Source organism: Microbacterium abyssi, from assembly GCF_015277895.1.
GTDB lineage: Bacteria > Actinomycetota > Actinomycetes > Actinomycetales > Microbacteriaceae > Microbacterium > Microbacterium abyssi.
Map to the genome: position 1 here is coordinate 1,409,176 of NZ_CP063815.1, position 55,722 is coordinate 1,464,897.

General features: G+C 67.8%; 56 protein-coding genes, 1 tRNA gene and 1 other RNA gene (2 of these 58 cut by a window edge). 40 read left to right on the forward strand and 18 right to left on the reverse strand.

All coding sequences use genetic code 11. The features are described 5' to 3' along the window. The 4 genes from IM776_RS06805 to IM776_RS06820 form a co-directional block, all read left to right on the forward strand. Nucleotides 1–269, forward strand: partial view of a hypothetical protein gene (locus tag IM776_RS06805; RefSeq protein WP_228479956.1) — the 3' portion only. The gene continues 175 nt to the left of window position 1, outside the view; 269 of the gene's 444 nt are visible here — the last part of the coding sequence; the start codon falls outside the window, past its left edge; its stop codon occupies nt 267–269. Further along, nucleotides 266–1,222: a bifunctional riboflavin kinase/FAD synthetase gene (locus tag IM776_RS06810; protein ID WP_194422231.1), complete on the forward strand. Its 957-nt coding sequence runs from the start codon at nt 266–268 to the stop codon at nt 1,220–1,222. Before IM776_RS06805 ends, IM776_RS06810 begins: the two co-directional genes overlap by 4 nt. A 149-nt stretch (nt 1,223–1,371) precedes the next feature. Continuing rightward, nucleotides 1,372–3,510: a DEAD/DEAH box helicase gene (locus IM776_RS06815; RefSeq protein ID WP_194422232.1), complete on the forward strand. Its 2,139-nt coding sequence runs from the start codon at nt 1,372–1,374 to the stop codon at nt 3,508–3,510. A gap of 191 nt (nt 3,511–3,701) precedes the next feature. Next, on the forward strand, nt 3,702–4,730 hold the full coding sequence (locus IM776_RS06820; protein WP_194422233.1) for a 6-phosphofructokinase: 1,029 nt from the start codon (nt 3,702–3,704) through the stop codon (nt 4,728–4,730). Between the two features lie 144 nt (nt 4,731–4,874). Here the strand turns inward: IM776_RS06820 and IM776_RS06825 are convergent, their stop codons facing one another. Both IM776_RS06825 and IM776_RS06830 read right to left on the reverse strand, forming a co-directional pair. Beyond that, nucleotides 4,875–5,387 (reverse strand): hypothetical protein, encoded by a 513-nt coding sequence (locus tag IM776_RS06825; RefSeq protein ID WP_194422234.1) that lies wholly within the window; start codon nt 5,385–5,387, stop codon nt 4,875–4,877. A 715-nt stretch (nt 5,388–6,102) separates the two neighbouring features. Then, nucleotides 6,103–8,196: a S9 family peptidase gene (locus IM776_RS06830; RefSeq protein WP_194422235.1), complete on the reverse strand. Its 2,094-nt coding sequence runs from the start codon at nt 8,194–8,196 to the stop codon at nt 6,103–6,105. Between the two features lie 154 nt (nt 8,197–8,350). Here IM776_RS06830 and IM776_RS06835 point away from each other — a divergent pair, with 154 nt between their 5' ends. The 3 genes from IM776_RS06835 to IM776_RS06845 all read left to right on the forward strand — a co-directional run bounded on the left by IM776_RS06835 (nt 8,351) and on the right by IM776_RS06845 (nt 11,706). Continuing rightward, on the forward strand, nt 8,351–9,820 hold the full coding sequence (locus tag IM776_RS06835) for an inorganic phosphate transporter (RefSeq protein ID WP_194422236.1): 1,470 nt from the start codon (nt 8,351–8,353) through the stop codon (nt 9,818–9,820). Further along, nucleotides 9,817–10,152 (forward strand): peptidase, encoded by a 336-nt coding sequence (locus tag IM776_RS06840; protein WP_194422237.1) that lies wholly within the window; start codon nt 9,817–9,819, stop codon nt 10,150–10,152. Before IM776_RS06835 ends, IM776_RS06840 begins: the two co-directional genes overlap by 4 nt. Before the next feature lie 93 nt (nt 10,153–10,245). After that, nucleotides 10,246–11,706: an aspartate ammonia-lyase gene (locus tag IM776_RS06845; protein ID WP_194422238.1), complete on the forward strand. Its 1,461-nt coding sequence runs from the start codon at nt 10,246–10,248 to the stop codon at nt 11,704–11,706. A gap of 35 nt (nt 11,707–11,741) precedes the next feature. Here IM776_RS06845 and IM776_RS06850 read toward each other — a convergent pair whose 3' ends face one another. Beyond that, nucleotides 11,742–12,611: a fumarylacetoacetate hydrolase family protein gene (locus IM776_RS06850; RefSeq protein WP_194422239.1), complete on the reverse strand. Its 870-nt coding sequence runs from the start codon at nt 12,609–12,611 to the stop codon at nt 11,742–11,744. Nucleotides 12,612–12,672: 61 nt separating this feature from the next. On the opposite strand from IM776_RS06850, the gene IM776_RS06855 reads away from it, so the two are divergent. The 3 genes from IM776_RS06855 (at nt 12,673) to IM776_RS06865 (ending at nt 15,192) form a co-directional block, all read left to right on the forward strand. Next, the gene (locus tag IM776_RS06855; RefSeq protein ID WP_194422240.1) at nt 12,673–13,863 is read left to right on the forward strand and encodes a PrsW family intramembrane metalloprotease; all 1,191 of its coding nucleotides are present in this window, start codon (nt 12,673–12,675) and stop codon (nt 13,861–13,863) included. Between the two features lie 259 nt (nt 13,864–14,122). Continuing rightward, nucleotides 14,123–14,491, forward strand: coding sequence for an FKBP-type peptidyl-prolyl cis-trans isomerase (locus IM776_RS06860; RefSeq protein ID WP_194422241.1), 369 nt, complete (start codon nt 14,123–14,125; stop codon nt 14,489–14,491). A 146-nt stretch (nt 14,492–14,637) separates the two neighbouring features. Then, a complete protein-coding gene (locus tag IM776_RS06865; protein WP_194422242.1) occupies nt 14,638–15,192 on the forward strand; it encodes a YceI family protein in 555 nt (184 codons plus the stop codon). Nucleotides 15,193–15,219: 27 nt separating this feature from the next. Here the strand turns inward: IM776_RS06865 and IM776_RS06870 are convergent, their stop codons facing one another. Then, nucleotides 15,220–16,503, reverse strand: coding sequence for an MFS transporter (locus tag IM776_RS06870; protein ID WP_194422243.1), 1,284 nt, complete (start codon nt 16,501–16,503; stop codon nt 15,220–15,222). A 148-nt stretch (nt 16,504–16,651) separates the two neighbouring features. Here IM776_RS06870 and rpsO point away from each other — a divergent pair, with 148 nt between their 5' ends. Next, nucleotides 16,652–16,921, forward strand: a complete 270-nt coding sequence (gene rpsO, locus IM776_RS06875) for a 30S ribosomal protein S15 (protein WP_147037780.1) — start codon at nt 16,652–16,654, stop codon at nt 16,919–16,921. A 125-nt stretch (nt 16,922–17,046) separates the two neighbouring features. Here the strand turns inward: rpsO and IM776_RS06880 are convergent, their stop codons facing one another. Then, complete coding sequence (locus tag IM776_RS06880) at nt 17,047–17,586, reverse strand: DUF488 domain-containing protein (protein WP_194422244.1); 540 nt, start codon at nt 17,584–17,586, stop codon at nt 17,047–17,049. A 28-nt stretch (nt 17,587–17,614) separates the two neighbouring features. Next, entirely contained in the window at nt 17,615–18,619 is a 1,005-nt protein-coding gene (locus IM776_RS06885; protein WP_194422245.1) for an isopenicillin N synthase family dioxygenase, read from the reverse strand. Nucleotides 18,620–18,692: 73 nt separating this feature from the next. Here IM776_RS06885 and IM776_RS06890 point away from each other — a divergent pair, with 73 nt between their 5' ends. Continuing rightward, nucleotides 18,693–19,148: a hypothetical protein gene (locus IM776_RS06890; protein ID WP_194422246.1), complete on the forward strand. Its 456-nt coding sequence runs from the start codon at nt 18,693–18,695 to the stop codon at nt 19,146–19,148. Nucleotides 19,149–19,155: 7 nt separating this feature from the next. On the opposite strand, the gene IM776_RS06895 is transcribed toward IM776_RS06890, so the two are convergent. Next, nucleotides 19,156–20,289: an acyltransferase family protein gene (locus IM776_RS06895; protein ID WP_194422247.1), complete on the reverse strand. Its 1,134-nt coding sequence runs from the start codon at nt 20,287–20,289 to the stop codon at nt 19,156–19,158. Between the two features lie 113 nt (nt 20,290–20,402). Between IM776_RS06895 and IM776_RS06900 the strand changes: the two genes are divergently transcribed. Continuing rightward, the gene (locus IM776_RS06900; RefSeq protein ID WP_194422248.1) at nt 20,403–21,629 is read left to right on the forward strand and encodes an LLM class flavin-dependent oxidoreductase; all 1,227 of its coding nucleotides are present in this window, start codon (nt 20,403–20,405) and stop codon (nt 21,627–21,629) included. A gap of 2 nt (nt 21,630–21,631) precedes the next feature. Next, entirely contained in the window at nt 21,632–22,276 is a 645-nt protein-coding gene (locus IM776_RS06905; protein ID WP_194422249.1) for an FMN reductase, read from the forward strand. Between the two features lie 54 nt (nt 22,277–22,330). Here IM776_RS06905 and IM776_RS06910 read toward each other — a convergent pair whose 3' ends face one another. Together IM776_RS06910 and IM776_RS06915 are read right to left on the reverse strand one after the other, a co-directional pair. Next, nucleotides 22,331–22,510 (reverse strand): DUF5302 domain-containing protein, encoded by a 180-nt coding sequence (locus tag IM776_RS06910; protein ID WP_194422250.1) that lies wholly within the window; start codon nt 22,508–22,510, stop codon nt 22,331–22,333. A 9-nt stretch (nt 22,511–22,519) separates the two neighbouring features. After that, the gene (locus IM776_RS06915) at nt 22,520–23,140 is read right to left on the reverse strand and encodes a DedA family protein (RefSeq protein WP_228479957.1); all 621 of its coding nucleotides are present in this window, start codon (nt 23,138–23,140) and stop codon (nt 22,520–22,522) included. Nucleotides 23,141–23,295: 155 nt separating this feature from the next. Here IM776_RS06915 and IM776_RS06920 point away from each other — a divergent pair, with 155 nt between their 5' ends. The 6 genes from IM776_RS06920 to IM776_RS06945 all read left to right on the forward strand — a co-directional run bounded on the left by IM776_RS06920 (nt 23,296) and on the right by IM776_RS06945 (nt 30,704). After that, nucleotides 23,296–25,221 carry a GDSL-type esterase/lipase family protein gene (locus tag IM776_RS06920; RefSeq protein ID WP_228479958.1) on the forward strand — a complete coding sequence of 642 codons (1,926 nt, stop codon included), beginning with the start codon at nt 23,296–23,298 and terminating at the stop codon, nt 25,219–25,221. Nucleotides 25,222–25,359: 138 nt separating this feature from the next. Next, nucleotides 25,360–27,633, forward strand: a complete 2,274-nt coding sequence (locus IM776_RS06925) for a polyribonucleotide nucleotidyltransferase (RefSeq protein ID WP_194422252.1) — start codon at nt 25,360–25,362, stop codon at nt 27,631–27,633. A gap of 179 nt (nt 27,634–27,812) precedes the next feature. Further along, nucleotides 27,813–28,838: an aldo/keto reductase gene (locus tag IM776_RS06930; RefSeq protein WP_194422253.1), complete on the forward strand. Its 1,026-nt coding sequence runs from the start codon at nt 27,813–27,815 to the stop codon at nt 28,836–28,838. Nucleotides 28,839–28,895: 57 nt separating this feature from the next. Further along, nucleotides 28,896–29,498: a histidine phosphatase family protein gene (locus tag IM776_RS06935; RefSeq protein ID WP_194422254.1), complete on the forward strand. Its 603-nt coding sequence runs from the start codon at nt 28,896–28,898 to the stop codon at nt 29,496–29,498. A 19-nt stretch (nt 29,499–29,517) separates the two neighbouring features. After that, nucleotides 29,518–30,264 (forward strand): 4-hydroxy-tetrahydrodipicolinate reductase, encoded by a 747-nt coding sequence (gene dapB, locus IM776_RS06940; RefSeq protein ID WP_194422255.1) that lies wholly within the window; start codon nt 29,518–29,520, stop codon nt 30,262–30,264. Then, the gene (locus IM776_RS06945; protein WP_228479959.1) at nt 30,261–30,704 is read left to right on the forward strand and encodes a hypothetical protein; all 444 of its coding nucleotides are present in this window, start codon (nt 30,261–30,263) and stop codon (nt 30,702–30,704) included. Before dapB ends, IM776_RS06945 begins: the two co-directional genes overlap by 4 nt. Before the next feature lie 7 nt (nt 30,705–30,711). On the opposite strand, the gene IM776_RS06950 is transcribed toward IM776_RS06945, so the two are convergent. After that, entirely contained in the window at nt 30,712–31,137 is a 426-nt protein-coding gene (locus tag IM776_RS06950; protein WP_194422256.1) for an OsmC family peroxiredoxin, read from the reverse strand. 70 nt (nt 31,138–31,207) lie between these two features. Continuing rightward, nucleotides 31,208–31,786 carry a DUF4395 domain-containing protein gene (locus IM776_RS06955; protein ID WP_194422543.1) on the reverse strand — a complete coding sequence of 193 codons (579 nt, stop codon included), beginning with the start codon at nt 31,784–31,786 and terminating at the stop codon, nt 31,208–31,210. A 526-nt stretch (nt 31,787–32,312) separates the two neighbouring features. Between IM776_RS06955 and IM776_RS06960 the strand changes: the two genes are divergently transcribed. Genes IM776_RS06960 through IM776_RS06970 form a run of 3 tightly spaced genes read left to right on the forward strand, consistent with a single transcriptional unit; the run spans nt 32,313 to nt 34,356 of the window. Then, entirely contained in the window at nt 32,313–33,122 is an 810-nt protein-coding gene (locus IM776_RS06960; RefSeq protein WP_194422257.1) for a thymidylate synthase, read from the forward strand. After that, nucleotides 33,119–33,595, forward strand: coding sequence for a dihydrofolate reductase (locus IM776_RS06965; RefSeq protein ID WP_194422258.1), 477 nt, complete (start codon nt 33,119–33,121; stop codon nt 33,593–33,595). Before IM776_RS06960 ends, IM776_RS06965 begins: the two co-directional genes overlap by 4 nt. Then, complete coding sequence (locus IM776_RS06970; protein ID WP_194422259.1) at nt 33,595–34,356, forward strand: SDR family NAD(P)-dependent oxidoreductase; 762 nt, start codon at nt 33,595–33,597, stop codon at nt 34,354–34,356. Before IM776_RS06965 ends, IM776_RS06970 begins: the two co-directional genes overlap by 1 nt. Before the next feature lie 73 nt (nt 34,357–34,429). Here IM776_RS06970 and IM776_RS06975 read toward each other — a convergent pair whose 3' ends face one another. Continuing rightward, entirely contained in the window at nt 34,430–34,966 is a 537-nt protein-coding gene (locus IM776_RS06975; protein ID WP_194422260.1) for an NUDIX domain-containing protein, read from the reverse strand. A gap of 55 nt (nt 34,967–35,021) precedes the next feature. Here IM776_RS06975 and dapA point away from each other — a divergent pair, with 55 nt between their 5' ends. From dapA to IM776_RS07045, 14 genes are all read left to right on the forward strand, one after another. Continuing rightward, entirely contained in the window at nt 35,022–35,999 is a 978-nt protein-coding gene (gene dapA / locus IM776_RS06980; protein WP_194422261.1) for a 4-hydroxy-tetrahydrodipicolinate synthase, read from the forward strand. Between the two features lie 66 nt (nt 36,000–36,065). Next, entirely contained in the window at nt 36,066–37,742 is a 1,677-nt protein-coding gene (locus IM776_RS06985; protein WP_194422262.1) for a ribonuclease J, read from the forward strand. A 60-nt stretch (nt 37,743–37,802) separates the two neighbouring features. Next, on the forward strand, nt 37,803–40,523 hold the full coding sequence (locus IM776_RS06990; protein WP_194422263.1) for an FtsK/SpoIIIE family DNA translocase: 2,721 nt from the start codon (nt 37,803–37,805) through the stop codon (nt 40,521–40,523). Continuing rightward, nucleotides 40,523–41,098 (forward strand): CDP-diacylglycerol--glycerol-3-phosphate 3-phosphatidyltransferase, encoded by a 576-nt coding sequence (gene pgsA, locus IM776_RS06995; protein ID WP_194422264.1) that lies wholly within the window; start codon nt 40,523–40,525, stop codon nt 41,096–41,098. The genes IM776_RS06990 and pgsA overlap by 1 nt, the downstream gene beginning before the upstream one ends. Further along, nucleotides 41,095–41,580: a CinA family protein gene (locus tag IM776_RS07000; RefSeq protein WP_228479960.1), complete on the forward strand. Its 486-nt coding sequence runs from the start codon at nt 41,095–41,097 to the stop codon at nt 41,578–41,580. The genes pgsA and IM776_RS07000 overlap by 4 nt, the downstream gene beginning before the upstream one ends. A gap of 144 nt (nt 41,581–41,724) precedes the next feature. Further along, the gene (locus IM776_RS07005; protein WP_194422266.1) at nt 41,725–42,033 is read left to right on the forward strand and encodes a helix-turn-helix domain-containing protein; all 309 of its coding nucleotides are present in this window, start codon (nt 41,725–41,727) and stop codon (nt 42,031–42,033) included. Nucleotides 42,034–42,057: 24 nt separating this feature from the next. Further along, entirely contained in the window at nt 42,058–42,282 is a 225-nt protein-coding gene (locus IM776_RS07010; RefSeq protein WP_194422267.1) for a DUF3046 domain-containing protein, read from the forward strand. Between the two features lie 243 nt (nt 42,283–42,525). After that, the gene (recA, locus tag IM776_RS07015; protein ID WP_194422268.1) at nt 42,526–43,581 is read left to right on the forward strand and encodes a recombinase RecA; all 1,056 of its coding nucleotides are present in this window, start codon (nt 42,526–42,528) and stop codon (nt 43,579–43,581) included. A gap of 167 nt (nt 43,582–43,748) precedes the next feature. Next, complete coding sequence (locus tag IM776_RS07020) at nt 43,749–44,303, forward strand: regulatory protein RecX (protein ID WP_228479961.1); 555 nt, start codon at nt 43,749–43,751, stop codon at nt 44,301–44,303. 32 nt (nt 44,304–44,335) lie between these two features. Next, the gene (miaB, locus tag IM776_RS07025; RefSeq protein WP_194422270.1) at nt 44,336–45,886 is read left to right on the forward strand and encodes a tRNA (N6-isopentenyl adenosine(37)-C2)-methylthiotransferase MiaB; all 1,551 of its coding nucleotides are present in this window, start codon (nt 44,336–44,338) and stop codon (nt 45,884–45,886) included. Continuing rightward, on the forward strand, nt 45,879–46,820 hold the full coding sequence (gene miaA, locus IM776_RS07030; RefSeq protein ID WP_228479962.1) for a tRNA (adenosine(37)-N6)-dimethylallyltransferase MiaA: 942 nt from the start codon (nt 45,879–45,881) through the stop codon (nt 46,818–46,820). The genes miaB and miaA overlap by 8 nt, the downstream gene beginning before the upstream one ends. Continuing rightward, the gene (locus tag IM776_RS07035) at nt 46,817–47,341 is read left to right on the forward strand and encodes a dihydrofolate reductase family protein (protein WP_194422271.1); all 525 of its coding nucleotides are present in this window, start codon (nt 46,817–46,819) and stop codon (nt 47,339–47,341) included. The genes miaA and IM776_RS07035 overlap by 4 nt, the downstream gene beginning before the upstream one ends. Before the next feature lie 35 nt (nt 47,342–47,376). After that, nucleotides 47,377–48,249 (forward strand): diaminopimelate epimerase, encoded by an 873-nt coding sequence (gene dapF, locus IM776_RS07040; RefSeq protein WP_194422272.1) that lies wholly within the window; start codon nt 47,377–47,379, stop codon nt 48,247–48,249. A 90-nt stretch (nt 48,250–48,339) separates the two neighbouring features. After that, nucleotides 48,340–49,722, forward strand: coding sequence for an LLM class flavin-dependent oxidoreductase (locus tag IM776_RS07045; protein WP_194422273.1), 1,383 nt, complete (start codon nt 48,340–48,342; stop codon nt 49,720–49,722). Nucleotides 49,723–49,755: 33 nt separating this feature from the next. Here IM776_RS07045 and IM776_RS07050 read toward each other — a convergent pair whose 3' ends face one another. Then, the gene (locus IM776_RS07050) at nt 49,756–50,397 is read right to left on the reverse strand and encodes a class I SAM-dependent methyltransferase (protein WP_194422274.1); all 642 of its coding nucleotides are present in this window, start codon (nt 50,395–50,397) and stop codon (nt 49,756–49,758) included. 236 nt (nt 50,398–50,633) lie between these two features. On the opposite strand from IM776_RS07050, the gene hflX reads away from it, so the two are divergent. Then, nucleotides 50,634–51,962, forward strand: a complete 1,329-nt coding sequence (hflX, locus tag IM776_RS07055) for a GTPase HflX (protein WP_422730944.1) — start codon at nt 50,634–50,636, stop codon at nt 51,960–51,962. A gap of 22 nt (nt 51,963–51,984) precedes the next feature. On the opposite strand, the gene IM776_RS07060 is transcribed toward hflX, so the two are convergent. Next, nucleotides 51,985–52,644 carry an SIMPL domain-containing protein gene (locus IM776_RS07060; RefSeq protein WP_194422276.1) on the reverse strand — a complete coding sequence of 220 codons (660 nt, stop codon included), beginning with the start codon at nt 52,642–52,644 and terminating at the stop codon, nt 51,985–51,987. 127 nt (nt 52,645–52,771) lie between these two features. Between IM776_RS07060 and ssrA the strand changes: the two genes are divergently transcribed. After that, nucleotides 52,772–53,141: a transfer-messenger RNA gene (gene ssrA, locus IM776_RS07065) on the forward strand. A 64-nt stretch (nt 53,142–53,205) separates the two neighbouring features. On the opposite strand, the gene IM776_RS07070 is transcribed toward ssrA, so the two are convergent. Then, the gene (locus tag IM776_RS07070; protein ID WP_194422277.1) at nt 53,206–53,781 is read right to left on the reverse strand and encodes a hypothetical protein; all 576 of its coding nucleotides are present in this window, start codon (nt 53,779–53,781) and stop codon (nt 53,206–53,208) included. A 12-nt stretch (nt 53,782–53,793) separates the two neighbouring features. Next, complete coding sequence (locus IM776_RS07075) at nt 53,794–54,597, reverse strand: inositol monophosphatase family protein (protein WP_194422278.1); 804 nt, start codon at nt 54,595–54,597, stop codon at nt 53,794–53,796. 105 nt (nt 54,598–54,702) lie between these two features. On the opposite strand from IM776_RS07075, the gene IM776_RS07080 reads away from it, so the two are divergent. Continuing rightward, nucleotides 54,703–54,775, forward strand: a tRNA-Lys gene (locus IM776_RS07080). A 60-nt stretch (nt 54,776–54,835) separates the two neighbouring features. Here the strand turns inward: IM776_RS07080 and IM776_RS07085 are convergent. Then, the gene (locus tag IM776_RS07085; protein ID WP_194422279.1) at nt 54,836–55,318 is read right to left on the reverse strand and encodes a YbaK/EbsC family protein; all 483 of its coding nucleotides are present in this window, start codon (nt 55,316–55,318) and stop codon (nt 54,836–54,838) included. 32 nt (nt 55,319–55,350) lie between these two features. Further along, a protein-coding gene (locus tag IM776_RS07090; protein ID WP_194422280.1) for an MFS transporter crosses the window boundary here: on the reverse strand, nt 55,351–55,722 show its end. The gene runs 861 nt beyond the window's last position; only the last 372 of its 1,233 coding nucleotides appear in the window; its start codon lies beyond the right edge, outside the window — the gene reads right to left on this strand; its stop codon occupies nt 55,351–55,353.

Here is a 55,722-nt window from a genome sequence, read left to right on the forward strand (position 1 = left end):
TCGCGACCCTCGGACTCGTCTTCGCGAGCCGGCGCGGGTGGTACACGATCGCGTGGGTCGCGATCGTCTTCGAGCTGGCCGGCGTCCTCATCGTCGGCATGCTGAGCCTGACGACGCCCGAGATGTTCCAGCACGATTCGGTGTGGTCGGTGTTCGGTCGCGGATACCTGTTCATCCCACTGGTGCTGCCCATGTTCGGCATCTGGTGGCTGCGCACGCATCGCCCTGCCGCGCGGATCGCCGCGCCTTCCGCCGAGGTGGCGGCGTGATCGTCTTCCGCGACCCCAGCGAGGTGCCAGCCGACTTCGGCCGCTCTGCGGTGGCGATCGGCAAGTTCGACGGCGTGCACGCCGGTCATCGTGCGGTGATCGAGCGCTTGAAGGCGGATGCCGCGGCATCCGGAGCCCGCTCCGTCGCCGTCACGTTCGACCGGAACCCGCTCGCGCTGCTGCGTCCCGACCTCTGCCCCGAGAACGTCGTTTCTGTCGATCGTAAGATCGAGCTCCTCGGCGCGCTGGGGATCGACGCCACGCTCGTGCTGACCTTCGACAGCGACCTCGCCTCGCAACCCGCCGAGCAGTTCGTCCAGGAGATCCTGGTAGGTGCTCTGCACGTATCGACGGTCCTGGTCGGGCGGGACTTCCGGTTCGGGCACCGGGGCGCGGGCACCCCCGAGTTGTTGCGCGAGCTCGGCCCGAGCTACGACTTCTCGGTGGACGTCGTCGACGACGTGTACGTCGAGGGCTCCGATCGGCGCGTCTCGTCCAGCTGGATCCGCGAGCTGCTGGCAGAGGGCGACGTCGCCACGGCGCGGCAGGTGCTCGGCCGTCCCGTCGACGTGCGAGGCGAAGTCGTGCACGGGCACAAGCGCGGCCGGGAGCTCGGCTTCCCGACCGCGAACCTGTCCGAGACCGTGGACGCGTTCGTGCCTGCCGACGGGGTGTACGCCGGGTGGCTGGACGACCACGACACCGGCATCCGCCATCCCGCCGCCGTCTCCGTCGGCACCAATCCGACCTTCGACGACGTGCTCGTCCGCCAGGTGGAGGCGCACGTGATCGACGAGGACGCTCTGGATCTGTACGGCCACGACGTCACAGTGGAGTTCAGCCAGCGGCTGCGCGGCATGGTGGCGTTCGAGGGAATCGACGCGCTGATGCGGCAGATGTCGGCGGATGTCGACGATGCCCGCGCGCTTCTTGGGTCTGATGCCCTAGAATGAGTGTGGTTCTCGACGTTGCGGGTGCGGATTTCGCGCATCGCTGAGCGCGAGAACGAAGTCCGCACGGTCCTGGCTCACCCCACACGCGGATTACTCGTACGGCACGAACCGCCTCTCATGGCGATCCGGTATTCACGCTCAGGAGGAGCATGCCGACTTCGGCAACCGCCGCGACGCGGCGCAGAAAGACATCTCGTCGTGATGACGAGGCCCCGCTGATCCCGATCCTCGCGCGCAAGGTGCGCGAGATCGAGGCGAAGGCGCAGCGCGGCAAGCTCGGCCCCACCAACCGGGTCAAGTTCCAGGTGATCGCCTTCCTGGTGCGTGAGGAGCGCGCCAGGGTGAAGGCGGACGACGCGTTCGGCGACGCCGCGCGCGCCGAGCTCCTCAAGCGGCTCGACGGAGTGGCCACGATCCTGGCCAAGACCGCCGCGCGCGACACCTCGCTGATCCAGTTGCTCGAGGCCGACCAGGCCACCAGCCCGGTCGCCAAGCGCATGCGCCGCGACTGGCTGCTCGAATCGGGCGCCGAACTCGCGCCGGACGAGCTCATCATCACCGACATCGCGCCGGTGCAGGCGCCGGTCGTGCCCGCCGCGCTGGCCGAGAAGCAGGTGACCCCGCCGGCGGTGGAGTCGCGTCAGCTCGCCAACCCCTTCCTCGCTCCCGACCTCACGCCTCGCCCGACCACGACGCCTCGTCGTCGCCTCGACGGCTGGGAGCTGATGGGACCGCTGTACAAGGCATTCGAGACCGGTGCCGGCGGTGCTACTGCGACGATGGAGCTGCCGCCGCTTCCGGAGTACGACCACATCTCGCCCAAGGGCCTCGAGGTCATGGTGCACCAGTCGCGCTTCCTCGAGTCGGTCAGGGCCGGTCACCGCAGCTTCCTGCTCGCGGACGAGCCGGGCCTGGGCAAGACCGCGCAGTCGGTCCTCGCGGCCTCCATCGCGGACGCCTACCCGCTGCTGGTCGTCGTCCCGAACGTCGTGAAGATGAACTGGGCGCGCGAGGTCGAGCGGTGGACGCCCCAGCGTCGCGCAACGGTCATCCAGGGCGACGGCGCCGACATCGATGCTTTCGCCGACGTGTTCATCGTGAACTACGAGATCCTCGACCGGCACCTGTCGTGGTTGGGCTCGATCGGCCTGCAGGGCATGGTCGTCGACGAGGCGCACTTCATCAAGAACCTCACATCCCAGCGATCGCAGAACGTCCTGGCGCTGGCCTCCCGCATCAGAGAGCGCACTCGCGACCCGCTGATGATGGCGCTGACCGGAACGCCGCTGATCAATGACGTCGAGGACTTCGACGCGATCTGGCGCTTCCTCGGCTGGACGACGGGCGACAAGCCCGGATCCGAGCTGATGGAGAAGCTGGATGCCACCGGCCTGACACCCGCCGACAAGGCGTTCTACGGCGAGGCGCGCGACGCCGTCATCTCGATGGGCATCGTGCGGCGCAAGAAGAAGGATGTCGCGGCAGATCTGCCCGACAAGCTCATCGCCGACCTGCCCGTGCAGCTGGACGATGAGTTCGGCCGTGGCATCCGGCAGGCGGAGCGCGAGCTGGGGGAGCGGCTGGCGGCGAAGTACCGCCGCATCATCGAGGCGCGAGGCGATCGCGGGCTCACCGAGGGCGAGATCGACGACGACATCGTGCGTCTCGTGGCGACAGGAGAGCTCGAGGAGTCCCGTGCGGCCGGCACCGGCGGCGACAACGTCTTCACGATGGTGCGCAAGATCGGTCAGGCCAAGGCCGTGCTCGCGGCGGACTACGCGGCGCAGCTGCAGCGCTCGGTGGGCAAGGTCGTTTTCTTCGCCAAGCACATCGACGTCATGGATCAGGCCGAGGAGCACTTCGCGGCATCCGGCATCCGCTACGTCTCGATCCGCGGCGACCAGACGACGCCCGCGCGCCAGCAGGCGATCGACGACTTCAACGGCGACGAGAGCGTCGGCGTCGCGGTATGCTCACTGACCGCTGCCGGCGTCGGCCTCAACCTGCAGGCGGCCTCCAACGTCGTGCTCGCCGAGCTCAGCTGGACCGCGGCGGAGCAGACCCAGGCGATCGACCGCGTGCACCGCATCGGTCAGGACGAACCGGTCACGGCATGGCGCATCATCGCCGCCCATACGATCGACACGAAGATCGCCGAGCTCATCGACCAGAAGCAGGGGCTCGCGGCGCGTGCCCTCGACGGCGAGACCGTCGACGAGGTCGCCAGTGAGAGCGTCCAGCTCGGCGCCCTCATGCACCTGTTGCGCGAGGCCCTCGGCGGCGCGTAAGAATCGCTTTTCTTGCTGCCGATTCCGGGGTCGATGCCCCGGAATCGGCGAGGAATTGCGATGTCACCGGCGGCTGGGCGCAAGATCGATCGTTTTCGCGTGCTCCGAATGGCATCGAGGGATGATGCCCACTAGGGTCGAGAACAGGCAGCGTCGCCCGTCCCCCTCCCTCAACGTCTGAAGGCATCAGCATGAAGATCGGCATCCTCACCAGCGGCGGCGACTGCCCCGGCCTCAACGCGGTCATCCGCGGGATCGTGCTCAAGGGCACCACGTCGTACGACCTCGAGTTCGTCGGCATCCGCGACGGCTGGCGCGGAGTCGTGGAGGGCGACTTCATGCCCCTCACCCGCCACGAGGTGAAGGGCCTGTCCAAGGTCGGCGGCACCATCCTCGGTACGAGCCGTACCAACCCGTACGAGGGCGAGCGCGGTGGAGCCGAGAACATCGCCAAGACGCTGTACGGCCACAAGATCGATGGCATCATCGCGATCGGCGGCGAGGGCACGCTCGCAGCGGCCGACCGTCTCGCGAAGGACGGCATCAAGGTGCTCGGGGTGCCGAAGACGATCGACAACGACCTGCGCGCGACCGACTACTCCTTCGGCTTCGACACCGCCGTCAACATCGCCACCGACGCGATGGACCGCCTCCGCACCACCGGCGACTCGCACCAGCGCTGCATGGTCGCAGAAGTCATGGGCCGGCACGTCGGCTGGATCGCCCTGCACGCAGGTATGGCGGCGGGAGCGCATGTCATCTGCATCCCCGAGGTGCCGATGTCGATCGACGAGATCGCGGCTCAGGTCGCCAGCGCGCACGACCGCGGACGTGCACCGCTCGTCGTGGTGTCGGAGGGCTTCACTCTCAAGGGCATGGACGAGGCGTACAGCGACAAGGGTCTGGATGCCTTCAACCGCCCGCGCCTGGGCGGCATCGGCGACCAGCTGGCTCCCGAGATCGAGCGGATCACCGGCGTGGAGACCCGCGCGACGATCCTCGGCCATATCCAGCGCGGTGGCTCGCCGTCTGGCTTCGACCGGGTGCTCGCCACTCGGCTCGGACTGCACGCGGCCGACGCGATCATCGATGGCGCATGGGGCCAGATGGTCGCCATGAAGGGCACCGATATCGTGCGCGTGCCGTTCGAGGAGGCTCTCGGCGAGCTGAACACCGTGCCGCGCTACCGCTACGACGAGGCCGCGGCGCTCTTCGGCTGAGTCCGCGCCGCGCGCCTCGTCTCCATGTCCGGAAAGTTGCGGGTGTTCCGGCGTCACACCCGCATGTTCTCCGACACACCCCAGTGCATGTCCGAGTTATCGCCGATGACGGATGCTTTGACCCACAAGTTTCCGGACGCGGAATCAGGATCGACCGGGCCTCCAGCCGGCCGAGATCAGGGCGTTCGCGACCTTCTCGACGGCAATCTGCGGGTCGGGGTGCAGATGATGGCTGAGTACACGAACCAGGTTCCATCTCTGTGAGCGGATGTCGTCCCAGCGGTCGGCATCTCTCGCGAACTGTGCTCCTTCCGCATGCTGGCGCCCGTCGTACTCCGGCGCGACCCGGTACTGCGGGTACGCCATGTCCAGCCGGGCGACGAATCTTCCGCCTTCGTCATGCAGGTCCCAGTTGAGCTCCGGCTGGGGCAGCCCCGCGCGAGTGATAGCCAGACGCAGCGACGTCTCCCGTGCGCTCTCGGCACCGTCGCGGATCTCCAAGAGCGCGCGCTTCAGCAGACCGCGCACGTCGCCGGCGGCATGAACCTCCGCCCACAGATCGTCGAGTGTCGTCAGCTTGTTTCGCGTGTGAACGAGAAAGTCGCCAGCTGCGATCAGATCATCCAGCTTCCACGTGGAGGCGACCTGTCTCCACATTCGTGCAGGATGCTCGATCGGAAGGTCCTCCGTGATCCATCGCGCCGGTTCACGCGCTTGCAGCCGGTGCCCGGTCAATCCCTTGCGCTCCGGCTGTGGACACGGTCGTCGTACGGAGACGTGCAGGGCGAGTTGCTCGCACCCCGTGTACGGAAGCGGCGCGCCTATCAAGCCCAGCCCGGTGTCGTGGCTGAAGAACTGGCCGGGCGTGAGCGCCGGCGCGAACGTTCGTGCGCGTTCGCACATATCTTCACGCAAGCGCGTCATCCGCTGCGTGGGTGTCTCGGTCGCGGCATCCGGGGGCTCGGTCCTCGGCGACGCGAGCGCGCGCACCCCGCGTGTGGGCGACTCGAGGTCCTTCGCGCGAAGCCGCGATGCGGACACTCCGCGCTCACGCGCTGCCGATACCGTGAACGGCCCGGCGCGCAGATCGAGGGGGAGTGGCTTCCGTCGCGTCATCCGCCCATCAAAGCCGGGTCACCGGTGGTCTGGAGACGGCAGATGCGCGATGTGGGGAGAATCGCCGCCGCGGCATGGTTGTGCAGAGGGAGTGCTGTGTCAGGAAAGTCGCGGGTGCGCGATCAGACCTCCCGCAACAACCCGGACGCGGTACATTACGCGTCCGAGTAACGGCTGGTGCTGCCTTCTCACACCCGCAACAACCCGGACGCGCTCGCTCGCCTGACACCGGCGCGGCGACAAGACGGCACGTGACTCAGGCGAGCTCGAGCGTGTCCAGCATCCAGGCGAGCTCGAAGGCGCGCTCGCGCCATGCGTTGTACCGGCCGCTCACGCCCCCGTGGCCCGCGGCCATCTCGCACTTGAGCAGCACGTCCTGCGCGCCGGCATGCCGGAGAGCGGCGACCCACTTGGCCGGCTCCACGTACAGCACGCGCGTGTCGTTGATCGACGTCATCGCGAGGATGCGCGGGTAGCCGACGCCCTCCTGCACGTTCTCATACGGCGTGTACGACTTCATGTAGGCATACACGTCGGCGTCGTGCAGCGGATCGCCCCACTCGTCCCATTCGATGACCGTGAGAGGCAGCGAGGGATCGAGTATCGACGTGAGCGCGTCGACGAACGGGACCGATGCCAGGATGCCGGCGAACCTCGTCGGAGCGAGGTTCGCGACGGCTCCCATCAGCAGGCCGCCGGCACTGCCGCCCTCGGCCACCATCCGCTCGGCAGACGTCACGCCGGTTTCGATCAGGTGCTCGGCGCACGCGACGAAGTCGGTGAAGGTGTTGCGCTTGTTCCGCAGCTTGCCGTCCTCGTACCAGTTCCGGCCCATCTCGCCGCCGCCGCGCACATGCGCCACCGCGAAGACCACGCCGCGGTCGAGCTCCGACAGGCGCGCGACCGAGAATCCGGGATCGATCGAGTGCTCGTACGATCCGTAGGCGTACAGGTGCAGCGGACGCACCTCTGCTCCGGGCTCGCCGAACGCCTTCTTCCACACCAGCGAGAGCGGCACCTTCGTGCCATCCGAGGCGGTCGCCCACCGGCGCTCCTGCCCGTACTCGGACGGCTCATATCCGCCCAGCACCGGCTGCTGCTTGCGCAGCACCAGCTCGCGCGTTGCGAGGTCGAGATCGTAGACCGTGGCGGGAGTCACGAAAGAGGTGTACGACAGGCGCAGGAACGGCGAATGCCACTCCGGGTTCCCGGCCGGCCCCGCCGAGAACAGCGGTTCGTCGAAGCGCAGCTCGTCGACGGCATCCGCCCGGTAGTCGAGCAGTCCGACCCGCTCCAGGCCCTCGCTACGATATCCGACCACGCCGAAGTCGCGGAAGCAGTCCACGCCGAGCAGCCGCCGACCTGGCTCGTGCGCGATGACCACATGGCGTTCACCCTGCGGGTCGGATGCCGCGACCGAGACGAGCTCGAAGTCGAGAGCATCCTCATTGTGGAGGATGAGCAGGCGATCCTCACCGTCGACGACGGCATGGTCGATCTCGTACTCCACGCCCTCCACGCGCGGCCAGACCAGCTGCGGCTTGGCTGCGATGTCCCCCTGCAGGTCGACCAGGTACTCCTCGCTGGTGATGCTGGAGCCCACGCCGATGACGAGGTAGCGACGGCTGCGGGTGATGCCCGCGCCGAGCCAGAACCGCTCGTCGGGCTCATGGAACAGCTTCACGTCCTCGGCCACTGGAGTGCCGAGGCGATGCAGCCACAGGGTGTCGGGGCGCCATGCCTCATCTCGGGTCGTGTAGACGATCGCGGTGCCGTCCGGTGTGAAGAACCCGCCACCGGTCCGCGGGATCTCATCGGCGAGAGTCTCGCCGGTGACGAGGTCGCGCACCCGGATGGTGTAGAGCTCGTCGCCCTCGTAGTCGTGCGCCCAGAGCAGTTTCGTCGCGTCATCCGACACATCGAACGAGCCGAGCGAGAAGAACTCATGCCCTTCGGCCTCGATATTGCCGTCCAGCAGGATCACCTCACCCGGCACGGGAACACCCGGCTCGAGGACCGGGGGAGTCCAGTCACCCGGTTCCGCAGCGGCGCGGCAGTGGATGCCGTACTGCGCGCCCTCCTCGCTCCGGCCGTAGTACCACCAGTCGCCTCGCCGTGAGGGCACAGACAGGTCGGTCTCCTGCACGCGCCCCTTGATCTCCTGGAACAGCTGCTCGCGCAGGCCCTCGAGGTGCGCTGTCGCCTCGTCGGTGTAGGCGTTCTCCGCCTCGAGGTGGGTGATCACCTCGGCGGATTCCTTGTCGCGCAGCCACTCGTACGGGTCGTCGAAGGTGTCTCCGTGGTGCGTGCGGGTGTGCGAGCGGCGGGCGGCGGCGGGAGCGTTGGTCACGGCTCCACGGTATCCCGTGTCGAGTTGACCGACGCCGAGGACGGTGCGAGGATTTGTCGGGGCCGGTTAACGGAAGTGAAACCCGCGGTGAACTCTTCGTTCACCACGCCGATCACGTCGGCACATTCCTTCTTCGTCTATCTGAAAGCGACCGGTGGAAACCGCAGTCCTCATCGTCGTGCTGGTGATCGCACTGGCACTGTTCTTCGACTTCACGAACGGCTTTCACGACACCGCCAACGCGATGGCCACGCCCATCGCGACCGGTGCTCTCAAGCCCAAGACCGCCGTGCTGCTGGCCGCGGTGCTCAATCTGGTCGGCGCCTTCCTGTCGACCGAGGTCTCCAAGACCGTGTCGCACGGCATCATCAACGAGGCCTCCATCATCGAAGCCGGCGCTGAGCTCTTCCTCGCCGTGATCTTCGCGGGGCTCATCGGCGCCATCACCTGGAACATGCTCACGTGGCTCCTGGGCCTGCCGTCCAGCTCCTCGCACGCGCTGTTCGGCGGCCTGATCGGCGCGACGCTCGTCGGCGTCGGCCTCGGGGGCATCGACTTCGGCATGGTGCTCTCCAAGATCGTGCTCCCGGCGCTGATCGCGCCGCTCACAGCCGGCATCATCGCCTTCGTCGCGACGAAGCTGGCGTACTCGATCACCCGACGCTATGACGGAAAGCCCGACGGCCGGGACGGCTTCCGCTGGGGGCAGATCTTCACGTCGTCCCTCGTCGCCCTCGCGCACGGCACCAACGACGCGCAGAAGACGATGGGCGTCATCACGCTCGCGCTGATCACGGTCGGCTGGCAGAGCCAGGACCACGCCGACCCGTACCTGTGGGTCATCGTCGCCTGCGCAGTCACGATCGCGCTCGGCACCTACCTCGGCGGCTGGCGGATCATCCGCACGCTCGGCAAGGGGCTCACCGACGTCAAACCTGCCCAGGGCTTCTCCGCCGAGAGCTCCACGGCGGCGACGATCCTCGCGTCCAGCGCGCTCGGTTTCGCGCTGTCCACGACGCAGGTCGCGTCAGGCTCGGTGATCGGTTCGGGTCTTGGCCGCCGCGGATCCACCGTGCGGTGGCGCACCGCCGGGCGAATCGCCATCGGCTGGCTGCTGACGCTTCCGGCCGCAGGCGCAGTCGGAGCGCTGGCCGCACTGCTCGTCGTCTGGCTGGGCACCTGGGGCGTGGCGATCGACGCCGTGCTCGCCGTCGCCATCATCGTCGGTCTCTACCTGCGCTCGCGACGCAATGCGGTCACCTCCGAGAACGCGATGAGCGATGTCGCCGAGTCGGGCCACGTCGTCGAGCTCCCGAATACGCCGCCTCCGACGCGTCGTCAGACGCGCATCGAACTCCTCCGTGCTCTCGACCGTGCCGAGCGCAAGGCCGACGAGGCCGAGAAGGCGGGCCGAAGGGCCCGCAAGCTCAAGAAGAACGGCGGATCCGAGGCCGAGGTCAAGGCGGCACGCAAGGCTGCCGAGCGTGCCAACCGGAAGCTCGCCGAAGCGCAGAGGGCCGCGCAGGAGTGGGAGACGCTGAGCGCTAGCCGCCGTGCCCGAGCGGAACTCGCCGAATGGGATGTGCCTGACGAAGAGGCCGAGCAGCGGGAGGGACAGCGATGAGCGTCACGATCGATTGGCTGGCCTTCGTCCAGGTCTTCGCCGCAGCTTTGCTGGGCGCCGCCGCCGTGGTGACCTTCTACGCGCTCGGACTCCGTCTGCTTGTCCGCTCCGGTCGGTCGCCTGTGGTGTCGCCGGCGGCGTTCACGGATGCGATCACCGTGATCACCGAGAAGCAGGCCAGACGCGCCACGAAGCAGGCTGCGAAGGCCGCGAGGAAGAGCCCGCTCACCGAGGGGCAGAAGCGCATCGCTCTCCTGGGCGCGTACGCCTGCTTCGCCCTCTGCGGGCTCGCCGTCATCGCCGGCATCCTGCTGATAGTCATCGGTCACTGACGCAGGCCGCGCCCCTCGGGTGGGCATCCTGAGACGGCATAGGATGGAGACATCCCCCGTTCATCGATCCGCCACCACCCACAAGGAAGTGACATGGCTTCTGCCGCGCCCGCATCGACCCGCACCGAGACCGACTCCCTCGGGAGCATGGAGATCCCCGCCGACGCGTACTGGGGCATCCACACCGCCCGCGCCGACGCGAACTTCCCGATCTCGAAGCGTCCGATCTCGGTGTATCCGGACCTGATCCGAGGTCTCGCGATGGTCAAGCAGGCCAGCGCGCGCGCGAACAAGCAGATCGGCGTCCTCGATCAGAAGCGCGCCGATCTCATCGACGCCGCAGCGCAACGGGTGATCGACGGCGAGTTCCACGACCAGTTCACCGTGGGCGTGATCCAGGGCGGCGCCGGGACGTCGACGAACATGAACGCGAACGAGGTCATCACCAACATCGCGCTCGAGATGGCCGGCCGTGAGAAGGGGGACTACGCCTTCCTCTCGCCGATCGACCACACCAACCGCAGCCAGTCCACCAACGACGTCTACCCGACGGCGATCAAGATCGGCCTCTCGCTGAACCTCCGCTCGCTGCTCGACGAGCTGGACCTTCTGCGCCGTGCGTTCCTCGGCAAGGCCGTCGAGTTCCACGATGTGCTCAAGGTCGGCCGCACACAGCTGCAGGATGCCGTGCCGATGACCCTCGGTCAGGAGTTCCACGGCTTCGCGACCACCCTCGGCGAGGACCACTCCCGTCTCACCGAGAACGCGTCGCTCATGTTCGAGATCAACATGGGGGCCACCGCGATCGGCACAGGCATCACCACGCACGTCGACTACTCGCGGGCCGTGCTCGCGCACCTGCGGGAGATCTCGGGACTCGACCTCGAGACCGCGACCGACCTGGTCGAGTCGACCAGCGACACCGGTGCGTTCATGTCGTTCTCCTCGTCGCTCAAGCGCAACGCGATCAAGCTGTCGAAGATCTGCAACGACCTGCGTCTGCTGTCGTCGGGTCCGCAGGCGGGTCTCGGCGAGATCAACCTGCCGGCGAAGCAGGCGGGTTCGAGCATCATGCCGGGGAAGGTCAACCCCGTCATCCCCGAGGTTGTGAATCAGGTGGCCTTCTCGGTCGTCGGCGCCGACACGACGGTGACGATGGCCGTCGAGGCAGGGCAGCTCCAGCTGAACGCCTTCGAGCCGGTCATCGCGCACTCGATCTTCCAGTCGATCACCTGGATGCGGCAGGCGATGTGGACCCTCCGCGTCAACTGCGTCGAGGGCATCACCGCGAACGAGGACCGCCTCGGCGCCATGGTGGGCGCATCCGTCGGCGTCATCACGGCGCTGACGCCGTTCATCGGTTACGCGGCGGCCGCGGCGCTCGCGAAGACCGCGCTGCTGACCAACCGCAGCGTCGCCGACCTCGTGGTCGAGGCCGAGCTGATGTCGCGCGAAGAGGTCACCAAGCAGCTTTCACCGGCACGTCTTTCCGGTCTCGAGGCCGTGACTTCGGCGATCAACGTGATCCCGCCGGAGGACATGATCCAGATCTGACGTCCCGCATGCGGGATGCCGGGTGAAGCCGAGGGTCAGTCGCGGATGCGGCAATGCGTCGTGAGCTCGCCGATTCCGTCGATGCCGACCGTCACGGTGGAGTGATCGCGGAGGAAGATCTGCGGGTCGCGCGAGTAGCCCGCCCCACCCGGACTCCCGGTCGAGATCAGCGTGCCGGGGCGCAGCGTGATCGACTGCGACAGATGAGCGATGAGTGTCGCCACCGAACGGACCATCTGCCCCGTACTGGCGTCCTGCACCGTGTGCCCGTCGATCACGGTCCAGATGTGCAGATCCTGCGGGTCGGCGATCTCGTCCGCGGTGACCGCGAAAGGGCCGGTGGGGGTGAAACCGTCGAACGACTTGCAGCGCGACCACTGCGCTTCGGCGAACTGGATGTCGCGCGCGGTGATGTCGTTGACGACCGTGTACCCCCACACGTGCTCGAGAGCCCGCTCGGCGGGGACATCCTTCGCCGGCCGGCCGATCAGCACGCCGAGTTCGGCCTCGTAGTCGACGGATTCGCTGAGCGTACGCGGCCACTCGGTGGTCGCGTCGTGCCCTGTCAGCGAGTTCGGCCAGAGAGTGAACACGGTGGGTGCGGTGTCGGTCTTCAGCCCCAGCTCGCTGGAATGGGCCGCGTAGTTCAGGCCGACGGCGAGGACGACGGGCGGGTTCAGCACCGCGGACGCGAATCCGAATCCATCGATCGGATGCCGCGGTGCAGTGCCGTCGGCGAGTGCGGTGCGCAGCGCCTGGAGGGTCTCGTCCCCGCCCTCGATGACCTCCTGGAGAGTTCCGGGAGCGGGCGAGAGGAGGTCGGAGACGAGGATCGCGGCCGAGTCTTCGACGACAGCCAGCTGGATGTCGGAGGAGTCAGAGCCGCGCAGATGGGCGAAACGCATGGTTCTACGCTACCGGTCGGGCGTCGACCTCGGCGTACGTCCTGACCTCTAGGATTTGGCTATGACTTTCGGAGGACCGGGCGGGCAGCCCAGGTACGAGTCCGCCCTGGAGCAGCCGACGGTCTACACGCCGCCCGCACCGGCCGTCACCGCGCCAGGCCCTGCGCTCCCGGCGCTTCCTGTTCCCGCCCGGCGCGGGCGCACAGTGTCCATCTGGCTGTTCGGCGTCCTCGGTTTCGTCCTGCTCGCGCTGATCGGCTACTTCGTGTTCGCGCTGGGTGCCGTGGCATCCGGGATCGGGCTCGTGCTCGCCGTGATACCGCTGGCGATCGTCTTCGTCGGGGTGTATCTGATCGACCGATGGGAGCCGGAGCCCAAGGTCATGATCGCCTTCGCGATCGCCTGGGGCGCCATCGCCGCGGTCGGCATCACTCTCCTCGTCGACCTTGCGATCACCCTGGCGATCGGCCTGCGCACCGAGGTGCTGAGCAGCGTCATCCAGGCGCCGATCATCGAGGAGATCGCGAAGGGGCTCGGGATCTACATCATCTTCCTGGTCGGCCGGCGCGCGTTCGACGGTCCGGTGGACGGCATCGTCTACGGGGCGCTGATCGGCGGCGGGTTCGCGTTCACGGAGAACATCCAGTACTTCGCCATCAGCGTGATCGAGGGCGGCGGAAGCCAGCTGACGGCCACGTTCGTCATGCGCGGGCTCCTCTCGCCGTTCGCGCACGCCATGTTCACGGCGCTGACCGGATTCGCGATGGGCCTCGCGGCGCGGCGGCATGCGTCGAAGCGTGCCGTGCTCGGCGTGGGCTTGCTCGGGCTGGCAGCAGCCATGGTGCTGCACGGATTCTGGAACGGTTCGGCGGTCTTCGCCGATTTCTTCGCGCTCTACATCACGCTCCAGGTGCCGCTTTTCATCGGCTTCATCCTGGGGATCGTCGCCCTGCGGCGCGAGGAGGCGCGCGTCACGCGCGAACGGCTGGGGGAGTACTCCGCAGCCGGCTGGTTCACCCCTGAAGAGGTGACGATGCTCGCGACTCCGTCGGGACGAAAGGTCGGGATGCAGTGGGCGTCGACTCTGCAGGGCGACCGCCGACCGCTCATGAAGCAGTTCATCAAGGACTCCACAGCCCTCGCCGCCGTTCGTCAGCGCGCGATCACCGGCCGTGACCCTCTCGCCGCCGATGACGAGCGGGCTCTGCTCACCCGCACTCGCGCGACGAGAGCGGCGCTGCTCGCGTACTGACCTGTCAGGCTCTTGACATGACGCGCGACCGGGTGCACCCTGGTTTCAGATCAACTCAGCGCCCGGGAGACTCGCAGGCATCGCCGCAGCACCGGGCGCTGAGTCTTGCTGCGGAGCGACTCTCGTCGGCGACGCCGACCTGAGTCGCTCGCGCAGCAAGGTTGAGCGAGCCGCAGGCGAGCCGAAACCTCCCTCCTGTTCGCTCTGAGCGGGTGTCGCCGCGTTGACCTCGCGCGGGTCGCTCGGGTTGGATGGAGCCATGACTGATCGCACAAAGCCTGAGTTCGACGCCCCTACCGGCCCTGCTCCTGCCGAGCTCGCCATCCGTGACATCATCGACGGCGACGGCGCGGAAGCGAAGCCCGGCGACACCGTGACCGTGCACTACGCAGGCGTCGAATATGACTCCGGCGAGGAGTTCGACTCCTCCTGGGGACGCGGCGAGACCATCCAGTTCCCGCTGCGCGGCCTGATCCAGGGCTGGCAGGAAGGCATCCCCGGAATGAAGGTCGGCGGTCGTCGCGAGCTCGTCATCCCGCCGCACCTGGCGTACGGTCCTGCCGGTGCCGGTCATTTCCTCTCCGGGAAGACCCTCATCTTCATCATCGACCTGGTGGCCGTCGGCTGATCCGATCGACTGTCCGGAAGGCCCCCGCTCACATGAAGTGCGGGGGTCTTCCGCTTTTCGGGCGATCTCGGAATATATGCGCACGCATGCGAGTTGACACCGTGTGAACGCCGCGAGCGCGGCCCTGATCTCAAGGAGAATCCCGTATGACCACGATCGACGTCCCCGGCTACCGCTCCGGCACCTGGACCCTCGACCCCGCACACAGCGAGGTCACCTTCAGTGTCCGCCACATGATGATCTCGAAGGTGCGCGGCACGTTCGGCGTGAAGAGCGCAACCCTCGTCGCTCCCGAGAACCCGCTCGAGGCCCAGGTGCAGGCATCCGTCGACGTCACGTCGATCGACACGAAGGACGAGGGCCGCGACGGCCACCTCCGTTCGGCGGACTTCTTCGACACTGAGACGTTCCCGACCATGGAGTTCGTCTCCACCGGCGCCCGCGTTCAGGACGGCGACTTCTTCGTCGACGGCGACCTGACCATCCGCGGCGTCACCAAGCCGGTCAGCTTCGAGTTCGAGTTCGGCGGCTTCGGCCAGGACCCGTACGGCAACTACAAGGCCGGCGCGTCGGCGTCGACCACCATCAACCGCGAGGACTTCGGCCTGACCTGGAACGCCGCCCTCGAGACCGGCGGAGTGCTCGTCGGCAAGGACGTCACGATCACCCTCGACCTGCAGGGCTCGCTGCAGCAGGACTGAGATCTCGCTTCGAGAACCCCGCGTCTGTCAGGGCGCGGGGTTCTCTGCGTCGTAGTCGCGGAACCGTGGTGTGAGCCGTACGAGCAGGGCCACCAGCACGATCACGATGAACCCTCCTAGCAGCGGAGGGAACCACAGCGCCGTGAAGGTCGCCAGCGTTCCGGCGTAGAGGGCTCCGAGGCGCGGGCCACCGGTCACGACGATCACGAAGACGCCCTGCAGGCGGCCGCGGATGCTGTCGGGTACGGACGACTGCATCATGGTGCTGCGATAGATCGAGCTGATGTTGTCGGCGGCGCCGGAGGCTGCGAGGGCGATGCACGCCGCGATGACGAGGCCCAGGTTGACCGCGGTCTCACTGGCCGGCGGCATCCAGACTCCGATCAGCAGGACGACTCCGAACGCGAGGATCGACGCGCCGTAGACCTGGATGGCGCGTTGGATGCCGCGACCGTGCCAGCGATAGCGTACGACGCGACCGGAGAACAGGCTCGACAGGAACGTGCCGGCGGCGACGGCGGCGGTGAGCGCGCCGGTCGTCACCGCGCCGCCGCCGAGGAGCACGGTCCCCAGCGCCGGGTACAGCGCGACGGGTTGGCCGAACGTCATGGCGATGATGTCGAGGATGTACTGCATCCGGATGTTGCCCGCACGCTTGAGGAATCGCCAGCCGTCCACGAGAGATTCCAGGCCGGGGCGGACGACCGTCCCCTCCGGACGCAGCGACGGCAGGGTCCACAGTCCCATGAACATCGCGAGCATCAGGATGACGTCGATCGTGTAGGTCCAGCCGTAGCCGGTGGTGGCCACCAGGACGCCGGCGAGCGCGGGTCCGACCATGACCATCACGCCGATCGTGATGCCGTTCAGGGCGGATGCCGAGGCGAGCAGCTCGCGGGGGAGCAGGCGCGGGATGATGGCGCTGCGCGTGGCCAGGCTGACCGAGCTCGCGGCGGCGTTGATGACGCTGAGGACGTATAGCCACCAGATCGTCTCCAGGTGCGACCAGGTGAGGAGGGCGAGGAACAGCGTCGATGCGAAGGAGAAGACCGCGGCGGTGAGGCCGACGACGCGGCGGTCGAACGCATCGGCCAGCATCCCGCCGTAGAGGCCTGCGAGGATCATCGGGATGAGGCCGGCGACGACCACCATCGACACCGCGAACGTGCTGCCAGTGAGCTCGAACACATGCAGCATGATCGTGACGAGGGTGAGCTGACCGCCGAGGCCGCCCAGGGTGGATCCGACCCATAGCCGGCTGAACGCCGCGCTCGCCCGGAAGGGTCGCAGATCGATCAGCGCGCTGTTCACCCGTCGAGGTTACCGGCTGTGCGCGGTGTCGCTGCCGCGGGCGGCAGGCTGGTAGACTCTACAGGTTGCCGTTTGATCGGCCGCGGATAAAGAGAGCCCACGCATCAGGCGTCGGGCGCCGCGCAATGAGTGAGAGGGGATCGAATCTATGGCACTGGAAGCAGACGTCAAGAAGGCGATCATCGAAGAGTACGCGACGCACCCCGGTGACACCGGATCCCCCGAGGTGCAGGCCGCAATGCTGACGCAGCGCATCAAGGACCTCACCGAGCACCTCAAGGAGCACAAGCACGACCACCACTCGCGTCGTGGCCTGTTCCTGCTCGTCGGTCAGCGCCGTCGCCTGCTCGGCTACCTTCAGGGTGTGGACATCGAGCGCTACCGCTCGCTGATCCAGCGCCTCGGACTGCGGCGATAAGCCGCAGGACGCAAAAGGCACAGTCTGAAGTGGATCGGCGCACGCCGATCCGAGTCGCCGATAACGACCAGCGTTCAATCGCGCGAAACTTTCTTGGAAGGCCTCCCCACGGTGTGGGGAGGCCTTCATCGTTCCCGCTCAGTCGAGTACGTGACGGTGTCGCCGTCGACGACGGCCCCCGTCGTGAGCTCGGCCGGTTGCAGCCGCCCCTCGCCCATCAGGTGGAACACCGCCTCGCCTCGTGCGACCAGATGATCAGCGATGATGCGCCGGTGGCATCGCCACCAGACCGCCTCCGAGCACATGACGGTCGTGCGCAACTCGCGCCCGCGATCGAGCAGCCTGTCCAGGCCCGAACGGAACTCATCCGAGAGCGCATGGTCGGCGTAGTTGTGAAAGCTGCGGTTCTGCCAGAACGCGTTCGTCTCGAACGGCACCTCCTTCGAAACCGGCCGGCGGCCCCCGAGCTCCGCGATGCGCTCGAACCGGATGCCGGTGGCGCCGAGCGATTCGCGCAGCGAGTCCTCGTCGAACTGCGGATGCCGCCGGGAGCCGGGGAGCCTGCGCACATCCACGACCAGGCCGATCTGGGCAGACGTCAGCACCGAGATGAACTCATCGATCGAGCGGTCCGAGTGTCCGACGGTGTGAAACGGCAGCGACATCCGTCGAGGCTACCTGGGAAGCCCGGGCTCAGGCCGTGGGGCTCAGCAGGTCGGCGTGGTGGATCTCGGCGACGTTCGGGTGCGCGCGCAGTCGCGACTTGAGGGAGTTCTCGCCGTACAGGCTGTGGATCGGGTTGTCCGGGTCCTCGGAGACGCCGGTCGCCTCGGCCCGGAGCTCTTCGGGCAGCTCGATGAGCGGCAGCTTGGCGTCGAGCGCCGGGCTGAAGAAGAACGGCACCGAGATGCGGTCGTCGGGAGCCTTCGGCGAGATCACCCGGTGGTTGGTGGCCTTGAGGTAACCGCCGGTGGCGTACTCGAGCATCTCGCCGATGTTCACGATGAATGCGTCGTCGACCGGCGGGGCATCGACCCAGGCGCCGTCGCGCTCGACCTGCAGGCCGCCCTTGCCGGGTTCCACCCAGAGGAGGGTGAGCACGCCGGAGTCCTTGTGCGCACCGACCCCCTGCTGCGGCTCGGGGGCGTCGGTGCCGGGGTAGCGGACGATCTTCAGCAGGCTCGCCGGGTCTCCGAAGTCGGCGTCGAAGTGCGTCGACTCTGCGCCGAGAGCCTCCGCCCAGCTGCGCAGGAGGCGCCGGGAGATCCCGGTGAGGTGCTCGCGCCATGACTCGGCGACCTCGCGCAGCTCGGGCTGGGCGGCCGGCCAGAGGTTGGGGCCGATCAGCCGGTTGAACGCAGGGCCGCCCTCGACCGGCTCCCGCTCCGGGCCGATGTCGATCTGCTCCCGCCAGTCGACCTTGCCCTGGGTGAGTTCGCCGCCGATGCGGGTGTACCCCCGGAACTGCGGGCTGTGCACGTTCTCGATGGCCAGCTTCTCCTTCTCTGGCAGTGCGAAGAAGTCGCGCGCCGCCTGCTGCAGGCGGCGGAAGAGCTCGGGCTCGATGCCCGTGCCGATGAGATAGAAGAAGCCGACGTCGTGCGCGGCAGCCGCCAGGTCGTCGCGGAACTGCGCGGCGGCCTCCGGCCCCTGGTCGAGCTGGGACAGGTCGAGGACGGGGAGGTTCAGATCAGCCATGCCCCGAGCGTACGGCGAGATTCCACGGCGGCAGTCGAGTGTTTCGAAGATTTACCGTCGGTAGCCTGAAATCATGCCTCGTCTGTGGATTGCGCTTCGCCTGTTACTGCCGGCGGTCTGGATCGGCCTGATCGCGGGCTTGAGTTTCATCGAGACGCCGCTGAAATTCCTCGCGCCCGGAATAACGACCCCCCTGGGCCTGGGCATCGGACGACTCGTGTTCATCTCGCTGTCCGTCGCGGGCTGGATCATCCTCGTGGCTCTCACGCTCATCGGACAGGCGCGTCCTCGTGAGACCGGGCGCGGCTGGCTGCTGATCGGCGCTATGTGGCTGATCATGGCGATCGAGTCGTTCCTGATCCGCCCGGCGCTCGCTGCGCGCAGCGATGTCATCATCGCCGGCGGAGACCCGGGGGACTCCTGGCTGCACTACGGCTACATCGCGGCTGAGCTCGTGCTGCTCGCGGTCCTGGTCTGGTACTCCGTGCACGCCTCGCGCAGCATCCGCGTCGAGCCGCCGGCCGCCTGACATTCGGTCAGCGCTCGCGCGGTCGACGCGACCCCGTCGGATCGTCGCGACGCGAGGTCTCGGCCAGCTGGGCGTCCGAGAACAGCCATCGTGCGCGGGGCTCGATGAGCGGCCGGAACACCCAGCGCACCGGCTTCGTCGCCAGAACCAGTGCTATCACCACGGACAGCACGATGACGCTCGGCAGCCAGATCCAGGTCGGCTCCGCGTGGCGCAGGATGCCGGACTCGCGGAACGGGTACAGCACGAACGAGTGCAGCAGGTAGACGTACATCGTGTACTGGCCGAACTTCGTCCACCAGTGCGTACCGCGCGGGATGAGCACGAAGAACGCGACGCTGAGCACCAGCCCGATGACGATGAGCATCAGGCGGATGCCGCCGGACCACCACACCTGCGCGCCGAGGTCGGCGTACGAGTCGTTGTAGAAGAACCAGGTGGTCAGGTCGACGCTCTTCCAGACGTGGACCCAGTTCCACGCGATGAACCCGTCGACCGCGAAGACGAGCAGGGCGAGTACACGCAGCCACCACGGGCGGAAGTCGATCAACCGCAGCCGGTTCACGAGGTCATGCTCGCGCAGCCACCAGCCCAGCACGAAGAACGGCAGGAATCCGAGCGTGCGGGACAGCGAGAACGTGCTGTCGACGTTGGGCAGGTATCCCGCGCCGACGGAGATGAGCAGCGCCCACAGCAGCGGCCAGCGCAGCAGAGCCAGGTAGGGGAGCACCAGCCGGAAGATCCCCAGAGCGAGCAGGAACCACAGCGTCCACGACGGCTGAGTGAGGTTCGGATTCGCCTCGCCCTCGAACGCCCACTTCGTCAGGGTCCACAGCAGCTCGAAGATGACGTATGGAACGAGGATGTCGGTGATCACCCGAGCCATCTGCTTCTTGTTCGGCGGGGCGGACTTCGAGAAGTACCCGGCGATGATCGCGAACGCCGGCATGTGGAACGCGTAGAACGACAGGTACAGCGCCATCGCGATGTCGGAGTCGTAGGTGAGGCGCTGGATCGCGTGGCCCAGAACGACCAGGACGATGCAGGCGTAGCGGGCGTTGTCCCAGAACGGAACGCGCCTGCGCGACCGTGCGATCGGACCTGTGACGGGGCCGGTCGGCGCCTGCGGAGTACTGCTCATCATTGAAGGCTACCGTCCGGGAATAAAGTTGAGGGGGTGGCGTTGTATCAGATACATTCAAGTGCATAGATACGGATGCCACCGCATCCGCCTCGAGAACCCGGAGCACCAACATGAGCGACCAGGCCGAAACCTCAGGCATCCAGTTCGGACTCTTCACCGTCAGCGACATCACCCAGAATCCCACCACGGGGGAGACACCCAGCGAGCGGCAGAAGATCAAGGACGCGATCACGATCGCAAAGCATGCCGAAGAGGTCGGTCTCGACGTCTACGCCGTCGGCGAGCACCACAACCCGCCGTTCTGGTCCTCGTCGCCGACCACGACCCTCGCTGCGATCGCCGCGCAGACCGAGCGCATCATCCTCTCGACCTCGACGACCCTCATCACCACGAACGACCCGGTGAAGATCGCCGAGGACTTCGCGATGCTGCAGCACATCTCGGACGGCCGCACCGACCTCATGCTGGGCCGCGGCAACACCGGACCCGTCTACCCGTGGTTCGGACAGGACATCCGTCAGGGCCTGCCGCTCGCGATCGAGAACTATGCGCTGCTGCGCAAGCTCTGGGATGAGGACGTCGTGGACTGGGAGGGCAAGTTCCGCACGCCGCTGCAGGGCTTCACCTCGACCCCGCGTCCGCTGGACGGCGTCGCCCCCTTCGTGTGGCACGGGTCGATCCGCACCCCCGAGATCGCCGAGCAGGCCGCGTACTACGGCGACGGCTTCTTCGCCAACAACATCTTCTGGCCCAAGGAGCACTACCAGCGTCTGATCGAGCTCTACCGCCAGCGCTTCGCCCACTACGGCCACGGCACGCCCGAGCAGGCCATCGTCGGGATCGGCGGCCAGGTCTTCATGCGTGCCAACTCGCAGGACGCCGTGAACGAGTTCCGTCCGTACTTCGACAACGCGCCCGTCTACGGCCACGGCCCGAGCATGGAGGACTTCACCGAGATGACGCCGCTGACGGTCGGCTCGCCGCAGCAGGTCATCGACCGCTACGCCGCGATGCGCGACACGTTCGGCGACTACCAGCGGCAGCTGTTCCTCATCGACCACGCCGGCCTCCCGCTGAAGGTCGTGCTGGAGCAGCTCGACATCCTCGGCGGCGAGGTGGTGCCCGCCCTGCGCAAGGAACTGGCGAAGAATCGTCCGGCGAGTGTTCCGGATGCTCCGACCCACGCCGCCCGCGTCAAGGCGGTCTACGGCGACGGACCTGCCCGCGAGGCGCGCCCCGGCGTCAACCGCGGCGACAACCTTACGGCAGGTTCCCCCTACCAGGACACCCCGGCTCCTGCCGGCTCCGCATTCGGCCTCGGCCGGAAGGAGGCGTGACCATGCCAGAGCGTCGCATCGCGGTCATCTCCGCTGGGCTCTCCAACCCGTCATCGACCAGGATGCTGGCCGACAAACTGGCAGCCGAGACGGTCAAAGAGCTTGCTGCCCGCGACATCCAGGCCACGGTCGACCTCATCGAGCTGCGCGATCTCGCGCACGACATCACCAACAATCTGCTCACCGGCTTCGCGCCGGCGGAGCTGGAGTCGGCGCTCAACTCGGTCTACTCCGCCGATGCCCTGATCGCGGTGACCCCGATCTTCTCGACCAGTTACTCCGGACTCTTCAAGTCGTTCATCGATGTGCTCGACCCGGACGCTCTGACCGGCAAGCCGGTCCTCATCGGCGCGAACGCGGGCACGCCGCGACACTCTCTCGCGATCGACTACGCGATCCGACCGCTGTTCGCCTACCTGCATGCCGAGGCCGTCTCGACCGGCGTGTTCGCGGCATCCGGTGACTGGGGCGGCGCTGGTGACGACGTGGCTCCCCTGAGCAAGCGCGTCGAGAAGGGCGCGCGCGAGTTGGCCGAGGCCGTCGCGCGCAACGACGCCGTCACATCGAACGATCCGTTCGACCCGGCGAACTACCTCGGCGAGGGCCGCTCGTTCGGACACCTGCTGGGTGGCCTCGCCGGCGAGTGACACGCACCGAAGACGAAGGCGCCGGACCCGAAGGGGCCGGCGCCTTCTCGATGATCAACCGCTCTTGCGTCGGAACTCGCGCCGCGTCTGCGGGGCGTTCACCGCGTGGACGGCGGAGTCGCCATCCAGGTGCGACTCACCGTCGCGATGGTGAGCGTTCTTCTTCTCGAGCGCTTCCTTGAACTTGCGCTTCATGTCCTCAGACGGAGGAACTGCGCCTTCTTCGGTGCTCATGGGGTCAGCCTAGTCGGGCTGCACCGGTGACGGAAAGGTCGCGCGCCTGCGGTCGCGTCGCCGGATCAGCAGGTCGATCAGCGTGCCGATGACGAGGGCGACCACGACCGACACCGTGATCGCCACCATCGGTCCGCCGGGGAGGATCGCCGCGAACAGGGCCCCGACCGCCGCTTGGTAGGTCGCCCAGCCGGCCGCGGCCAATGCGACCAGACCGGCGTAGCGCGGGATCGGAATCCGAGTCGCGCCGGCGACGAGATTCACGGCGAGCCGCGCGAACGGGATGAAGCGCGCGGTGAACAGCACCACTGCAGTGCCGGACTGCAGGCGGTCGTGCGCCCAGCGCCGTGCCTGCTGCACGCGCTGGGCGCGCATCCAACGCCAGCGCTCCACGCCTGCCCAGCGTCCGATCGCGTAGCAGAGCATGTCACCGCACGCGGCGGCGACGGTCGCACAGGCGATCACGGCCCACAGCGGGGGAGTCCCGGACGAGATCGACAGCGCTCCGAGCGCCGTCACCGCGATCTCGCCGGGCACGATGACGAAGAACGCGTCGCCGACGACGAGGACCGTCATGACGATCAGCGCCCATGGGCCATGGACGGCGTCGAGGACCGCGTCGGGAATCACCCCTTCACGATGCGCCCGCGAAGTGAACGGAAACCGAATCGGGGACAGCCGGTGAAGGAAAGCCGTGCAACGGGTGAACTCTCGGTCCCTTGAGCCCGTCGCGGCTCAAGACATCCACGGACGCGGGGCATCCTGACATCGTGAGAGTCGCGATCGTGACCGAATCCTTCCTGCCGCACATGAACGGTGTGACCGGATCTGTGCTGCAGATCCTTCGACACCTCGAACGGACCGGCCACGATGCCCACGTGATCGCTCCGGGAGCCGCTGGCATCCCGGGCACGATGCACGGCGCATCGATCGAGCCGGTGATGAGCCTGGCGCTCCCCGGGTATCGCAACGTTCGCGTCGGCACCGTCACCGCGCACCGCATCGCGGAGTCGCTGTCGAGCTTCCGGCCCGACGTCGTGCACCTCGCATCCCCGTTCGCGCTGGGCTGGCGCGGCGTGCTCGCCGCCACGCGCCTCGCGCTTCCGGTCGTGGCGGCATACCAGACGGACGTCGCCGCCTATACAGAGCGGTATCGCGTCGCGGCCACCACGAACTTCGCTCAGAACCACATCCTGCGCCTGCACCGGCGTGCGACCCTGACGCTCGCGCCATCCTCCGAGTCGGAGCAGCAGCTTCACGGGCTCGGGGTGGACCGGATCCGCCGGTGGGGCCGCGGCGTGGATGCGGAGCGCTTCCACCCCGGCGCTCGCGTCGAGCAGTGGCAGCATCGCTCACCGGATGAGATCGTGGTCGGCTACGTCGGGCGACTGGCCGCCGAGAAGCAGATCGAGGATCTCCGCGTGCTGCACGGGATTCCCGGCATCCGCCTCGTCATCGTCGGCGACGGTCCGTCCCGTCCTCGCCTCGCGGCCCAGATGCCGGATGCCGTGTTCCTCGGCCACCTCGACGGGGACGAGCTCGCCGCCGCGATGGCATCCTTCGACATCTTCGTGCATCCGGGCGAGAGCGAGACGTTCGGGCAGACGCTGCAGGAGGCGCACGCCAGCGGGGTCCCGATCGTGGCGACCGGTCGCGGCGGCCCGCTGGATCTGATCCGGATGGGCATCGACGGCTGGCTGTATCGCCCCGGAGACCTGGATGACCTGCGGATGCGCGTCATGGATCTCGCAGGCGACGCGCGCAAGCGCCGGGCGTTCGGCGCGGCGGGGCGCAGGGCGGTCGAGGGGCGCAGCTGGCAGGCCGTCTGCGATCAGCTGATCGGCCACTTCGAGGAGGCGCGCGAGCTCCAGCGGGTGGATCGCGCGCTGCGCGCACCACGGGTGCGCAGGCCCGAGCCGTCGCATCCCGGCGCCGGCCGACGGTGGCAGCGTTTCGTCGCCCTCGGCGACTCGCTCACTGAGGGTCTCTGCGACCCGGCGCCGGACGGGGCGCTGCGCGGGTGGGCGGATCGACTCGCCCTGCTGCTGTCGGCCAGGGGCGGCATCCACTATGCGAACCTCGCGGTCCGATCGCGTCGCGTGCGGGACGTGCGCGGCGCGCAGCTCGCGCGAGCCAGGGACCTCAGGCCGGACCTGGTGTCGATCCTGATCGGCGCGAACGATCTCGTGAGGTCGCACGCGGACGTTGCTGCGCTCGCTGCCGAGGTCGAGGAGACGGTTCGCGTACTGCGCGATGACGGCGCCGACGTGCTGCTGGTGACGCCGTTCCTGCCCGACCGCCGGGCGGCGGGGCTGTTCGCGGCGCGGTTCTCCACGTTCGCGGTCCACCTCGCCGGCATCGCCGAGCGGCACGGTGCGATCCTCCTCGACACCGACCTGCACCCTGCGCTGGCGTCCAGACCGAACTGGGGCGAGGACCTGGTGCACCTCGGCAGCAGAGGACATCGTTTCCTCGCGTATCGCGCCGGCGAGCTCCTCGGAGTGCCGCACGCCGAGACACTCGGCGCGCTCGATCAGGTGCTGCACGACGTGGACGCCACCACCAAAGCGCAATGGTGGCGCGAGCACGCCCTCCCCTGGGTATGGCGCCGGATGCGCGGGCGCGTCGCGGGTGACGGGCGCGTCGCCAAGCACGACGAGTACGTCTACATCGGCCGGTCGTCCAGCATGCGCAGCGTCGAAGTCGGCTGACACCGGAGAAGTCCAGCGCCGCGCTGATAGGCTGAAACTGGATTGCTGTGCGCAGTCCGCGTGCGCGCATGCGCACGGGTACGTATGATCTCGGCCGTCACACGGACGGACGAGTCTAAACAAAGAAGGAGAGACCTCTTGGAAGGTCCTGAAATCACTGCCGCCGAGGCCGTTCTCGACAACGGCCGCTTCGGCACCCGCACTGTCCGCTTCGAAACCGGTCGTCTCGCTCAGCAGGCGCAGGGTTCGGTCGCGGCTTATCTCGACGGAGAGACGATGATCCTCTCCGCAACCAGCGCCGGCAAGCACCCGCGCGAAGGCTTCGACTTCTTCCCGCTGACCGTCGACGTGGAAGAGCGTTCGTACGCGGCAGGAAAGATCCCCGGCTCGTTCTTCCGTCGTGAGGGTCGTCCCTCGACAGAGGCGATCCTGGTCTGCCGTCTGATCGACCGTCCGCTGCGCCCGTCGTTCGTCGACGGCCTGCGCAACGAGGTCCAGGTCGTCATCACCGTGCTGTCGATCGCTCCGGGCGAGTACTACGACGCACTGGCGATCAACGCGGCTTCCGCATCGACGCAGATCTCGGGTCTGCCGTTCTCCGGTCCGATCGCAGGCGTCCGCCTCGCGCTCATCCCTGGCCAGGGCGAGCACGCTGACCAGTGGGTCGCGTTCCCGAACGAGGCGCAGGTCGCAGAGGCCGTCTTCGACCTCATGGTCGCCGGTCGCGTGGTCAAGAAGTCCGACGGCTCCGAAGACGTCGCGATCATGATGGTCGAGGCCGAGGCGACCGAGAACAGCTGGAACCTCATCAAGGGCGGCGCAGTCAAGCCGAACGAAGAGGTCGTCGCGGGTGGCCTCGAGGCCGCCAAGCCGTTCCTCAAGCAGCTCGTCGAGGCGCAGGCCGATATGGCTTCGCACTCCTCGAAGGCGCCTGGCGTCTACCCGGTCTTCCCGGCATACGAGCAGGGCACCTACGACTTCATCGCCGCATCCGCGACGGCCGACCTCGAGAAGGTCTACCAGATCGCTGACAAGCAGGAGCGTCAGAGCGCCGATGACGCGGTCAAGGACCGCGTCAAGGCCGAGGTGGCTGCGGCCATCGAGGCGGGCACGCTGCCGGAGTCCGCTGCCGGCGAGGTGTCCGGCGCCTACAAGTCGGTCACCAAGGGCATCGTCCGCGGTCGCGTCCTGGCAGAGGGCGTCCGCATGGACGGTCGTGGCCTGGCCGACATCCGCCCGCTGGACGCCGAGGTGCAGGTCATCCCGCGCGTGCACGGTTCGGCGATCTTCCAGCGCGGCGAGACCCAGATCATGGGCGTCACCACGCTGAACATGCTCAAGATGGAGCAGCAGATCGACTCGCTGTCCCCGACGACGAGCAAGCGCTACATGCACCACTACAACTTCCCGCCCTACTCGACCGGTGAGACCGGTCGTGTCGGTTCGCCGAAGCGTCGCGAGATCGGGCACGGCTTCCTGGCCGAGCGCGCGCTCGTTCCGGTTCTGCCGAGCCGCGAGGAGTTCCCTTACGCGATCCGTCAGGTGTCCGAGGCTCTCGGCTCCAACGGCTCGACGTCGATGGGCTCTGTCTGCGCCTCCACCCTGTCGCTGCTGAACGCGGGTGTGCCGTTGCGCGCAGCCGTCGCCGGCATCGCCATGGGTCTCGTCTCCGACGAGGTGAATGGCGAGACCCGTTACGCGGCTCTGACCGACATCCTCGGTGCGGAAGACGCGCTCGGCGACATGGACTTCAAGGTCGCAGGCACCAGCGAGTTCATCACCGCGATCCAGCTCGACACGAAGCTCGACGGGCTCCCGTCCGACGTTCTCACCGGCGCGCTGACGCAGGCCCGCGATGCACGTCTGACGATCCTCGGTGTTCTGAACGCCGCGATCGACGCTCCTGACGAGATGGCGCCCACCGCGCCCCGCGTCATCAGCGTGCAGATCCCGGTCGACAAGATCGGCGAGCTGATCGGCCCGAAGGGCAAGACGATCAACGCGATCCAGGACGAGACCGGCGCGCAGATCTCCATCGAGGAGGACGGCACCGTCTACATCGGCGCGACCGATGGCCCCTCGGCCGAGGCGGCCCGTGCCCAGGTGAACGCGATCGCCAACCCCACCAACCCGGAGGTCGGCGAGCAGTTCCTCGGCACCGTGGTGAAGATCGCCTCGTTCGGCGCCTTCATCTCGCTGCTGCCCGGCAAGGACGGCCTGCTGCACGTCACCGAGGTGCGCAAGCTCGCCGGTGGCAAGCGCGTCGAGAACGTCGAGGACGTCCTCTCTGTCGGTCAGAAGCTCCTCGTGAAGATCACGAAGATCGACGACCGCGGCAAGCTGTCGCTCGAGCCGGTGCTCGACGACGCTCCCGCCGAGGAGGCCGCGCAGGCGGAGACCACCGAGGCGTAAACCCCGGCACGTCGGCCCGGGTTCCGTTCCGCGCGAGCGGAATCCGGGCCTTCGTCGTACCTGTCGTGATCGAAACGTTATGGGAAGTTCGCCGCACGTTATCGGCAATGGTCGGCGAGTTCGCCTGAGTCGCTTACCCTCGAAGTACGCACCGGGAGTGCACGCGGGGGTGGTGAAGGATGCGATTGTTCAGCGCAGGAGCAGCTGATCAGCCCGCACACGCCCAGGTTGCCGCCGAGCACCCTTCGGCACCGATCCCCGTCGTCGGCCCTGGCGTGGGGGAGCGTATCCGGGTTCCGCTCGGTGAGACGGAGTTCTCCAGCTTCCCGCTGATGCTGGGGGCTGCGGAGTTCGGCTGGAACGTCGATCTCGAGACCAGCCACGCGATCCTGGACCGGTACGTCGAGTTCGGCGGGAACGCGATCCACACCGCCGACGGCTTCTCCGGGGGCCGCAGCGAGCACATCATCGGCCAGTGGCTGCGATCGCGCGGACTGCGCGACGGCACCATTCTCAGCGTGCGGATCGGATCGCACGCCGACAATCCCGGCCTCGGCTCCGTCAACCTCGTGCGGGCCGTCGAAGGATCGCTCACCCGGCTGGACGTCGACCGGATCGATGTGCTCTACCTGGACGCCACGCTGGACAGGGCGACGAACCTCGAGGACACGCTCGCCACCGTCGAGTGGCTGCGCGACGCCGGCAAGATCGGCGCCGTCGGCGCCTTCGGCTTCGCGCCTGAGCGTCTGGTCGAGGCGCGGATCCTCGCATCCGCCGGGTACCCGCGAATCGAAGTGCTCGATGAGCCGTACAACCTCATCCGCCGCGACCGCTTCGAGGGCGACCTGCGTCTCGTCGCCGGAGCTCAGAACCTGGCGGTGACCCCTTCGCACGCGCTCGAGCACGGATTCCTGTCCGGGCGCCACCGCAGCAAGGCTCTCGTGTCCCGCGGCGTGCGCGGCGATCAGCTGCGGGGTCACCTGAACCGTCGTGGCACCCGCATCCTCCGCGCGCTCGACCAGGTCGCCGCAGAGGTCGACGCGCCGATCGCCGCAGTGTCCATGGCATGGCTGCTCGCACAGCGCACGGTCGTGGCTCCGATCGTGAACAGCTTCGCCATCCAGCACGTCGATGAGCTGATGCAGGGCGCCGGCGTTTCGCTCTCGCGGACCCAGGTCCTGGAACTCACGCGCGCCGGAGCCTGAGCTCTGCCGGTAGGGTGGAATCGCCCCAGTGAAGGCTGGCGACGAAGCGAGCGGGTTGTGACGCACTACATATATCTGGTCAGACATGGTGAACATCAGGATGCCGAGCACGGCGTCGACGACGGACCCCTCTCTCCCAGGGGGCAGCGACAAGCGGAACTCATCGCTGACCGGCTCTCCGGACTCCCGCTCGATGCGATCTGGCATTCTCCGCTGCTGAGGGCCACGGAGACCGCGCGGGCGATCGCCGAACGGCTTCCCTCGGTCACGCCCGTGCCCAGGGCGTTGTTGTTCGACTGCGTGCCGACCGGCATGACCGATGAGACACCGGTCGTTTATGAGCCGTTCTTCGGATCCTTGACCGACGCGGAAGTCGACGCGGGGCGCGCACAGATGGCCGACGCGGTCAACGAGTTCCTGGTGCGCAAGCAGGGCGATGTGCACGAAGTGCTGATCACGCACAACTTCGTGATCGCCTGGTTCGTGCGAGAGGTGCTGGGTGCTCCGGAATGGCGCTGGATGACGCTCAATCAGGCCCACTGCGGACTGACGGTCATCGCCCAGAAGCAGGGCAGGCCGTGGACGCTGATCAATCACAACGAACTGAGCCACCTTCCGGTGGAGCTGCGTACCGGCCTGCCGGACGCGATGCCGGTGTGACCGCAAATAGACTGGACGCATGACCAAGCAGGTGGCACTCGTCGGCGGGTCCGGCAAGCTCGGAACGATCATCGCGCACGTGATCGACGAGCTCGAAGGGTTCGAAGTCACTCGGCTGCTGACATCGTCGAGCACGCTGAGCGAACTGGACGGAGTCGATCTGGTCGTGGACGCCTCGACGCCGCAGGTGAGCGTGGATGTCGTGCGCGCCGCCGTCGAGCGCGGCATCAACGTTCTCGTCGGCACCTCCGGCTGGTCCGCCGAGCGGATCGCGCTGATGCGCCCGCTCGTCGAAGCCGCAGGCACCGGCGCCGTGTTCATCCCGAACTTCTCGCTCGGCTCTGTACTGGGCTCCGCGCTGGCCGCGGCCGCCGCCCCGTTCTTCTCCTCGGCGGAGATCGTCGAGGCGCACCGCGACACCAAGGTCGACTCGCCGAGCGGCACGGCGGTGCGCACCGCCGAGCTCATCGCAGCCGCGCGCACCGAGCAGGGTCCTGTGAGCGCGCCGCACGCCGATCAGCGCGCGCGGGGTCAGCAGGTCGCGAGCGTCCCGGTGCACTCGCTGCGCCGCCCCGGCGTCATCGCACGTCAGGACGTCATCCTCTCCGGCCCCGGCGAAACCCTCACGATCACCCATGACACGGTGGAGTCGGCGAAGGCCTACGCGCCCGGCATCCGCCTCGCCGTTCCTTTCGCGGCAGCCGCGCAGGGAGTCGTGGTGGGACTGGAGAACATGATCGACATCGGGATCCAGGCGCGCGCATGATGGCCCGCGCCGGGGTGATCGTCGTCGGGCTCTGCCTGATCCTGTACTTCGTCCTCACCGGACAGTGGGCGTATCTCTACGTGACCAGCGGTGAGGCCATCGGGATCGCCATGGGTGCGGCTCTCATCGTGTTGCCGCTGATCGGGGCATGGGCCCTCGTTCGCGAGATCGAGTTCGGCATTCAGGCGGACCGTCTCGGCACGAAGCTGGATGCCGAGGGCGGCATGCCAACCGCGGAGGCCGAACTCACCCCGAGCGGCCGGCTCGCCAAGACGGATGCCGAGCCGCTTGTGCAGCGCTACACGGCCGAGGCCGATGCCGCCGGCGACGACTGGCGGGCACGCTACCGGCTCGGTGTGGTGCAGGATGCCGCGGGGCGCCGTAAAGACGCTCGCGCCAGCATCCGCGACGCGATCCGGCTCGCGAAGAACGCGAGCTGATCGCGTCTCAGGCGAGCGTCGCCTCGAGTGTGATGTCGATCCCGGACAGCGCCTGTGAGACCGGGCAGCCGGTCTTCGCGCCCTCGGCGATCTCCTGGAACTGCTCAGGGGTGAGGCCGGGCACGGACGCGTTCACGTTCAGGTGGCTGCCGGTGATGCCGACGCCCGGCTTGAAGGTCACCGATGCGGTCGTGTTGACGCGCTCAGGCGGGGTGCCGTTGTCGGCCAGGGCGTTCGAGAGCGCCATGCTGAAGCACGACGAGTGCGCGGCGGCGATGAGCTCCTCCGGTGTCGTGGTCGTGTCAGAGCCTTCGCTGCGCGCTTTCCAGTTGATCGGGAACGTGCCGAGGTTCGAAGAGGAGAAGGCGACGTTGCCCGACCCCTCCATCAGAGAACCGTTCCAGGTGGTGGTGGCTTCGCTGGTGACGGGCATGATTCCTCCAGAGTCGTGGCGGGGTGTGCGGCCAGCCTATCGACCCGGGTGCGTGTGGGGAACCGTCCGCTCAGGCGGCACGTGGCGCCTTGCCGACGAGACCGGCGCGCTGCAGCAGGAGGTAGATCTGGCAGCCGAGGCAGAACGCGAAGGCGGCGTTCAGGAACGCGGCGATGAAGGCCGCACCGGCGGCGATCGGCAGCGCCAGTGGAAGTCCGGCGAGGTGCAGTGCAAGCCCGATGACGACCACGGCGAGGCCGACGCCCTGGGCGAACCGCGGGGGACGCGGATCCTCGAGCTCGGTCCGCGCCGGCAGGCGGGGGCGCACGAAACGACGGAAGACGACGCCCCACGGTGCGGTCCGCGGCGACACGACGCCCCACAGGAACAGCAGCGCGATGACGAGGAGCAGCAAGAAGCCGGGGTCGAGGGCGCGCTGCGCGATCGACGCCTGCGTGATCGCCCAGATTCCGCCCGGCACGAAGGTGGCATCGGCGAGAGGCTGATAGGCGAACCACCCGAAGGCCGCCGCATCCTGCGCCGTCGACAGTCCGACGAGGCCCAGCACGACGGCTGCGAGCAGCAGCACGGAGGTGATGGTCGCCGCGAAGCGCGGGCCGCGCGGATCGATTCCTGCGGGAGGGGTCATGATTGCTCCTGGAAGGTCAATACAGTGTCTACGGCATCCTCGATCGAACGCCGATCGGGCACGCCTCCCCACCGGGAGAGGACAGCGCCGGAGGCGTCGATGAGGAACGTCGTCGGTGTCCAGCACGTGATATCGGGTCGCGAGATCGCCGCGGTTCGTGAGATCGACCTCGACGAGCGGGATGCCGCGGTCGGTCGCGATGTCGCCGAGCAGCCGCCGCACCTGCGGGCACCGCGCGCAGAACTCGGTGCTGAACTGCACCAGTGCGGCGGATGCGACAACCGCACCCGGTAGGTCCGTCGGCCGCACGCGCACAGCGCCGCCGGAGCGCCGGCGACCGTCCTGCGTCCGCAGCAGGACTCCTGCCACGACGGCGAGCAGCACGATTCCACCGGCGATCAGCATGGCGGTGGAGACGGGCATCTTCGCAGGATAGAGCGAGCTCCTCCTGTGCGGATCGGATATGACAGCGGATGACGGCGAAGCATCCGCCTCGACACGACGCAGGCCGGGTATCGTGTCAGGCATGAGCGCAGCCGTCCCCACGCCGTACGAAGATCTGCTCCGCGACGTGCTGGAGCACGGCACGCACAAGGATGACCGCACCGGCACAGGGACGACCAGCGTCTTCGGCCGTCAGATCCGGTTCGACCTGTCGCAGGGGTTCCCGCTCATCACCACGAAGCGCGTGCACTTCAAATCGATCGCCTACGAGCTGCTCTGGTTCCTGCGCGGCGATTCCAACGTCGCCTGGCTGCAGGACAACGGCGTCACGATCTGGGACGAGTGGGCCGACGCCGACGGCGACCTCGGCCCGGTCTACGGCGTGCAGTGGCGGTCGTGGCCGACGCCGGATGGCGGTCACATCGATCAGCTCGCGCAGGTCATCGAGCAGATCAGGGCGACCCCGGATTCGCGACGTCTGATCGTCTCGGCCTGGAACCCCGCTGACATCCCCGACATGGCGCTCGCCCCCTGCCACGCCCTGTTCCAGTTCTACGTCGCCGACGGCCGGCTGTCGTGCCAGCTCTATCAGCGCAGCGCCGACATGTTCCTCGGAGTGCCGTTCAACATCGCCAGCTACGCACTGCTGACGATGATGATCGCGCAGCAGGCCGGGCTCGAGCCCGGCGACTTCGTCTGGACCGGCGGCGACTGCCATGTGTACGACAACCACGTCGAGCAGGTGCGCGAGCAGCTGAACCGCGATCCCTACCCGTACCCGACGCTGCGATTCGCGAGGAAGCCGGAGTCGATCTTCGACTACGAGTTCTCGGACTTCGTCGTCGAGGGCTACCGGCACCACCCGGCGATCCGCGCGGCGGTGGCGGTATGACCTGGGTGGGGTTGATCTGGGCTGAGGCCGCCGGCGGCGTCATCGGCGCCGAAGGCGGGATGCCGTGGCACGTGCCGGAGGATCTCGCGCACTTCAAGGACATCACCGTCACCGCGCCGGTCGTGATGGGCCGGAAGACCTGGGACTCGCTGCCGGAGCGCTTCCGTCCGCTCCCGGGCCGCGAGAACATCGTCATCACGCGGCAGCAGGACTGGGAAGCAGCGGGGGCGCGGCGCGCCGCGGACCTGTCCGGCGCCGTCCGCGGGCTCGAGAAGGTGTGGATCATCGGCGGAGCCGAGATCTTCGCGCAGGTGATCGGAGGGGCCGATCGGCTCGAGGTCACCGAGCTCGACCTCGACGTCGCAGGCGACGCCTACGCGCCGTCGAAGGAGGGCTGGCGGCTCGTCGACGAAGGGGAGTGGCAGACGTCCCGCTCGGGCATCCGCTACCGGTTCCTCGGGTACGAGCGCTGATGCCGACCGCGCTGATCACGGGGGCGAGTGCGGGTCTCGGCGAGGAGTTCGCCCGTCAGCTCGCCGCACGAGGAGCCGACCTGGTGCTGGTCGCGCGGTCGGCCGAACGGCTCGACGCGCTGGCCGTCGGACTGCGAGACGCACACGGCGTCTCAGTCGAGGTGCTCGCCGCGGATCTCGTCACAGAAGACGGCGTGGCGCGTGTGATCGCACGGGTCGCCGATCAGGAGCATCCGATCGGCCTCCTGGTCAACAATGCGGGGTTCGGGTTGCCGCTGCACTTCGCCGATAACGACATCGACGACGAGGTGCAGCACCTGCGCATCCACGTCGAGGCGCCGATGCGGCTCATGCACGCGGCGCTGGGCAGCATGCGCGGACGCGGCGGACGGATCATCAACGTGGCATCCGTCGCCGGGTTCATCTCCCGCTCGACGTACTCCGCGTGCAAGCAGTGGCTGATCGGCTTCAGCCGGTGGGCGAATGCCGAGTACGCGAAGGACGGCGTCAGCGTCACCGCGGTGTGCCCCGGCTTCACCCACACCACGTTCCACGAGCGGATGGGCCTCGCACCAGGCCGCGAGGGGATCCCCGCGATCGGGTGGCTGAATGCACCGGACGTCGTGCGAGAGGGCCTGCGGGATGCCGCGCGCGGCAAGGCCGTCTCCGTCCCCTCGCTGCGCTACAAGGCGGTCGTCGCGCTGACGAAGGTGCTCCCCTCATCGCTCACCGCACGCGCAGCGCAGCGCGGAAGGGTCTGACCTCCGGTCGAGAGGGCAGTCCGACACGGTGTTCCGCGTCCGGACCGTGCCGAATCGCCCTCTCGTCGCCGAATCAGGCGAATCGCCCCAGGTGGATGCCGGCATAGGCCAGTGCCGCGACCGTCTCACCGTCACGGATACGGCCGTCGGCGACCATCCCGAGCGCATCTGAGAGCGGTACCCACGAGACCTCCTCGATCCCCTCGTCATCGTGCGCGGCACTTTGGTGGGCCTTACTCAGGCCCCGGGCGAGGAACACGTGCTCGGGCGCGATCGTGACGCCGTTGAGCGCGTTCATCGTGCCGATCTCCGTCCACTCCTCAGCGCGCATGCCGGTCTCCTCGAGCAGCTCGCGCTGCGCCGCGACCAGCGGATCCTCGCCGTCGCTGCCGCCCGCCGGCACCTCGACCGAGCGTCCGACGGTGTATCGATCGAGCGTGATGAGGCACACCCGGTCCTCCGCATCGAGCGCGACCACGAACACCGCTGCGTTGCGCAGAGTGACGACGCCGTAGATGCCGTCGCCGGCGGGTCCGGTCACGGCGTCCTCCCGCACTGAGATCCACGGGTTCTCGTAGACGACCCGCGAATCGTTGGTCTGCCATGTCATGGAGGCGAGCCTATCCGGGGCGATCCGGCAGGGGCGAAACCGATACGCTTGGAGGATGACACACTCGGGCAACCCCTTCGGACAGGTACTCGTCGCGCTCGTCACTCCGATGACGGCCGACGGCGAAGTCGACTGGGCCGCCACAGAGAAGCACATCGATGACGTCATCACCGCAGGAGCGGACGGCATCGTCGTCACCGGTACGACGGGGGAGACCTCCACTCTCACCGACCCCGAGAAGCTCAAGCTCGTCGAGGTCGGCAAGTCGGTCTCGGCCGGGCGAGCCAGGATCATCACCGGCGGCGGCTCCAACGAGACCGCGCATGCCATCGAGTTGTACAAGGCCAGCGAGAAGGCCGGCGCCGACGGCATCATGATCGTCACGCCGTACTACAACAAGCCGACGCAGGCCGGCATCCTCACGCACTTCCGCCTCGTCGCCGACGCGACCGATCTGCCCGTGATCCTCTACGACATCCCGGGCCGGACCGGAGTGCCGATCAAGTACGAGACGATCCTGCGCCTGGCGAAGCACCCGAACATCCTCGCGGTGAAGGACGCCAAGGGCGACTTCAGCGAGGTCAGCCGCGTGCTGAACCAGACCGACCTGATGTACTTCTCCGGCGACGACGCGAATGTCCTCCCTCACCTGTCGATCGGTGCCTCCGGTCTCATCGGCGTGACCGCGAACATCACCGCGACGCCGTACCGCACGATCGTGGATGCCGTCAACCGCGGCGACCTCGCCACGGCCACCGCCGAGCACAAACGCCTCGAGCCGCTGGTGCGGGCCACCATGACACACGTGCCCGGAACCGTGTCGGCGAAGTACATCCTGCACGGCCTGGGCCGCATCTCAAGCCCCCGCGTCCGCCTTCCCCTGGTGGGCCCGGAGGAGTGGGAGGCCGCGCTCATCGAAGACGAGCTCGCGCTAGTCACGGACGTGCCCGGTGCCGATTTCTCGAACTTCCGCCCCGACCGCAACGCGGCCGCGGGCGGTGCGCTGCCGAAGGTGCACGGCACGACGCGCTGAGACGACGGGCGCAGAGTGCGCCCACTGCAATACGGACACGGAGCGTGTCCGACTGAGGAGACATCAATGTCCATTCCCATCGCCGCCCCTGAACCGCTCGCAGCGGGAACCCTCCGCGTCGTCCCGCTCGGCGGTCTCGGCGAGGTCGGCCGAAACATGACGACCTTCGAGTTCGACGGAAAGATACTCATCGTCGACTGCGGCGTTCTGTTCCCCGAGGACCATCAGCCAGGCGTCGATCTGATCCTGCCGGACTTCGAGCCCATCAAGGACCGCCTCGACGACATCGTCGGCGTCGTGCTGACGCACGGCCACGAGGACCACATCGGGGCGGTTCCGTACCTGCTGCGCCTCAAGAGCGACATCCCCCTGATCGGATCGGGACTCACGCTGGCGCTGGTCGAGGCCAAGCTCAAGGAGCACCGCATCAAGCCCTTCACCCTCACGGTGACGGAGGGACAGCACGAGAAGGTCGGACCGTTCGACCTGGAGTTCGTGGCAGTGAACCACTCGATTCCCGACGCACTCGCCGTCGCGATCCGCACCCCGGCGGGGCTCGTCCTCGCCACCGGTGACTTCAAGATGGACCAGCTGCCGCTGGACGGCCGCATCACCGACCTGCGCGCCTTCTCTCGCCTCGGCGAAGAGGGGGTCGACCTGTTCCTCGTCGACTCCACCAACGCCGACGTCCCTGGCTTCACCCCCACGGAGCGCTCGATCGGCCCGGTGCTCGATCAGGTGATCGCGAAGGCGAAGCGCCGCGTGATCGTGGCGAGCTTCTCCAGCCACGTGCATCGGGTGCAGCAGGTGTTGGATGCCGCGCACGAGAACGGCCGCCGTGTGGCGCTGCTCGGCCGCAGCATGGTTCGCAATATGGGGATCGCCGCCGATCTCGGCTACCTGAAGGTGCCGGAGAACGTGCTGATCGACTACAAGAAGGCCAAGGACATCCCCGACGACGAGATCGTCTACATGTCGACCGGATCGCAGGGCGAGCCGATGGCCGTGCTCAGCCGCATGGCCAACCTCGACCACGCCATCGAGCCGGGGGAGGGCGACACGGTCATCCTCGCCTCGAGTCTCATCCCAGGCAACGAGAACGCCGTGTACCGCGTGATCGACGGCCTCACCAAGCTCGGTGCGAACGTCGTGCACAAGGCCAACGCGCGCGTTCACGTGTCCGGCCACGCGGCCGCCGGCGAGCTGCTGTACTGCTACAACATCCTGAAGCCGAAGAATGTCCTGCCCGTGCACGGCGAGTACCGGCATCTGATGGCGAACGCGAAGCTGGCGCAGGAGACCGGCATCCCGGCGGAGAACACGTTCCTCGCCTCGAACGGCACGATCCTCGACCTCAAGGACGGCCAGGCGCGCGTCGCCGGCCAGTACGACATCGGATTCGTGTATGTCGACGGCTCGACCGTGGGCGAGATCACGGACGCCGATCTCAAGGATCGCCGCATCCTGGGCGAGGAGGGATTCGTCTCGATCATCGTCGTAGTGGATGCCGCGACCGGCCGGATCATCACCGGACCCGAGATCCACGCACGAGGGATCGCTGAGGATGACTCGGTGTTCGACGACGTGGTGCCCAAGATCGTCACTGCGCTCAAGGAGGCGTCCGGCAACGGCGTCCGCGACACGCATGCGCTCTCGCAGGTCGTGCGCCGCACGATCGGCCGCTGGGTGAACCAGAAGCTGCGTCGCCGTCCGATGATCGTCCCGCTCGTCATCGAGGCCTGAATCGACCCGAAAGCCGCGTCATTACGGGGCGCTGTCGGCGGCCGAACGTAGTCTGTGAGTATGGCCAGGAGCACCACGAAGACCTCGCGCGCGTCCGAGAAGACGTCCTCGCGTGCCAAGGCGCAGACGGCCCCCACGAAGAAGATCCCGGCGGCGCCGAAGAAGTACATCGACGAGGTCGACAGGCCTCCGCTCGTGGCGCGTGCCTGGACAGGACTCGCGCACGGCGTCGGCGGCCTGTTCCGGGCGTTCGGCCCCGAGGCGCTCGAGAAGGACCAGCGGCGCGACGGATTCCCGTTCCTGCTCGTGATCCTCGCGTGCCTCGGCGCAGTCGACGAGTGGTTCTTCATCGGCAACGAGGTCGCGCAGAACATCAGCGCCTACACCGTAGGCGGTCTCATCGGCCGCACGGCGTTCCTCATGCCCGTGCTGCTGCTGATCCTCGCCGGCTGGCTGTTCCGGCATCCCTCATCCGTGCACGACAACGGGCGCATCGGCATCGGCTTCGGACTGTTCGTCGTCTCGATCGCCGGCATCTGCCATGTCGCGGGCGGCCAGCCCGAGCCGAATCAGGGCATGCCGGCGCTCAGCGCCGCGGGCGGGCTCTTCGGCTGGATGCTGGGGGAGCCGCTGTCGTACCTCACCGATGTGGTGGCCTACATCGTGCTCGTGTTGCTGGCTGTGCTGAGCATCCTGATCATCACCAAGACGCCGCCGAACAAGATCGGTCCGCGTCTGGGTGACCTGTACGCGTGGATGTTCGGCGCAGAGCGCAGCAAGCCCGAGTCGCAGCCGGCCGCAGAGGACGCCGAGGAGGAGTCCGACGATTCGCTGCCGTGGTGGCGGCGCAACAAGACCGGTCGCGAAGAGGATCCCGACGAAGGGATCGGCTCCCAGGATCTCACCGAGCTTCTCGCCCCGACGGACGATGTTCCCGACAACACCGCCTACGACCAGGCGGTCATCCTCGCCGACCCGTCGGATGCTGCGACCGAGGTCCTCACCGATGTCGAGGGCGTCATGGCCGGTCTCGCAGGTCGCGGCAGCACGGCGCTCATGGACGACTCCGGCGACACAGGCGAGCAGCCCGAACTGCCAGGGCTGTCCGGCTTCGGCACCGACGGTCCCGGCGATCGCGGCCTGCAGGCGCCCAGCACGCCCTATGTGCTTCCCTCCACTGCCGTCCTCCGCGAGGGGCCGCCGCCGGTCATCCGTTCCGACGCCACGGATCGGGTCATCGAACAGATCACGGGCGTATTCACGCAGTTCAAGGTCGATGCGAAGGTTACCGGCTTCTCACGCGGTCCGACGGTGACCCAGTACGAGGTCGAAGTCGGCCACGGCGTCAAGGTCGAGAAGATCACGCAGCTGAGCAACAACATCGCCTATGCGGTGGCATCCAACGATGTGCGCATCCTCTCGCCGATCCCCGGCAAGAGCGCGATCGGCATCGAAATCCCGAACGCCGACAAGGAGATGGTCGCGCTCGGCGACGTGCTGCGTTCGCCCGCAGCCCAGAAGAGCACCCACCCGATGACGATCGGTGTCGGAAAGGACGTCGGCGGCAACATCGTCGTCGCGAACCTCGCGAAGATGCCGCACCTGCTGGTGGCGGGTTCGACCGGATCCGGTAAGTCGAGCTTCGTGAACTCCATGATCACGAGCCTGCTGATGCGTGCCCGTCCAGCAGATGTGCGCATGGTCCTGATCGACCCGAAGCGCGTCGAGCTCACCAGCTACGCCGGCGTCCCGCACCTGATCACCCCTATCATCACCAACCCGAAGAAGGCCGCGGAGGCCCTGCAGTGGGTGGTGAAGGAGATGGACATGCGGTACGACGACCTGGCGTCGTTCGGATTCCGTCACATCGACGACTTCAACAAGGCCGTGCGCGCCGGCGAGGTCGAGGTGCCGGTCGGCAGCGAGCGCGTGCTCAAGCCGTATCCGTACCTCCTCGTGGTCGTGGACGAGCTCGCCGACCTCATGATGGTCGCGCCACGAGACGTCGAGGATTCGATCGTCCGCATCACGCAGCTGGCCCGAGCGTCCGGCATTCACCTCGTGCTGGCCACGCAGCGCCCGAGCGTCGACGTCGTCACCGGACTCATCAAGGCCAACGTGCCCTCGCGCCTCGCGTTCGCGGTCACGAGCGTCACCGACAGCCGCGTCATCCTCGACGCACCCGGTGCCGACAAGCTGATCGGCCAGGGTGACGCCCTGTTCTCGCCGATGGGCACGTCCAAGCCGTTCCGACTGCAGGGTGCATGGGTCGAGGAGAGCGAGATCGACGCCGTCGTCAAGCACGTCACGGCGCAGGCCCGCCCCGAGTACCGCGCCGACGTGCAGGAGGCGATGGATCCGGCGAAGAAGAAGGAAGTCGACGAGGACATCGGCGACGACCTCGAGGTGCTGCTCGCGGCCGCCGAGCTCGTCGTGTCGTCGCAGTTCGGGTCGACCTCGATGCTGCAGCGCAAGCTGCGCGTCGGGTTCGCCAAGGCGGGTCGGCTGATGGACCTCCTCGAATCCCGCGAGATCGTCGGGCCCTCCGAGGGATCCAAGGCGCGTGACGTGCTGGTGACGGCCGAACAGCTGCCGGCCGTGATGGCGAAGCTCCGCGGCGAGGACGCTCCGTCCGCCCCGGCGGCGGCAGCCCCGGCAGCAGCGGCTCCGGCGTCCGTCGACTACGGACGCGATCCGATCGAGGCGCAGTTCGAGGGGATGCCGGTCGTCGACGAGGGTGAGGGCGATGAAGACGCCTGGGGCCTGACGGGTCGCGACTGATGGCCATCCCGCGGCAGCTGCCGAACGCGATCACGATCGCCAGGATCCCGCTCGCCGTCGTGTTCTTCGTGCTGCTCCTGCTGGGCGGTTCCTACGGGCTGGACGACCTCGTCATCCGCTGGGTCGCCGGCGTGCTGTTCGTCGTCGCGATCTCCACCGACTGGGTGGACGGCTACCTGGCCCGCAGATACGACATCGTGAGCGACTTCGGCAAGCTCTGGGATCCGATCGCCGACAAGCTGCTCACCGGCGCCGGCTTCGTCGGGCTGGCGATCCTCGGTGAATGGCCTTGGTGGATCGTCATCGTCATCCTCATCCGCGAGTGGGGCATCACGGTGCACCGCTTCATGGTCGCGAACACGCACATCGTCGCTGCGGCGTGGATGGGCAAGCTCAAGACGGCGTTCCAGGGCGTCGCGCTCGGCTGGTGGCTGCTGCCGCTGCACCAGTTGATCGGGATGGAATGGTGGACGGGCATCGGGATCGTGCTGATGTACGCGACCGTCGTGCTCACGCTCGCCAGCGGGATCGACTATGTCATCTCACAGGTGCGCGGATCGCGGACGGCCCGGTGAGCAGCGACGCCGCACGCCTCGTCGCGGAGCTCACCGCCCGCGGCTGGACGCTCGGCGTCGCCGAGTCGCTCACCGGCGGCGCACTGGCCGCCGAGATCGTCTCCGTCCCCGGGGCATCTGCGACGCTGCTCGGCGGGGTCGTCGCGTACGCGACCCCCTTGAAGGCGACGCTGCTGGGGGTGGATGCCGTGCTCCTCGCAGAGCACGGCCCGGTGCATGCCGAGGTCGCCGCGCAGATGGCTTCAGGGGTGCGCGCCGCCGTGCAGGTGGACGGCCGGGTCGCTGACATGGGTATCTCGACGACGGGGCTAGCCGGTCCGGATTCACCCGACGGACAGCCGGTGGGCACCGTGCACATCGGCATCTCGACACAGGATGAGGTGCGCACGCGCGTGTTCCGCTTCGAGGGGGACAGGGCGTCGGTGCGTGCGCAGTCCGTGAGCGCGGCGATCATCGCGGCGCTGGAGGCCGCGGGGGAATAGCGGATGCTCCGTCAGCGTTGTCGAAGATGTGTCATTCTCAACGAAAGCACAGCGTGAAACGGTAGCGTTTTCAGCAGCGAGTCGGGTTAGACTGGCGATCCGTTCGGAGATGGCTCCGATCTGGGGAATGGAGAGGAGGTTCCGATGATTCTTGTTCGACAGGAAATCGGCGATGTGCTGAGGGACTTCCGCCTGCAGAAGGGCCGTACGCTCCGGCAGGTCGCGAGCAAGGCTTCGGTCGCGCTCGGATACCTCAGCGAAGTCGAACGTGGCCAGAAGGAAGCCTCCAGCGAGATCCTCGCCTCGGTCGCCGAGGCTCTCGACGTCCCCATCTCCATGATCATGCGCGAAGTCGGTGATCGGATCTCAGTCCTCGAGGGCATCCAGGTCTTCCCCGACGTGGTCCCCGACGATCTGGTGGCTTCGGTCGAGCCAGAGCTGTCGCTGCACTGACGCGACTGAGGATTCAGCACGACGATGCGGCGCAGTGAGTTCCTTCGCGCGGTCGAAGATGAGTTCGGCGCGCGCGCTGTCGCGCTGATGACCGACCTGGTGCTCGGTGCGGTCGGAAACCGGACGGCCTCCGAAGCGCTGGATGCCGGTGTGCCGCCGCGCGAGATCTGGCTGGCGCTGTGCGACGAGAACGATGTTCCGCAGGCGCGACGCTACGGTGTCGGGCGCTTGGAGCCGCGACGCGGCTGAGTCCTTCTCTCCTCCGATCTCGGCGTGTCGTCGAAGATCTGTTCGAAGTGCGCGTATCGTTCTGCACAAGTGGTTTCGACGTGCTGTATTCCACCGTTCATGGCATTTCCGACGCGATGTCGGTGGTCCCTCCTACGGTGAACACAGGCCGAGAAGCCATACGCCTTGTCGGAGAGTCCACCCCAGCCGGGGCGGCCGCGACAGCCTACAGGCGGCACCACGCGAACACATGAGGAGCACGTCATGCCAACACCCGCAGACCGCGAGAAGTCTCTGGAATCAGCTCTCGCCCAGATCGATCGCCAGTTCGGGAAGGGCTCGGTCATGCGACTGGGCAGCGACGAGCGTGCGCCTGTCGCAGTCATCCCGACCGGTTCCATCGCCCTTGACGTCGCCCTCGGCGTCGGCGGCCTTCCGCGTGGCCGCATCGTGGAGATCTACGGTCCGGAGTCGTCGGGTAAGACGACGCTGACCCTGCACGCGATCGCCAACGCCCAGCGCGCCGGCGGCATCGCCGCGTTCATCGATGCGGAGCACGCGCTCGACCCCGAGTACGCGAAGAAGCTCGGCGTCGACATCGACGCGCTTCTGGTCTCGCAGCCCGACACCGGTGAGCAGGCACTCGAGATCGCCGACATGCTCGTCCGCTCCGGCGCGATCGACCTCATCGTCATCGACTCCGTGGCGGCGCTCGTGCCGCGTGCGGAGATCGAGGGCGAGATGGGCGACTCACACGTCGGTCTGCAGGCCCGCCTCATGTCGCAGGCGCTGCGCAAGCTCACCGGTGGGCTCAACCAGACCAACACCACCATGATCTTCATCAACCAGCTGCGCGAGAAGATCGGTGTGTTCTTCGGCTCGCCCGAGACCACCGCCGGTGGAAAGGCGCTGAAATTCTACGCGTCCGTCCGCATGGACATCCGTCGTATCGAGACCCTCAAGGACGGCACGGACGCAGTCGGAAACCGCACTCGCGTCAAGGTGGTCAAGAACAAGATGGCGCCGCCGTTCAAGCAGGCCGAGTTCGACATCCTCTACGGCGTGGGAATCTCCCGTGAGGGAAGCCTGATCGACTTCGGCGTCGAGCACGCCATCGTCAAGAAGTCGGGCTCGTGGTACACCTACGACGGTGACCAGCTCGGGCAGGGCAAGGAGAACGCCCGCAACTTCCTGATCGCCAACCCCGACATCGCGCTGACGATCGAGACGCAGATCAAGCAGAAGCTCGGCATCGGCGGTGCCGCGGCTCCCGAGGCCGTGCCGGCTGCGGACGAGCTCGCGCAGCGCCGCCCGGCCTGATGTCTCAGGTTCATGACGGGGGCGAGGATCGCCTCGCCCCCGTCATCCCGCTCTTCGGCGGCAAGATGACGCGAGCGTCCGAGATCACGCCCGCACCCGAGCCACCGGTCGCCCGGGACGGCCACGTGGCTGAAGCTCCACTCCGCGATGTTGCGCACGCTGCGCACATGGCACAGCGCGAGGCCGAGGTGCCGCATGGTGACCCCGGTGACGCCGACGAGATCGCCCGTCGCGCCGAAGAAGCTCTGGTGCGCAAGCTGCGGGCTCGCTCGCTCTCGGTCTCCGAAGCCAGGCAGGTGCTCCGCGGGCAGGATCTCGACGCGGCGCGCATCGATGACGTGATCGACAGGTTCTGCGAGCGCGGTTACCTCGACGACGCGCTGTTGGCCGAGCACCTGGTGATCTCCGGCATCGAGCGCAAGGGGCAGGGGCGCGTGGCGCTCTCCCGTGCGCTCGCCCAGCGCGGCATCCCCCGGGATGTCGTCGATGTCGCGCTCGGCGACCTGCCGGACGACGACGCCGAACGGGCGCTCGAGTTCGCCAGGACGAAGGCGCGATCGCTGTCCCGACTCGATTTCGATACCGCACTGCGTCGCCTGATGGGGCAGCTCGCGCACCGTGGCTACGGCGGATCGGTCGCCATGACGGCCGCGCGCACCGCGCTCACCGAGGCATCCCTCGGCGGACCGACCAGCGGTGTGCGGTTCGTCGAGTCGGATTGACCTTCGGATTCGACTCGTAGAATAGGAGCACCATGACTATTCCGCGCAGCGAACCGACGATCATCACGGCGTCGCCAGCGGCTGTCGACGCCGACGGTCGCCAGCGAACGTATGAGGTGCGCACCTTCGGGTGCCAGATGAACGTGCACGACTCCGAGCGACTCTCCGGCTCCCTGGAGAGTGCTGGATATGTGCGGGCCGATGCCGGTTCCGAAGCCGACGTCGTGATCATCAACACCTGCGCCGTGCGCGACAATGCCGCCGGCAAGCTCTACGGAACGCTCGGCCACCTCGCCTCGGTCAAGCGCCGCAAGGACGGCATGCAGATCGCGGTCGGCGGCTGCCTCGCCCAGATGGACAAGGACGCCGTCCTCGACAAGGCCCCCTGGGTCGACGTCGTCTTCGGCACGCACAACATGGGGTCGCTTCCCGGGCTCCTCGAGCGCGCCAAGCACAACGACGACGCCGAGCTCGAGATCCTCGAGTCGCTCGAGGTGTTCCCCTCGACGCTGCCAACCAAGCGCGACTCCGCGCATAGCGGCTGGGTCTCCATCTCGGTCGGCTGCAACAACACATGCACGTTCTGCATCGTTCCGAGCCTTCGTGGCAAGGAGAAGGACCGTCGCCCTGGCGACATCCTGAACGAGATCCGTCTCCTCGTCGAGGACGGCGCGATCGAGGTGACCCTGCTCGGCCAGAACGTGAACTCCTACGGCGTCGAGTTCGGCGACCGTCAGGCCTTCAGCAAGCTGCTGCGCGCGGCCGGTCAGATCGACGGACTCGAGCGCATCCGCTTCACGAGCCCGCACCCCGCCGCGTTCACCGATGATGTCATCGACGCCATGGCCGAGACCCCGTCGGTGATGCCGCAGCTCCACATGCCGCTCCAGTCCGGCAGCGACCGCATCCTGAAGGCGATGCGCCGCTCCTACCGCAGTGAGCGGTTCCTCGGCATCCTTGATCGCGTCCGCGAGCGCATGCCGTATGCCGCGATCTCCACCGACATCATCGTCGGGTTCCCCGGCGAGACCGAGGAAGACTTCGAAGACACCATGCGCGTCGTCGAGCAGGCGCGCTTCGCGAACGCGTTCACATTCCAGTACTCGATCCGCGAGGGCACGCCTGCGGCGACCATGGAGAACCAGGTGCCGAAGGCGGTCGTGCAGGAGCGCTACGAGCGTCTGATCGCACTGCAGGAGCGCATCTCCCTCGAAGAGAACCAGAAGCAGGTCGGCCGGGAGGTCGAGGTGCTCGTCTCCGTAGGCGAGGGCAAGAAGGATGCCGAGACGCACCGCCTCACCGGTCGGGCGGAGGACAACCGCCTGGTCCACTTCGAAGTCACGCAGGGATCGGAGATTCCGCGTCCCGGCGACATCGTGACCGTGAAGATCACCCACGGGGCACCGTTCCACCTCCTCGCGGACGATCCGACAGGAGCGCCTCTGCGCATCCGCCGCACCCGCGGCGGCGACGCCTGGGACCGTGCACAGGCAGAGTCGTGCGGCGCGCCCGCGCCCACGGGCGCGTCCGGCGCTCCGCGTTCGGTGTCGCTGGGCCTTCCCACGCTCCGCGTCGGTGTCTGACGGAGGCGTGTCCGCCCTCCGGGCCTCCGACAGGCGGCTCTGGGCTGTCGTCGGCGCCACCGGCACCGGCAAGAGTGATCTCGCGCTCGGCCTCGCCGAGACGCTGCGCGCACGCGGCAACCCGGCGGAGATCGTCAACGCCGATGCCATGCAGCTGTATCGCGGCATGGACATCGGGACGGCGAAGCTGTCACCGGCGGAGCGCCGCGGTATCCCGCACCACATGCTCGACGTCCGTGACGTCAGCGAGGACGCCGCCGTCGCCTGGTACCAGCCGCTCGCGCGCGCAGCGATCGACGGCATCCATGCGCGCGGCGGCGACGCGATTCTCGTGGGCGGGTCCGGGCTGTACGTGTCGAGCGTGATCTTCGACTTCCGGTTCCCGCCACGGGATCCGGAAGTGCGCGAGCTCCTCGAGCGCGAACTCGAGGAGCTGGGGGCGGCCGCGCTGTTCGCCCGGCTCCAGCAGGCGGATGCCGCCACCGCGGCGCGCATCGACCCGAAGAACGGCCGACGGGTCGTCCGCGCGCTCGAAGTGCTCGCCCAGGGCGCCAAGACGCACGGCGCCGCACTTCCGGACGAGCCTCAGCTCTGGCATCCGCGCACCCGCGTCCTCGGCCTGCAGGTCGAGCGTGCGGAACTGGTCGAACGGCTCGACCGCCGCGTCGAGCGGATGTGGGCGCAGGGCATGCTCGAGGAGGTCGCGCGGTTGCGCGCCGCAGGGATCGAGCGCGGCACGACGGCGCCACGCGCCATCGGGTACGCGCAGGCGCTCGCACAGCTGGCGGGGGAGGTCGCCGAGGGCGAGGCGATCTCCGATACCCAGGCGCTGACGCGGCGCTACGCGCGACGACAGGTGTCGTGGTTCAAACGTTACCCGCACATCGAATGGATCTCGCCGATGTCCGACCCCCATGACATTCTGGCGGGATGACGACCCACTATTACACGGCGAGCAGCCTGGACGGGTTCATCGCCACCCCCGAGCACTCCCTGGACTGGCTGCTGAAGCAGGACATCGACGAGAAGGGGCCGATGGCGTACGCCGGGTTCATATCGGGCGTCGGCGCGCTCGCGATGGGCGCTTCGACCTACGAGTGGGTGATGCAGCACGAGAACGGCGTGTGGGGCTACGAGCAGCCGACTTGGGTGTTCACCCATCGACAGCTGACCGTACCCGCAGGCGCCGACGTGCGACTCACGCACGACGAGGTGCGCCATGTCCACTCTGCGATGACCGAGGCGTCCGGAGGCGACGATCTTTGGATCGTCGGCGGGGGAGACCTCGCGGGGCAGTTCGCGGACGCCGGTCTGCTGGACGAGGTGTGGCTGCAATACGCACCCGTCACGCTCGGCGCCGGGGCGCCGGTGCTGCCGCGTGCTCTCGACCTCGAGCTGCTCGATGTCGCCCGCAATCACGCTTTCCTGTGCGGCCGCTATCGCGTGCTGAAGTGAGCCGACCGCGGGTCGCGGATCTCTAGACTGGACGCATGGTCGCATTCACCAAGGGGCACGGCACCGGCAACGACTTCGTGATCATCGCCGACCCCGACGGCGAGCTCGATCTCTCCGCCGAACAGGTCGCGGCACTGTGCGATCGCCACTTCGGAATCGGGGCAGACGGGGTGCTGCGAGTGGTCCGATCCACGGCCATCCCCGAAGGAGCGGCTGCTCTCGCAGAGGAACCCGCCGCCGAGTGGTTCATGGACTATCGCAACGCCGACGGCTCGATCGCCGAGATGTGCGGCAACGGCGTCAGGGTCTTCGCGCACTATCTGCTGCGCGCCGGACTCGCCACGATCGAATCGGGAACCAAGCTTCCGGTCGGCACCCGTGCCGGTGTCCGAGACGTGACCACCAGCACGAACGGCTACCAGGTCGACCTCGGCAGGTGGCGGCTGTCGGGCGACGACTCGCTCGCCAAGGCACGCGGCCTCGACGTCGCACGACCGGGACTCGGCATCGACGTCGGCAACCCGCACGTCGTGGTGGCGCTGGCGTCCGACGAGGAGCTCGCAGGCCTCGAGCTTGAGTACATCCCAGAGCTCGAGCCGGCGCTGCCTGCCGGCGCGAACGTCGAATTCGTGGTGCCAGGGGAGCCGCTCGTGCGCGACGGCATCGGGCACGTCACGATGCGGGTCTTCGAGCGAGGTGTGGGGGAGACCCTCAGCTGCGGCACCGGCGTCGCCGCGACCGCCCTCGCAGTGCGTCACTGGGCAGGGGACCGCGCACCGGACAACTGGCGAGTGGAAGTACCCGGCGGCACGCTCGGCGTCCGCATGTTCCCGGCCGAGGACGGCGAGCACGTCGCGCTGTCGGGACCGGCCCAGCTCGTGTACAGCGGTACCGTCGACCTGGTCTGAGTCCCGCACAGTACGCAGATGCTCCGCGAATGCGTCGTTGCGTGACGAGCGACTCGGCATCGTGTGCCGTCATGGTTCACGATGGTGCGCATGAGCAAGCAGATCCGCTTCAACGCCTTCGACATGAACTGCGTCGCCCACCAGTCCTCCGGGATGTGGCGGCATCCGCTCGATCAGTCCGCGCGGTACAAGGAGCTCGGCTACTGGACTGAGCTCGCACAGCTCCTCGAGCGCGGCCACTTCGACGGACTGTTCATCGCCGACGTGCTCGGCACCTACGACGTGTACGGCGCATCGAACGAGGCGGCCATCCGTCACGGGGCCCAGGTGCCGGTCAACGACCCGGTCCTGTTGGTGAGCGCCATGGCAGCCGTCACCGAGCACCTCGGGTTCGGCGTGACCGCCGGCACCGCGTACGAGCATCCGTACCCGTTCGCACGCCGGATGAGCACGCTCGACCACCTCACCCAGGGTCGCGTCGGCTGGAACGTGGTCACCGGCTACCTGCCGTCGGCCGCCCGCAACATGGGCCACGACGACCAGCTCGAGCACGACCAGCGCTACGACGTGGCCGACGAGTACCTCGAGGTCGCCTACAAGCTGTGGGAAGGATCGTGGGAGGACGACGCCGTCATCCGCGACCGCGAATCCGGCGTCTTCACCGATCCCGCCAAGGTGCATGAGATCGGTCACCACGGCGAGCACTTCACGGTTCCCGGCATCCACATCTCCGAGCCGTCCCCGCAGCGCACCCCGGTGATCTACCAGGCCGGCGCCTCGCCCCGAGGCATCGCCTTCGCCGCCGGCAACGCCGAGGCGATCTTCGTCGCCGCGCCCACCAAGACGGTGCTCGCCGGCACGGTGAAGCGCATCCGCGACGCCCTCGAGGCGGCCGGCCGCCACCGGTACTCCGCAAAGATCTACACCCTTCTGACGATCATCACCGATGAGACGAGCGAGAAGGCGCACGCCAAGCACGAGGACTTCCTGCAGTATGCGAGCGACGAGGGCGCGCTCGTGTTCATGTCGGGCTGGATGGGCGTCGACCTCTCGCAGTTCGACTTGGATGAGCCGATCGGCAACGTCAAGAGCAACGCCATCCAGTCGACCGTGGCGAACTTCCAGCAGGCGAACGACGACGGCAAGGAGTGGAAGGTCCGCGACATCGCCAGGCTCGGCAACATCGGCGGCCTCGGCCCACGCGTGGTCGGATCGCCTGAGGAGGTCGCGGACTTCCTGCAGGAGTGGGTGGACGAGACGGACGTCGACGGCTTCAACCTCGCGTACGCCATCACCCCTGGCACCTTTGAGGACATCGTCGAATTCATCGTCCCCGAACTGCAGCGCCGCGGCGTCTATCAGACCGAGTACACGTCCGGCACGCTGCGCCACAAGCTGCTCGGCCGGGGCGACCGCCTCCCGGACGAGCACCGCGGGGCAGGCTTCAGCCTGCGCGACGGCGCACGGGCCTGAGGACCGGCGCGCGCGAGGCGAGCGGGATGCCGCTCAGGCGACGTCGATCGGTTCGGTCGGCGGCGTGCCGTGCCGGCGGACCTTGATCACCCGATAGCCCTTGCCCGTGGCGGTGCGGTACACGCTGTAACCGGGGGCGAAGGTCGCGCTCAGCCAACGCTGCAGCGAATCGGCGCCGAGGTTGCGCTGCACGACCAGCCAGGCGTCGCTGCGCTCGTCCAGGCGGGGGATCCACCGCTCGAGCATGTCGTGGAGCACGTTCTTACCCACCCGGATAGGCGGGTTCGAGCGGATCGTCCGGAATGAGACGCTGTCGGGAACATCGTCGGGCAGCACGGCGTTGACATTGGTGAGGCCCAGCGCCTCGGCGTTGCGCTGGACGAGGTCGAGCGCGCGCTCGTTGACATCCACCGCCCACACCGTCGCATGCGGAGACGCCATCGCCATCGTGAGGCTGATCGGTCCCCAGCCGCTGCCGAGGTCGAGGAAGTGGCCGCCCGGCGGCACGGGAGGCATGTTGGCGAGCAGGACTGCGGTTCCGGCATCCAGGCGGTCGGGACTGAACACGCCGCCAGCGGTGGTGACCTCGAGGTCCCTGCCCGCAAGACTCACACGAATGGTCCGCAGGTTCTCCGCACTTGCCGGGGTCGCAGAGAAATAGTGATCTGACCCCATACGGTGAGCGTACCGGACGGGTGGGTTAAGGTTAATACGCCGAACATAGAAGGCAGAGGATGACGAAGACCACAGACGACACCCACGGCGACGAGACCCTCGATCGCGTGCTCGCCAGCGCAGAGAAGCGCACCGAACCGAGAGTCTTCGGTGCAGCGCAGGCGCTGCAGGCCACGGCGACTGCCGCGTACGGCGATCGCGACGGCGACCAGTGGGATCTCGAGGACCGCCACGCGCTGCGCCGCGTCGCCGGACTCTCCACCGAACTCGAAGATGTCACAGAGGTCGAGTACCGCCAGCTGCGACTCGAGAACGTCGTGCTGGCGGGCGTGTACCCGCAGGGCGCGCAGACGGATGCCGAGAACTCGCTGCGCGAGCTCGCCGCCCTCGCTGAGACGGCCGGAGCAGTCGTGCTCGACGGCGTGCTGCAGCGCCGTCCGCATCCCGATCCGGCCACTTATCTCGGCCGCGGCAAGGCCCAGGAACTGAAGGATCTCGTCGCCGCGACCGGCGCCGACACCGTGATCGCCGATGCCGAGCTCGCGCCCAGCCAGCGACGTGCGCTCGAGGACGTCGTCAAGGTCAAGGTGATCGACCGGACGACCGTCATCCTCGACATCTTCAGCCAGCACGCCAAGAGTCGTGAGGGCAAGGCGCAGGTCGAGCTCGCACAGCTCGAGTACCTGCTGCCGCGCCTGCGCGGCTGGGGTGACTCGATGAGCCGTCAGGCCGGTGGCCAGGTCGGTGCCGGCGGTGCGGGTATGGGTTCGCGCGGTCCCGGTGAGACGAAGATCGAACTCGATCGGCGCCGCATCCGCACTCGCATGGCGATGCTGCGCCGGCAGATCCGCGACTTCGCGCCGGCGCGAGACGCCAAGCGTGCGGAGCGCAAGCGGAACACCATCCCGTCGGTCGCGATCGCCGGGTACACCAACGCCGGCAAGTCGAGTCTGCTCAATGCGCTCACGAGCGCGGGGGTGCTGGTCGAGAACGCGCTGTTCGCGACGCTGGATGCCACGGTCCGCCGCTCCGAGACGACCGACGGCCGCGTCTACACGTTCACCGACACCGTCGGATTCGTGCGGAACCTGCCGCATCAGCTCGTCGAGGCGTTCCGCTCGACGCTCGAAGAGGTCGCCGACGCCGACATCGTGCTGCACGTGGTCGACGGATCACACCCCGACCCCGCCGGTCAGCTGCAGACGGTCCGTGACGTGATGGGCGATGTCGGAGCGCGCGATCTGCCCGAGATCGTGGTGTTCAACAAGGCCGACCTGATCGCAGAAGACGACCGCCTGGTGCTGCAGGGTCTCGAGCCCCACGCCCACTTCGTGTCATCGCGCTCCGGTGAGGGGATCGAGGAGTTGCGTGCGGCTATCGACGTCGCACTGCCCAAACCCGCCGTCGAGGTGCGTGCACTCGTGCCGTACGGCCGGGGAGACCTGGTCGCGGCGGTGCACGAGACCGGCATCCTGGTGTCGGCGGAGCACGGCGAGCACGGCACTGAGATCCACGCGCACGTCTCGGAGCGTCTGGCCGCGGATCTCGCGCCCTTCGCGCACTGATTCCGGATGCCGCGCCGGGGTGTCAGCGCGCCGTGAACCGCGCCTCGACCGTCGCTGAGACGATGATGTCCTCCGGCTCGTACTCCATGACCGGGGCCGAGTCCGCGGCGGCGAACGCCGCACCGCGCGCCGTCAGCATCTGCGGTGCCGCCTGCTCCCGGGAGATCAGTCCGGTGTCGGCGATCTCGACCGGTGTCACGGACTCGAGGCCGAGAGCTGCGGCATACGCCTGAGCGCGCTGCAGCGCGACGCCGACGGCGGAGCCGGCGACCTCGCGTTCGATGTCGGCACGCGTCTGCGGAGTCAGATGCCAGTTCACCCAGCCGACGTCCACGCCGTCCCACGCCGAGACCTCCGACACCCAGATCGACAGCTCGGAAGCCTCGGTGAAGGTCGCGGCGAAGTCGACGCTCGCGTAGTAGACGGGGGCGAGCTGCTTGCCCTGGTTGTTCCAAGGGCGCTCTGCGCGAACCGCGAGGCGCTTGCTGTTCCACTCGACGACCGCACCGGCGTCCTGGCGTTCGGCGATGCCCGCGCGCACCGGATCGGCGCGCTGGGCGACCTGTTCGACGACAGCGGCCCGCGCCGGGCCTTCGGCGCGAACCGTGACGTGGATCGTGGCTCGCTCGGGTGCGACGCGCACCTCGTTCTCGCCCCGGACGGTGATGGTGACATCGCTCATGGCTGCGACTCTACGCCAGGAATAGCGCGTGCCTCCGATCCGTTGTATCCTGTGATGCTCGGGTGTTTCGACATCCGAGCATGGTAATTCCACAGAGTGACAGCGGTCCCTTCGCAAGAAGGACCACGGGGCTGATCGGTTTCGACAGCGCCTGTGAATCCACGAGAAGCGGGCCGAGGATGCAGGGTTATCTCGTGAACGCTCCCTGCAAAACAATAGTTGCCGAAACAAAGCGCAACGACTTCGCCCTCGCTGCATAAGCGAGCCCGATAGTCCGTCAGACCGTACGTGATTCCGATACGGATCCTGGCGTCATCTAGGAATCTTGCTGCGTGACGGCGTCTGGACGTCACGCGGGACTCTTCCCAGGCTGGGCTTGTCGACTTAGGTGTCTGTGACAAAGGTCGGAGCCGAGCAGGACGTCTGCACAGACTGCGCCCGGAGAAGCCGTGGGTACTCAGCGTTGGACGGGGGTTCGATTCCCCCCAGCTCCACGATGCCGCTGTCACGTGGACGAAGGCCCGTTCCCTGTGTCACAGGGAACGGGCCTTCGTCATGCGCTCAGGGCTGCTCGATCAGCACCAGGCTCTGCATGGTGTCGGCGACAGTGACCCAGCCGTCGCCGAACTCGTAGGTCATTCCGTAGCCGGCCTCGTCGACCGCGATCGAGAACTGCGGATCCTCGGTGATGTAGGTGTGGCCGTCCTGGTCGGCGCGAGTCCAGCCCTCGGCGAGCAGCTTCTGCTGCGCCTCCGCCGACTCGTCCGCGGGCAGTGGCGCCCATCCGAACACCTGCACGTGGTCGGACGCCACGGTGTAGTCGCCCCAGACGCACTGCAGACCGCCCTCGACGATGTCGGCGCCGAGGCGGAACTCGTCCTCTCGGGACGTCCAGCCGTGCTCCTCGAAGATCTCGATCGTGCTCGGCGCGATGATCGTCTCGCACGTCGGATCAGCGGCGGGTTCTTCTGCCGTCTCGGACTGCGTCGGCGCCGGCGACGGAGTGGATGCCGGTTGGGCGTCCGAGGTGGGAGACGGCGTCGTCGTCGGCGCGATCTCGGGCTGCGGCGCGCAGGCGGTCAGCGTGGCCAGAAGCGCGATCGACGCGAACGCGAGGGCGGGAATGCGGGGATTCATCGGTTCTTCCGGTTAGTCGTTCGCGTGGGTCAGGTCGAGGAAGACGTCATGCAGGATGCCGTTGGTCGCGAGCGCCGATCGCTCCGAGATGCTGTCGGCACCGCCGAATGACGTGAACGTCCCACCAGCCTCTCGCACGATGGGCACAGCGGCGGCGATGTCGTACTCCTTGACGTCGAACTCCGCGACCATCTCGAGCCGCCCCTCGGCGAGCATCATGTACGCATACACGTCGCCGTAGGCGCGGTCGCGCCAGACCCGGTCGGCGACGCGCAGCAGAGCGGGGAGGTGTCCGGCATCCGCCCATTGGGTGATGCTCTGGAAGCTGATTGCCGCGTCGTCCAGCGAAGCGACCGCCGACGTCTCCACGCGGCGGGGGCCGCCATGCGCGGCCGTCCACGCGCCCGCGCCCGTCGAGCCCCACCAGCGTCGGCCCAGGGCCGGCATGCTGACGACCCCCACCTGCGGGACGCCGTCGATCGCGAGGGCGATCATCGTGCCCCACAGCGGGATCCCGCGCATGAAGTTCGCGGTTCCGTCGATCGGGTCGATGATCCACTGGCGCTGTGCGTCGCCCTCCACACCGAACTCCTCGCCGAAGATCCCATCGGACGGGCGCTCCTCGGCGAGCACCGCGCGCAGAGCTCGTTCCGTTGCGAGGTCTGCGTCGGTGACGTGCGACCGGTCCGCCTTGGTGGAGATCTTCAGATCTGCGGTGTCGAAGCGCGGCAGCGACTCCGCATCGGCGGCATCCGCCAGTCGGAGCGCCAGCGCGAGATCGGAGGCGAAGCCTTCGGTGGCGGGGGATTCGGTCACGTACTCAGGATACTGGGCGGGAAGGCGCGCAGAGCGCGGCGTCGATTTCGCATGCGCTGCCGAAGCTGGTAATGTAATTCCTCGGCCGGGGAGATCCCGGGCCACGCACCTCTAGCTCAATCGGCAGAGCAATTGACTCTTAATCAATGGGTTCAGGGTTCAAGTCCCTGGGGGTGCACGGATCAGCCTCGGAACACTCTCGCCAGTGTTCCGAGGCTTTTCTGCTTGTGAGGCCGGGTCACGCGACGGCGATGATCTCGCCGCTCGTGAGCTGTCGCAGCGTGTCGAAGGTCAGCGGCATGACCGTGTGCGGGTGGCCCGCAGCCGCCCAGATCTCATCAAAGTCTTGCAGCGCCTCGTCGATGTAGGTGCGCAGCCGTGTGGGATGTCCGACGGGAGCGACGCCGCCGATCGCCTGCCCCGTCGCTTCGCGCACGACGGATGCCGGTGCCATCTCGACGCGGTCGGCGCCGATGCCCGCCGCGACGACGGCGACGTCCGCTCGGTGACCGCCGCTCGTCATCACCAGAACGGGCTCGTCGTCCGCCAGGAACACGAGGCTGTTCGCAATCGCCGCGACCTCGCAGCCGATCGCTGCGGCCGCCTGTGCCGCGGTGTGCGCGGAATCAGGCAGTACCCGTATCTCCGGCTCGAGACCGGCGGACTCCAGGTGCTGCCTGACGATGCGACTGCGTTCGGGGAGAGGCGCGGTTTCGCTCATGGCCCCACCGTAGCGAACGGCTCAGAAGCGAATCAGCCGGCGTCGCCGACCGTGATCGCCTCGGCGTCTTCTGTGACGGCATCCGCCGGCTCATCGTCGATGTGCGCGAGGATCTTCCGGCCGAGGAAAACGGTGAGTGTCGCGACGAGCACGGATGTCGCGGCGAACAGGTACGGCACCGTCGAGTTGAACGCGTGCCACAGGAGCGCCGCGATCGGAGGCGCCACTGCGCCGCCGATGAATCGCACGGCCGAGTACGCCGATGAGGCGACGGAGCGCGGCAGGTCGGTCGCCTCCATCACGGCCTCGGTGAGGACCGTGTTCATGACGCCGAGCAGCAGTCCGCCGATGATGATGCAGGCGACCAGCGCCGGTGCCGTCTCGGCGACGAGCCCGGCGACCAC

What these genes read in the sequence shown, in the direction of transcription:
- IM776_RS06815 (WP_194422232.1), top strand. Translation starts at nt 1,372, where the DNA reads ATGCCGACTTCGGCAACCGCCGCGACGCGGCGCAGAAAGACATCTCGT.
- IM776_RS06820 (WP_194422233.1), top strand. Translation starts at nt 3,702, where the DNA reads ATGAAGATCGGCATCCTCACCAGCGGCGGCGACTGCCCCGGCCTCAAC.
- IM776_RS06825 (WP_194422234.1), bottom strand. Translation starts at nt 5,387, where the DNA reads ATGTGGAGACAGGTCGCCTCCACGTGGAAGCTGGATGATCTGATCGCA.
- IM776_RS06840 (WP_194422237.1), top strand. Translation starts at nt 9,817, where the DNA reads ATGAGCGTCACGATCGATTGGCTGGCCTTCGTCCAGGTCTTCGCCGCA.
- IM776_RS06845 (WP_194422238.1), top strand. Translation starts at nt 10,246, where the DNA reads ATGGCTTCTGCCGCGCCCGCATCGACCCGCACCGAGACCGACTCCCTC.
- IM776_RS06850 (WP_194422239.1), bottom strand. Translation starts at nt 12,611, where the DNA reads ATGCGTTTCGCCCATCTGCGCGGCTCTGACTCCTCCGACATCCAGCTG.
- IM776_RS06855 (WP_194422240.1), top strand. Translation starts at nt 12,673, where the DNA reads ATGACTTTCGGAGGACCGGGCGGGCAGCCCAGGTACGAGTCCGCCCTG.
- IM776_RS06860 (WP_194422241.1), top strand. Translation starts at nt 14,123, where the DNA reads ATGACTGATCGCACAAAGCCTGAGTTCGACGCCCCTACCGGCCCTGCT.
- IM776_RS06865 (WP_194422242.1), top strand. Translation starts at nt 14,638, where the DNA reads ATGACCACGATCGACGTCCCCGGCTACCGCTCCGGCACCTGGACCCTC.
- rpsO (WP_147037780.1), top strand. Translation starts at nt 16,652, where the DNA reads ATGGCACTGGAAGCAGACGTCAAGAAGGCGATCATCGAAGAGTACGCG.
- IM776_RS06880 (WP_194422244.1), bottom strand. Translation starts at nt 17,586, where the DNA reads ATGTCGCTGCCGTTTCACACCGTCGGACACTCGGACCGCTCGATCGAT.
- IM776_RS06885 (WP_194422245.1), bottom strand. Translation starts at nt 18,619, where the DNA reads ATGGCTGATCTGAACCTCCCCGTCCTCGACCTGTCCCAGCTCGACCAG.
- IM776_RS06890 (WP_194422246.1), top strand. Translation starts at nt 18,693, where the DNA reads ATGCCTCGTCTGTGGATTGCGCTTCGCCTGTTACTGCCGGCGGTCTGG.
- IM776_RS06895 (WP_194422247.1), bottom strand. Translation starts at nt 20,289, where the DNA reads ATGAGCAGTACTCCGCAGGCGCCGACCGGCCCCGTCACAGGTCCGATC.
- IM776_RS06900 (WP_194422248.1), top strand. Translation starts at nt 20,403, where the DNA reads ATGAGCGACCAGGCCGAAACCTCAGGCATCCAGTTCGGACTCTTCACC.
- IM776_RS06905 (WP_194422249.1), top strand. Translation starts at nt 21,632, where the DNA reads ATGCCAGAGCGTCGCATCGCGGTCATCTCCGCTGGGCTCTCCAACCCG.
- IM776_RS06910 (WP_194422250.1), bottom strand. Translation starts at nt 22,510, where the DNA reads ATGAGCACCGAAGAAGGCGCAGTTCCTCCGTCTGAGGACATGAAGCGC.
- IM776_RS06930 (WP_194422253.1), top strand. Translation starts at nt 27,813, where the DNA reads ATGCGATTGTTCAGCGCAGGAGCAGCTGATCAGCCCGCACACGCCCAG.
- dapB (WP_194422255.1), top strand. Translation starts at nt 29,518, where the DNA reads ATGACCAAGCAGGTGGCACTCGTCGGCGGGTCCGGCAAGCTCGGAACG.
- IM776_RS06945 (WP_228479959.1), top strand. Translation starts at nt 30,261, where the DNA reads ATGATGGCCCGCGCCGGGGTGATCGTCGTCGGGCTCTGCCTGATCCTG.
- IM776_RS06950 (WP_194422256.1), bottom strand. Translation starts at nt 31,137, where the DNA reads ATGCCCGTCACCAGCGAAGCCACCACCACCTGGAACGGTTCTCTGATG.
- IM776_RS06955 (WP_194422543.1), bottom strand. Translation starts at nt 31,786, where the DNA reads ATGACCCCTCCCGCAGGAATCGATCCGCGCGGCCCGCGCTTCGCGGCG.
- IM776_RS06960 (WP_194422257.1), top strand. Translation starts at nt 32,313, where the DNA reads ATGAGCGCAGCCGTCCCCACGCCGTACGAAGATCTGCTCCGCGACGTG.
- IM776_RS06965 (WP_194422258.1), top strand. Translation starts at nt 33,119, where the DNA reads ATGACCTGGGTGGGGTTGATCTGGGCTGAGGCCGCCGGCGGCGTCATC.
- IM776_RS06970 (WP_194422259.1), top strand. Translation starts at nt 33,595, where the DNA reads ATGCCGACCGCGCTGATCACGGGGGCGAGTGCGGGTCTCGGCGAGGAG.
- IM776_RS06975 (WP_194422260.1), bottom strand. Translation starts at nt 34,966, where the DNA reads ATGACATGGCAGACCAACGATTCGCGGGTCGTCTACGAGAACCCGTGG.
- dapA (WP_194422261.1), top strand. Translation starts at nt 35,022, where the DNA reads ATGACACACTCGGGCAACCCCTTCGGACAGGTACTCGTCGCGCTCGTC.
- IM776_RS06985 (WP_194422262.1), top strand. Translation starts at nt 36,066, where the DNA reads ATGTCCATTCCCATCGCCGCCCCTGAACCGCTCGCAGCGGGAACCCTC.
- IM776_RS06990 (WP_194422263.1), top strand. Translation starts at nt 37,803, where the DNA reads ATGGCCAGGAGCACCACGAAGACCTCGCGCGCGTCCGAGAAGACGTCC.
- pgsA (WP_194422264.1), top strand. Translation starts at nt 40,523, where the DNA reads ATGGCCATCCCGCGGCAGCTGCCGAACGCGATCACGATCGCCAGGATC.
- IM776_RS07005 (WP_194422266.1), top strand. Translation starts at nt 41,725, where the DNA reads ATGATTCTTGTTCGACAGGAAATCGGCGATGTGCTGAGGGACTTCCGC.
- IM776_RS07010 (WP_194422267.1), top strand. Translation starts at nt 42,058, where the DNA reads ATGCGGCGCAGTGAGTTCCTTCGCGCGGTCGAAGATGAGTTCGGCGCG.
- recA (WP_194422268.1), top strand. Translation starts at nt 42,526, where the DNA reads ATGCCAACACCCGCAGACCGCGAGAAGTCTCTGGAATCAGCTCTCGCC.
- IM776_RS07020 (WP_228479961.1), top strand. Translation starts at nt 43,749, where the DNA reads ATGGCACAGCGCGAGGCCGAGGTGCCGCATGGTGACCCCGGTGACGCC.
- miaB (WP_194422270.1), top strand. Translation starts at nt 44,336, where the DNA reads ATGACTATTCCGCGCAGCGAACCGACGATCATCACGGCGTCGCCAGCG.
- IM776_RS07035 (WP_194422271.1), top strand. Translation starts at nt 46,817, where the DNA reads ATGACGACCCACTATTACACGGCGAGCAGCCTGGACGGGTTCATCGCC.
- dapF (WP_194422272.1), top strand. Translation starts at nt 47,377, where the DNA reads ATGGTCGCATTCACCAAGGGGCACGGCACCGGCAACGACTTCGTGATC.
- IM776_RS07045 (WP_194422273.1), top strand. Translation starts at nt 48,340, where the DNA reads ATGAGCAAGCAGATCCGCTTCAACGCCTTCGACATGAACTGCGTCGCC.
- IM776_RS07050 (WP_194422274.1), bottom strand. Translation starts at nt 50,397, where the DNA reads ATGGGGTCAGATCACTATTTCTCTGCGACCCCGGCAAGTGCGGAGAAC.
- IM776_RS07060 (WP_194422276.1), bottom strand. Translation starts at nt 52,644, where the DNA reads ATGAGCGATGTCACCATCACCGTCCGGGGCGAGAACGAGGTGCGCGTC.
- IM776_RS07070 (WP_194422277.1), bottom strand. Translation starts at nt 53,781, where the DNA reads ATGAATCCCCGCATTCCCGCCCTCGCGTTCGCGTCGATCGCGCTTCTG.
- IM776_RS07085 (WP_194422279.1), bottom strand. Translation starts at nt 55,318, where the DNA reads ATGAGCGAAACCGCGCCTCTCCCCGAACGCAGTCGCATCGTCAGGCAG.